The 47,091-nt window shown below is 67.2% G+C and carries 37 protein-coding genes and 1 pseudogene; 21 read left to right on the plus strand and 17 right to left on the minus strand.

The features are described 5' to 3' along the window. From G3N62_RS16925 to G3N62_RS16955, 7 genes are all read left to right on the plus strand, one after another. On the plus strand, window positions 1-4,379 hold a 4,379-nt coding region (locus tag G3N62_RS16925; RefSeq protein ID WP_206141262.1), incomplete at its 5' end, for a YadA-like family protein. Window positions 4,380-4,503: 124 nt separating this feature from the next. Then, window positions 4,504-5,169: an OmpA family protein gene (locus tag G3N62_RS16930; RefSeq protein WP_034190563.1), complete on the plus strand. Its 666-nt coding sequence runs from the start codon at window positions 4,504-4,506 to the stop codon at window positions 5,167-5,169. Window positions 5,170-5,552: 383 nt separating this feature from the next. Beyond that, window positions 5,553-6,698 carry a DUF2827 domain-containing protein gene (locus tag G3N62_RS16935; RefSeq protein WP_034190564.1) on the plus strand — a complete coding sequence of 382 codons (1,146 nt, stop codon included), beginning with the start codon at window positions 5,553-5,555 and terminating at the stop codon, window positions 6,696-6,698. A gap of 14 nt (window positions 6,699-6,712) precedes the next feature. Beyond that, window positions 6,713-7,867 (plus strand): DUF2827 domain-containing protein, encoded by a 1,155-nt coding sequence (locus G3N62_RS16940; RefSeq protein WP_034190565.1) that lies wholly within the window; start codon window positions 6,713-6,715, stop codon window positions 7,865-7,867. 25 nt (window positions 7,868-7,892) lie between these two features. Further along, window positions 7,893-8,360, plus strand: coding sequence for a DUF4019 domain-containing protein (locus tag G3N62_RS16945; protein WP_034190566.1), 468 nt, complete (start codon window positions 7,893-7,895; stop codon window positions 8,358-8,360). A gap of 26 nt (window positions 8,361-8,386) precedes the next feature. After that, entirely contained in the window at window positions 8,387-9,523 is a 1,137-nt protein-coding gene (locus tag G3N62_RS16950) for a DUF2827 family protein (protein ID WP_124671050.1), read from the plus strand. 24 nt (window positions 9,524-9,547) lie between these two features. Continuing rightward, window positions 9,548-11,527, plus strand: a complete 1,980-nt coding sequence (locus G3N62_RS16955) for an FkbM family methyltransferase (protein WP_124671051.1) — start codon at window positions 9,548-9,550, stop codon at window positions 11,525-11,527. 65 nt (window positions 11,528-11,592) lie between these two features. Here G3N62_RS16955 and G3N62_RS16960 read toward each other — a convergent pair whose 3' ends face one another. The 3 genes from G3N62_RS16960 to G3N62_RS16970 form a co-directional block, all read right to left on the minus strand. Further along, complete coding sequence (locus tag G3N62_RS16960; protein ID WP_034190569.1) at window positions 11,593-12,009, minus strand: hypothetical protein; 417 nt, start codon at window positions 12,007-12,009, stop codon at window positions 11,593-11,595. A 79-nt stretch (window positions 12,010-12,088) separates the two neighbouring features. Further along, window positions 12,089-12,892 carry an EAL domain-containing protein gene (locus G3N62_RS16965; protein WP_034190570.1) on the minus strand — a complete coding sequence of 268 codons (804 nt, stop codon included), beginning with the start codon at window positions 12,890-12,892 and terminating at the stop codon, window positions 12,089-12,091. A gap of 785 nt (window positions 12,893-13,677) precedes the next feature. Beyond that, a complete protein-coding gene (locus G3N62_RS16970; protein ID WP_034190571.1) occupies window positions 13,678-14,820 on the minus strand; it encodes a DUF2827 domain-containing protein in 1,143 nt (380 codons plus the stop codon). Between the two features lie 279 nt (window positions 14,821-15,099). Here G3N62_RS16970 and G3N62_RS16975 point away from each other — a divergent pair, with 279 nt between their 5' ends. Both G3N62_RS16975 and G3N62_RS16980 read left to right on the plus strand, forming a co-directional pair. Next, a complete protein-coding gene (locus tag G3N62_RS16975) occupies window positions 15,100-15,795 on the plus strand; it encodes a class I SAM-dependent methyltransferase (RefSeq protein ID WP_185733127.1) in 696 nt (231 codons plus the stop codon). Continuing rightward, complete coding sequence (locus G3N62_RS16980) at window positions 15,792-17,111, plus strand: galactosyl transferase GMA12/MNN10 domain protein (RefSeq protein ID WP_124671053.1); 1,320 nt, start codon at window positions 15,792-15,794, stop codon at window positions 17,109-17,111. The genes G3N62_RS16975 and G3N62_RS16980 overlap by 4 nt, the downstream gene beginning before the upstream one ends. A gap of 82 nt (window positions 17,112-17,193) precedes the next feature. Here G3N62_RS16980 and G3N62_RS16985 read toward each other — a convergent pair whose 3' ends face one another. The 6 genes from G3N62_RS16985 to G3N62_RS17010 all read right to left on the minus strand — a co-directional run bounded on the left by G3N62_RS16985 (window position 17,194) and on the right by G3N62_RS17010 (window position 25,541). Beyond that, window positions 17,194-19,308, minus strand: coding sequence for a phospholipase C, phosphocholine-specific (locus G3N62_RS16985; RefSeq protein ID WP_124671054.1), 2,115 nt, complete (start codon window positions 19,306-19,308; stop codon window positions 17,194-17,196). 42 nt (window positions 19,309-19,350) lie between these two features. Further along, window positions 19,351-19,554 (minus strand): hypothetical protein, encoded by a 204-nt coding sequence (locus G3N62_RS16990; RefSeq protein ID WP_034190574.1) that lies wholly within the window; start codon window positions 19,552-19,554, stop codon window positions 19,351-19,353. Between the two features lie 327 nt (window positions 19,555-19,881). Further along, complete coding sequence (locus G3N62_RS16995; RefSeq protein ID WP_124609979.1) at window positions 19,882-21,879, minus strand: acetyl/propionyl/methylcrotonyl-CoA carboxylase subunit alpha; 1,998 nt, start codon at window positions 21,877-21,879, stop codon at window positions 19,882-19,884. 36 nt (window positions 21,880-21,915) lie between these two features. Continuing rightward, window positions 21,916-22,701, minus strand: a complete 786-nt coding sequence (locus G3N62_RS17000) for an enoyl-CoA hydratase/isomerase family protein (protein ID WP_124671055.1) — start codon at window positions 22,699-22,701, stop codon at window positions 21,916-21,918. 19 nt (window positions 22,702-22,720) lie between these two features. Continuing rightward, complete coding sequence (locus G3N62_RS17005) at window positions 22,721-24,328, minus strand: carboxyl transferase domain-containing protein (protein WP_034190577.1); 1,608 nt, start codon at window positions 24,326-24,328, stop codon at window positions 22,721-22,723. A 31-nt stretch (window positions 24,329-24,359) separates the two neighbouring features. Continuing rightward, window positions 24,360-25,541 (minus strand): isovaleryl-CoA dehydrogenase, encoded by a 1,182-nt coding sequence (locus tag G3N62_RS17010; RefSeq protein WP_034190578.1) that lies wholly within the window; start codon window positions 25,539-25,541, stop codon window positions 24,360-24,362. A gap of 170 nt (window positions 25,542-25,711) precedes the next feature. Here G3N62_RS17010 and G3N62_RS17015 point away from each other — a divergent pair, with 170 nt between their 5' ends. Beyond that, window positions 25,712-26,458, plus strand: a complete 747-nt coding sequence (locus G3N62_RS17015; protein WP_034190579.1) for a TetR/AcrR family transcriptional regulator — start codon at window positions 25,712-25,714, stop codon at window positions 26,456-26,458. A gap of 63 nt (window positions 26,459-26,521) precedes the next feature. On the opposite strand, the gene G3N62_RS17020 is transcribed toward G3N62_RS17015, so the two are convergent. Next, window positions 26,522-27,010: a MarR family winged helix-turn-helix transcriptional regulator gene (locus G3N62_RS17020; RefSeq protein WP_034190580.1), complete on the minus strand. Its 489-nt coding sequence runs from the start codon at window positions 27,008-27,010 to the stop codon at window positions 26,522-26,524. 199 nt (window positions 27,011-27,209) lie between these two features. Between G3N62_RS17020 and G3N62_RS17025 the strand changes: the two genes are divergently transcribed. From G3N62_RS17025 to G3N62_RS17045, 5 genes are all read left to right on the plus strand, one after another. Continuing rightward, the gene (locus tag G3N62_RS17025; protein WP_069706728.1) at window positions 27,210-28,289 is read left to right on the plus strand and encodes an aromatic ring-hydroxylating dioxygenase subunit alpha; all 1,080 of its coding nucleotides are present in this window, start codon (window positions 27,210-27,212) and stop codon (window positions 28,287-28,289) included. Further along, entirely contained in the window at window positions 28,286-29,251 is a 966-nt protein-coding gene (locus G3N62_RS17030; protein ID WP_124671056.1) for a PDR/VanB family oxidoreductase, read from the plus strand. The genes G3N62_RS17025 and G3N62_RS17030 overlap by 4 nt, the downstream gene beginning before the upstream one ends. Window positions 29,252-29,299: 48 nt before the next feature. After that, window positions 29,300-30,358 carry an aromatic ring-hydroxylating dioxygenase subunit alpha gene (locus tag G3N62_RS17035; RefSeq protein WP_124671057.1) on the plus strand — a complete coding sequence of 353 codons (1,059 nt, stop codon included), beginning with the start codon at window positions 29,300-29,302 and terminating at the stop codon, window positions 30,356-30,358. 154 nt (window positions 30,359-30,512) lie between these two features. Further along, a complete protein-coding gene (locus G3N62_RS17040) occupies window positions 30,513-31,850 on the plus strand; it encodes an MFS transporter (protein WP_049028220.1) in 1,338 nt (445 codons plus the stop codon). A gap of 102 nt (window positions 31,851-31,952) precedes the next feature. Continuing rightward, window positions 31,953-33,047 (plus strand): porin, encoded by a 1,095-nt coding sequence (locus G3N62_RS17045; protein WP_049028219.1) that lies wholly within the window; start codon window positions 31,953-31,955, stop codon window positions 33,045-33,047. Between the two features lie 26 nt (window positions 33,048-33,073). On the opposite strand, the gene G3N62_RS17050 is transcribed toward G3N62_RS17045, so the two are convergent. Continuing rightward, the gene (locus G3N62_RS17050) at window positions 33,074-33,520 is read right to left on the minus strand and encodes a hypothetical protein (RefSeq protein WP_034190585.1); all 447 of its coding nucleotides are present in this window, start codon (window positions 33,518-33,520) and stop codon (window positions 33,074-33,076) included. 398 nt (window positions 33,521-33,918) lie between these two features. Here G3N62_RS17050 and G3N62_RS17055 point away from each other — a divergent pair, with 398 nt between their 5' ends. Beyond that, window positions 33,919-36,087 carry a TonB-dependent siderophore receptor gene (locus G3N62_RS17055; protein WP_124671058.1) on the plus strand — a complete coding sequence of 723 codons (2,169 nt, stop codon included), beginning with the start codon at window positions 33,919-33,921 and terminating at the stop codon, window positions 36,085-36,087. Window positions 36,088-36,109: 22 nt separating this feature from the next. Here the strand turns inward: G3N62_RS17055 and G3N62_RS17060 are convergent, their stop codons facing one another. The 3 genes and pseudogenes from G3N62_RS17060 to G3N62_RS17070 all read right to left on the minus strand — a co-directional run bounded on the left by G3N62_RS17060 (window position 36,110) and on the right by G3N62_RS17070 (window position 40,202). After that, complete coding sequence (locus G3N62_RS17060; RefSeq protein ID WP_034190587.1) at window positions 36,110-38,035, minus strand: SMP-30/gluconolaconase/LRE-like region family protein; 1,926 nt, start codon at window positions 38,033-38,035, stop codon at window positions 36,110-36,112. A gap of 445 nt (window positions 38,036-38,480) precedes the next feature. Beyond that, window positions 38,481-38,911 (minus strand): annotated as a pseudogene (locus G3N62_RS17065) (GFA family protein). Between the two features lie 97 nt (window positions 38,912-39,008). Next, the gene (locus G3N62_RS17070; RefSeq protein WP_059557455.1) at window positions 39,009-40,202 is read right to left on the minus strand and encodes a porin; all 1,194 of its coding nucleotides are present in this window, start codon (window positions 40,200-40,202) and stop codon (window positions 39,009-39,011) included. Between the two features lie 304 nt (window positions 40,203-40,506). Here G3N62_RS17070 and G3N62_RS17075 point away from each other — a divergent pair, with 304 nt between their 5' ends. The 4 genes from G3N62_RS17075 to G3N62_RS17090 all read left to right on the plus strand — a co-directional run bounded on the left by G3N62_RS17075 (window position 40,507) and on the right by G3N62_RS17090 (window position 43,192). Next, window positions 40,507-41,139, plus strand: coding sequence for a LysE family translocator (locus G3N62_RS17075; protein WP_034190590.1), 633 nt, complete (start codon window positions 40,507-40,509; stop codon window positions 41,137-41,139). Window positions 41,140-41,151: 12 nt separating this feature from the next. Further along, complete coding sequence (locus G3N62_RS17080) at window positions 41,152-41,688, plus strand: GNAT family protein (RefSeq protein ID WP_124671059.1); 537 nt, start codon at window positions 41,152-41,154, stop codon at window positions 41,686-41,688. A gap of 100 nt (window positions 41,689-41,788) precedes the next feature. Next, complete coding sequence (locus G3N62_RS17085) at window positions 41,789-42,523, plus strand: metallophosphoesterase family protein (protein WP_124671060.1); 735 nt, start codon at window positions 41,789-41,791, stop codon at window positions 42,521-42,523. A gap of 57 nt (window positions 42,524-42,580) precedes the next feature. Next, a complete protein-coding gene (locus tag G3N62_RS17090) occupies window positions 42,581-43,192 on the plus strand; it encodes an alpha/beta fold hydrolase (protein ID WP_034190593.1) in 612 nt (203 codons plus the stop codon). Window positions 43,193-43,276: 84 nt separating this feature from the next. On the opposite strand, the gene G3N62_RS17095 is transcribed toward G3N62_RS17090, so the two are convergent. After that, entirely contained in the window at window positions 43,277-44,599 is a 1,323-nt protein-coding gene (locus G3N62_RS17095) for an ATP-binding protein (RefSeq protein WP_124671061.1), read from the minus strand. Beyond that, window positions 44,596-45,336, minus strand: coding sequence for a response regulator (locus G3N62_RS17100; protein WP_206141261.1), 741 nt, complete (start codon window positions 45,334-45,336; stop codon window positions 44,596-44,598). The genes G3N62_RS17095 and G3N62_RS17100 overlap by 4 nt, the downstream gene beginning before the upstream one ends. Window positions 45,337-45,562: 226 nt before the next feature. Here G3N62_RS17100 and G3N62_RS17105 point away from each other — a divergent pair, with 226 nt between their 5' ends. After that, window positions 45,563-46,144, plus strand: coding sequence for a thioredoxin family protein (locus G3N62_RS17105; RefSeq protein ID WP_034190596.1), 582 nt, complete (start codon window positions 45,563-45,565; stop codon window positions 46,142-46,144). A 62-nt stretch (window positions 46,145-46,206) separates the two neighbouring features. On the opposite strand, the gene G3N62_RS17110 is transcribed toward G3N62_RS17105, so the two are convergent. Further along, the gene (locus G3N62_RS17110) at window positions 46,207-46,845 is read right to left on the minus strand and encodes an FMN-binding negative transcriptional regulator (RefSeq protein ID WP_124671062.1); all 639 of its coding nucleotides are present in this window, start codon (window positions 46,843-46,845) and stop codon (window positions 46,207-46,209) included. Between the last annotated feature and the right edge of the window lie 246 nt (window positions 46,846-47,091).

The following is a 47,091-nucleotide window of genomic DNA, read 5'->3' on the forward strand; positions in this document are numbered from 1 at the left end:
CGACGGGTCTGTCGTCGGCCAACAGCTCGATCGATTCGCTGTCGACTTCGACCTCAACAGGCCTCTCGTCCGCGAACAGCTCGATCACCTCGCTGTCCACGTCGACCTCGACCGGCCTGTCGTCGGCAAATAGCTCGATCACGTCCCTGTCCACGTCAACGTCGACGGGCCTGTCGTCCGCGAATAGCTCGATCACTTCGCTGTCCACGTCGACCTCGACGGGTCTGTCGTCGGCCAACAGCTCGATCGATTCGCTGTCGACTTCGACCTCAACAGGCCTCTCGTCCGCGAACAGCTCGATCACCTCGCTGTCCACGTCGACCTCGACCGGCCTGTCGTCGGCCAATAGCTCGATCACTTCGCTGTCGACGTCGACCTCGACGGGCCTGTCCTCGGCGAACAGCTCGATCACTTCGCTGTCCACCTCGACCTCGACCGGCTTGTCGTCGGCCAACAGCTCGATCACCTCGCTGTCGACCTCGACGTCGACGGGCCTCTCGTCGGCCAACAGCTCGATCACTTCGCTGTCCACCTCGACCTCGACCGGCCTGTCGTCGGCGAACAGCTCGATCACGTCGCTCTCGACCTCGACCTCGACCGGCCTCTCGTCGGCTAACAGCTCGATCACGTCCCTGTCCACGTCGACGTCGACCGGCCTCTCGTCGGCTAACAGCTCGATCGATTCGCTGTCGACTTCGACCTCGACCGGCCTCTCGTCGGCTAACAGCTCGATTACCTCGCTGTCGACTTCGACCTCGACTGGCCTTTCGTCGGCGAACAGCTCGATCACGTCGCTGTCCACCTCGACCTCGACGGGCCTCTCGTCGGCGAACAGCTCGATCACTTCGCTGTCGACCTCGACGTCGACGGGCCTGTCCTCGGCCAACAGCTCGATCACTTCGCTGTCCACGTCGACCTCGACGGGTCTGTCGTCGGCCAACAGCTCGATCGATTCGCTGTCGACTTCGACCTCAACGGGCCTCTCGTCGGCGAACAGCTCCATCACTTCGCTGTCCACGTCGACCTCGACGGGTCTGTCGTCCGCGAACAGCTCGATCACGTCGCTGTCCACGTCGACCTCGACGGGCCTCTCGTCGGCGAACAGCTCCATCACTTCGCTGTCCACGTCGACCTCGACGGGCCTCTCGTCCGCGAATAGCTCGATCACGTCCCTGTCCACCTCGACCTCGACGGGCCTCTCGTCGGCGAACAGCTCGATCACTTCGCTGTCCACCTCGACTTCGACCGGCTTGTCGTCGGCAAACAGCTCGATCACTTCGCTGTCCACGTCGACCTCGACGGGTCTGTCGTCAGCGAACAGCTCGATCACTTCGCTGTCCACGTCGACGTCGACGGGCCTGTCCTCGGCCAACAGCTCGATCACTTCGCTGTCCACGTCGACCTCGACGGGCCTCTCGTCCGCGAACAGCTCCATCACGTCGCTGTCCACGTCGACCTCGACCGGCCTGTCCTCGGCGAACAGCTCGATCACTTCGCTGTCGACCTCAACCTCGACGGGCCTGTCGTCGGCAAATAGCTCGATCGATTCGCTGTCGACTTCGACCTCGACGGGTCTGTCGTCGACGAATAGCTCGATCACTTCGCTGTCGACCTCGACCTCGACTGGCCTCTCGTCGGCTAACAGCTCGATCACTTCGCTGTCCACGTCGACCTCGACGGGTCTGTCGTCGGCCAACAGCTCGATCGATTCGTTGTCGACCTCGACCTCGACCGGCCTGTCCTCGGCGAATAGCTCGATCACATCGTTGTCCACCTCGACTTCGACCGGCTTGTCGTCGGCGAACAGCTCGATCACGTCGTTGTCCACCTCGACCTCGACGGGTCTGTCGTCGGCGAACAGCTCGATCACGTCGCTGTCCACCTCGACCTCGACGGGTCTGTCGTCGGCGAACAGCTCGATCACGTCGCTGTCCACCTCGACCTCGACCGGCCTGTCCTCGGCAAATAGCTCGATCACGTCCCTGTCCACCTCGACTTCGACCGGCTTGTCGTCGGCGAACAGCTCGATCACGTCGTTGTCCACCTCGACCTCGACGGGTCTGTCCTCGGCAAATAGCTCGATCGATTCGCTGTCGACCTCGACCTCGACCGGCCTCTCGTCGGCGAACAGCTCGATCACGTCGCTGTCCACCTCGACCTCGACGGGCCTCTCGTCGGCAAACAGCTCGATCACGTCCCTGTCGACCTCGACCTCGACTGGCCTCTCGTCGGCAAACAGCTCGATCACGTCGTTGTCGACCTCGACCTCGACCGGTATCAGTTCGCTGTCCACCGGCCTGAGCAGCACGAACAGCTCGGTGTCGTCGCTGTCGACTTCCACGTCGACGGGCCTGTCCTCGGCAAACAGCTCGATCACCTCGCTGTCGACCTCGACCTCGACCGGCATCAACTCGCTGTCCACCGGCCTGAGCAGCACGAACAGCTCGGTGTCGTCGCTGTCGACTTCCACGTCGACGGGCCTGTCCTCGGCGAACAGCTCGATCACATCGCTGTCGACCTCGACCTCGACCGGCCTTTCGTCGGCAAACAGCTCGATCACGTCCCTGTCGACCTCGACCTCGACCGGCCTCAACTCGCTGTCCACTGGCCTGAGCAGCACGAACAGCACGATCCTGTCGCTGTCCACGTCGACATCGACCGGCATCGGCTCGCTGTCCACCGGCCTGAGCAGCACGAACAGCTCGGTGTCGTCGCTGTCGACCTCGACGTCGACCGCGATCAACGCAGCGAAGACGCACTACTACAGCGTCAACGACAACGGCACGCAGCAAGCCAACTACGACAACACGGGCGCAACCGGCACCAACGCCCTCGCCGCCGGCGTGAACGCCAGCGCGGCGGGCGCCAGCAGCGTGGCCGTCGGCGACGGCTCGAACGCGCAGACCGCAGGCTCGGTCGCGATCGGCCAAAACGCATCGGCAACGGGCGGCAAGGCCGTGTCGATCGGCTCGGGCAACACCGCGTCCGGCGACGGCGCGGTCGCGATCGGCGATCCGAACGTGGCGACGGGTACCGGCGCGGTGGCGATGGGTGCGAACAACACGGCGACCGGCGACGGCGCGGTGTCCCTCGGCAACCAGAACACCGCAACCGGCGCCAGCGCGCTCGCCCTCGGCAGCTCGAACCAGGCCACCGCGGACAACACGATCGCGCTGGGCAACCAGGCCACGGCCAGCGCCACCGGCGCCCAGGCCTACGGCTCGGCCGCCAAGGCCACGGCCGCCGACGCGCTCGCCTTCGGCACGAACGCACAAGCGAACGTCGCGAACTCGATCGCACTGGGCGCCAACTCGGTCACGGCCGCGGCCGTCGGCACGTCGAGCGCCACGATCGGCGGCGTCCAGTACTTCTTCGCGGGCAGCTCGCCGGTCGGCGTGGTCAGCGTCGGTGCACCGGGCGCGGAACGCCAGATCACGAACGTCGCCGCCGGCCGGATCTCGGCCACGAGCACGGACGCGATCAACGGCAGCCAGCTGAACGCGACGAACAACGCGATCAACACGCTGTCGACGTCCACCGCGTCGAACGTCGCGTCGCTGTCGACCGGCATCAACTCGCTGTCGACCGGCCTGAGCACGACGAACAGCAACGTGGCATCGCTGTCCACGTCGACCTCGACCGCGATCAACTCGCTGTCGACGGGCCTCAGCACGACGAACAGCAACGTCAACTCGCTGTCGACGTCGACCTCGACGGGCATCGGTTCGCTGTCCACCGGCCTGAGCACGACGAACAGCAACGTGGCCTCGCTGTCGACCGGCGTGACGAACATCAACAACACGCTGAACTCGCTGTCGACGTCGATCAACAACAACACGACGCGGACGGCGAACAACAACGGCGTCGCGGCCGACATGAACGGCAAGGGCACCGACGTCCCGACCGTCACCGCCGGCTCGAACTCGGTGGCGATCGGCGCGAATTCGAACGACGGCGGTCGCTCGAACGTCGTGTCGGTCGGCAACGACCAGCAGCAGCGCCAGATCACGAACGTCGCGCCGGGTACGCAAGGCACCGACGCGGTGAACGTGAACCAGTTGACGCAGGTGCAGACGACGCTGTCGACGGCACTGTCGGGCCAGCAGGCGCAGATCAACTCGCTGGGTTCGCAACTGCAGCAGACCGACCAGATGGCGAAGCAGGGTATCGCGGCCGTCGGCGCGATGGCATCGATCCCGCAGCTCGATCGCGACGCCAACTTCGGGATGGGCGTGGGCACGTCGACCTTCCTCGGCCAGAAGGCGATGGCGGTCAACATGCAGGCGCGCATCACGGAGAACCTGAAGGCGTCGATCAACGGCGGCTTCAGCGGCGGTCAGAAGGTGATCGGCGCCGGCATGCTCTATCAGTGGAAGTAACGCGTCGCGCCACGCGGCCGTCCGGCTCGCCAGCCGGACGGCCCGTGGCGGCCCCGACGGCCAGACGAGCCCGCCGCGCAACCCGTGGCGGGCTTCAGTCAACCCAAGCATTGAGGATGTAACCGTGAACAAACTCGCTCTTGCGCTCGCGCTCTCCGCAACGGCCCTGGCCGCATGCTCGACCGCATCCGGTCCGACCTTCAGCGCCTCCGAACTGCAGCCGCGCGACGGCGTGCGTACCTTCCAGGTGGACTGCCACGGCCTGCTGTCGGGCCCGCAGACCTGCATGAAGGCCGCCCGCAAGATCTGCGGCGAAGAGCCGGTACGCGCCGTCGACTCGGCCCGCGCGCTGCGCGACAAGTCCGATCCCGCGACGCTCGTGTTCCAGTGCGGCGCCGCACCGGCCGAAGCGGCCTCGGCCGCCACGCCGGCCACCGCCGCCGTTGTCGAACAGGTGAACCTGTCGGGCGACGCGCTGTTCGCCACCGACCACGCAACGCTCGCACCGACGGCGCGCGAATCGCTCGACCGCCTGCTGAACGAGCGCAAGGACCACACGTACTCGCAGGTGACGGTCACCGGCTTTACCGATTCGGTGGGCAGCGACGACTACAACCTCGCGCTGTCGAAGCGCCGCGCCGAATCGGTCGCCGCCTATCTGAAGGCACACGGCCTGAAGGCCGACTCGATGACGGTGTCGGGCCGCGGCAAGGCCGATCCGGTCGCGTCGAACGCGACGCCCGAAGGCCGCGCGAGCAACCGCCGCGTCGAAATCCGGCTGCAGCACTGAGCAGCCGGCCGCCGCACGTGCGGCGGCCCGGTCCGGCAGGCCGCCAGCGCCGCGCCGGGCAACGCGGGCGCCGCTTCGCCGGCGCCCCGCCCCCGTGGGCCGGCGGGTATGTCAAAGTTCGTCACGGCCTGCCAAAAACGGCGATTTCCATGCCACAATCGCCGCAGACAGTCGCCGGGGCAGCCTGCCCGAATCGCGCGCCGTGCCAGGCGTGCCCGACGACACGCCGGAATCCGGCTGCCGCCCTCGCGAACCACGTCGCCCGATTCGCGTGCCGCGGCGCACCGGCGCGAATCCAACCATGACAACCCACGGCGCGCCGCTTCCAGGCCAGACGCTCGACGCGATGCCCGGACGCACGACGCCGCAGAGGAAACCAACCGGTGACGGACATCAATGAAGCCGCCGCGCGCGGCACCCGCAAGCAACGGCCGGCGGTCGGCATCTCGCTGTTTGCGCGCGACGGCCAGGCGATCTGGGAAAACGGCATTCACCAGAACATCGCGTTCCTCGCGATGATGCTCAAGCGCTCGGATCGCGTCGGTCCCGTCTATTTCCTGAACGGCGGCGACGCGAACGCGCTGCCGGCCGGCCTCGAACTCGACGGCCTCGACATCCCGCTCGTGAAGCCCTCCGACGTCACGCACGAACTCGACGTCGTGATCGAAATGGGCGCGCAGCTGCCGGTCGAATGGCTCAGGCACATGAAGGCGCTCGGCAAGAAGATCGCCGCGTTCTTCTGCGGGCACGTCTATGCGGGCCTGTGCGAAACGCCGATCTTCGGAAAACCGTCGGGACACGTGTTCAACGGCGCGCCGTTCGACGAAGTGTGGCTGCTTCCGCAATACGACAAGACCGCGGCGCCAATGCTGCAGACGATCCTGCGCGCGCCCGTCCACCTGATGCCGCACATCTGGTCCCCATACTTCCTGGAGCGCCGCGCCGCCGTGCTCGCCGGCGAAGGCGCATCGTTCGGCTATCGGCCGGGCCAGCGCCCGTGGCGCCTCGCGATGCTCGAGCCGAACATCTCGGTCGCCAAGTCCTGCCACTACCCGATGCTGGCATGCGACGCGTTCTACCGCGCGCGGCCGGACGCGGTGCAACACATGTTCGTCGTCAACTCGATGCACATGAAGGAACATCCGACCTTCGTGCACTTCGCGAACAGCCTCGACCTCGTCCGCCAGCACAAGGCGACGTTCGAACCGCGACTCGATCTGCCGGGCTTCATGGCGCGCCACGCGGATGCGGTCGTGTCGCACCACTGGGAAAACGGACAGAACTATCTGTATTACGACGTGCTGTACGGCGGCTATCCGCTGATCCACAACTCGACGCTGATCGGCGACGCCGGCTATTACTATCCGGACTTCGACGCCGCCGCGGGCGGCCGCGCACTGCTCGAAGCGTGGCTGCATCACGACGAACGCCTCGACGATTACCGCGCGAAAGCCGGCCGGCTGCTGCAATCGGTCTCGATCGACAACCCCGCGAACCTCGACGCGTTCGTCTCGCGTCTGGTCGCCTGAACCGGAGCATACGCATGTCGGACTCCAATGCCCGTCAAGCGCCCGGCGAGGGCAAGCGTCTCGTCGTCGGCGTGTCGCTGTTCGTGCGCGGCGCCGGCCAGTCGCTATGGGAAAACGGCATCTTCCAGAACTGCCTGCTGCTGATCCTGCTGCTGCGCCAGTCGCCGCTCGTCGCGCAAGCCGTGATGGTGAACGGCGGCGAACAGGTCGCCGATCCGCAAATGATGCTCGGCGAGTGGGACGTGCCGCTACTGTCGATGGACGAAGCGCTGGAACGCTGCGACGTGCTGATCGAAATGAGCGCGCAGTTCGGTGCCGACTACCTGCGCGCGTTCCGCGACCGCGGCGGCAAGGTCGTCACGATGCGGGTCGGCAACGACTACGTGATCGACATCGAACGTGCGATGTTCAACAAGCCGTCGGGCTTCCTGTTCTCGGGCGCGCCGTACGACGCGGTCTGGACGATTCCCGAGTTCGAGCGCTCGTGCCTGCATTATTACCAGACCGGCCTGCGCGCGCCCGTCACGATCGTCCCGCACATCTGGCATCCGATGCTGTTCGACAAGGCGCGGGCGACGCTCGGCGCCGGTTTGTCGTTCGGCTATCAGCCCGGCAAGCCGCGCTGGCGCGTGACGATGTTCGAGCCGAACATCTGCATGGTGAAGACGAGCGTCATCCCGATGCTGGTGACCGAGGAGGCATATCGCGCGAAGCCCGATTTCCTCGAGTTCGTGCGCGTGTGCAACACGATCCACCTGAAGGAACATACGACGTTCGTCCACTTCGCGAAGAGCCTCGACATCGTGAACCACGGCATCACGACGTTCGAAAGTCGTTACGCAGTGTATGAGTTCATGGCCGCGTACGGCGATGCCGTGGTGTCGCACACGTGGGAAAACGCGCAGAACTACCTGTACTACGAGCTGCTGTACGGCGACTATCCGCTAATCCACAACTCGCCGTTCCTCGGCAAGGCCGGGTATTTCTATCCGGACTTCGACTGCCAGGCCGGCGGCCGCGCGCTGCTGCAGGCGTTCGCCGAGCACGACGCGAATCTCGACGCGTACCGCGAGCAGTCGAAGCACGTGCTCGACTCGGTCAGCATCTACAACCCCGAGAACGTCGCGGCCTATACGGACGCGATCGCCACCCTCTACCGCGACGCGTGACGCGCCGCCTTTTCCGGACTCCGACATGAACGCACGCCTGCCTCTTACCCGCGCCAGATGGCTGATCGGCTGCGCCGCCGCTTCGATCGCACTCGGCGCGCACGCGCAATCGGCCGGCGAATCCGCCGACGCGCTGCTCCGCGACTCGGATGCGGTGTTCAAGCAGCTCGACGCCGGCCAGTACGGCGCGGTGTGGACCGACGCCGCCGCGTTCGTGAAGGCGCGCATCAAGCAGGACCAGTTCGCGGCCGACATGCAGCATGCGCGCCAGTCGGTCGGTGCGGTCAGCCGTCGCGGCTGGGCGCAGGTCACGCGGATCCGCTACACGAATGCGTCGACGACGCCCGATGGGCTCTACGCGAACGTCGACTACACCACCACGCTGACGAGCGGCGCAACGGTCTACGAGAAGCTGAGCTTCCGCCTCGAAGACGACGGCCGCTGGCACCTGACGGGCTACGTGCCGCGCCAGTCGCAGAACTTCGCGCAATAAGCCGCCCGCCCCACGGAGCCGCCCCGATGAAACTCAATGTCGCGATTACGATGAACGTGCAGCGCGACGCGACGCAGTCGATCTGGTACAACGGCGCGAACCAGCACTGCGTGTACCTGTACATGCTGCTGAAGCAGTCGCCGCTGATCGGCGAAGTCTGGCTCGCGCACGACAACGGCATCACCGAGTATCCGCAGGCGTTGATGATGGACGCGTTCGGCGACGCGCTGCGGCCGCTGTCGGCCGTCGTCCACCAGACCGACCTGCTGATCGAGATGAATGCGTTCGTCGATCCGTCGCACACGGACGCCGTGCGCCGGCGCGGCGGCAAGTGCGTGTCGTACCGCTTCGGCAACGACTACGTGATCGCGGTCGAGACGATCAACTTCGAGAAGAACGACTGGAAGCCGAACCCGCACCGCGTGCAGTTCGACGAGATCTGGACCAACCCGCAGCACATGCACACGTGCGCGGCCTATTTCCAGGCCGTGTACCGCGCGCCGGTGATCGAGCTGCCGCACATCTGGTCGCCGTATTTCATCGAGCGCAGCCTCGACGCCGATCCCGAACTGAAGGCGCGCTTCGGCTACCGCAATCACGGCACGGCCAAGCGCATCGCGTTCTTCGAGCCGAACCTGAACGTCGTGAAGAGCGCGATCGTGCCGATGCTCGCCGCGAACGCGTGCTACGTCGCGCATCCGGAGCTCGTCGAGCACGTGTACATGACCAACACGTTCGACAAGAAGGAAAACGTCGCCTTCAAGCATCTCGCGCTCGGGCTCGAGATGGTGCGCGACGGCAAGGCGACCGCCGACGTGCGCGCGCCGTTCGTCGCGTGGGCCGCGCATCACACCGACATCGTCGTGTCGCACCACTGGGAAAACGGCCTCAACTACCTGCTGTACGACGCGCTGTACGGCAACTACCCGCTCGTGCACAACTCGCCGTTCCTGCGCGACGTCGGCTATTACTATCCGGACTTCGAGATCTTCGATGCGGCGCGCGCGATCGCGACCGCCGCGCAGACGCACGACGCGCGTCTCGACGACTACGCGGCGGCGGCGCGCCGCTGCCTGCACCAGGTCGACACGCTCGCCGAGCACAACGTCCGCGCATACTCCGAGCAGATCCAGACGTTGTTCGCCGGCCGCGCACTCGGCTGACCGCCTTCGCTCGCGTTCACGTCCATGAACCAGACCATCCGCAACTTCGTCGTGATCGATTCGATCCACGGCCCGTTTCTCATCAACCGTCACTGCGCGCTGCAGGCCGAGGCATTGATCAAGACCGGCCGGCCACATATCCAGGGCGAACTCGACACGATCCTGCACGTGATCGAGCAACTGCCCGACGGCGCGATCGCGGTGGACGGCGGTGCGAACGCGGGGCTCGTGTGCGTGCCGGTCGCGCACCGGCTGCGCGCGCGCGGCGGCCGCGTGTACGCATTCGAGCCGCAGCGCACGCTGTTCCATGCGCTCGGCGGCACCATCGCGCTCAACGAGCTCGACAACCTCCACCTGCTGAACATGGGGCTGGCCGCCGCCAACGGCACGATGAAGGTGCCCGATGTCGACTACGGGCAGGATGCCGATTTCGGTTCGGTGTCGCTCGTCGACGGGCAATCATCGGGCGGCACGCCGACGCCGGTCGTCCGGCTCGATTCGCTCGGCCTGCCGCGCCTGGATTTCCTGAAGCTCGACATCGAAGGGATGGAGATCGACGCGCTGCGCGGCGCGCGGCGGCTGATCGAGACACATCTGCCGTGGTGCTGGATCGAATACTGGAAAGTCGGCGAGGCGCCGATCATCGATACGTTCGCCGGTCTCGACTATACGTTCTACCGGATCGACGGACTGAACATGCTGTGCGTGCCGAACGCGCGCTGGGACCGGCAGCGCCTGCTGATCTCGGGCGACCCGCTCGCCGTCGGATCGGCGACCGGAAACGGCGCGGATCAGGCAGCGGCCGCACCCGCCAATGCCGACGCCGACGCGCCCGAAACGAACTGGAACCGCGCACTCGACCACGAGTCGCGCGGCGAGTGGGGGCATGCGATCGATCGCTGGCAACGCGCACGCGGCCGCGGGCTCGACGACGATGCGATCGCGTTGCAGCTTGCGTCGTGCTACGGCTTCGCCGGCGCACCCGAGGCCGGGCTTGCGGCACTCGACCATTTCGGGGACCCGGCCGCACTGCCCGACGCGGCGCGCGGGCGCATCGAACTGGCGCGCTCGGCACTGCTGCTGCGCGCCGGCCGGCGCGACGAGGCCGCGCGCGCCACCATCGACAGCGAAAACGTGCTGACGTCCGCACAGTTCGGGCTGCCGACGGAGCGGCTCTACCAGGGCCAGCCGCTGCACGGCAAGCGGCTGCTCGTGCTCAGCTACGGCGGCATCGGCGACCAGCTTCAGTACGCCCGCTACCTGCATGCGCTCGACGCGCTCGGCTGCGCCGGCGTGACCGTGGTCGTGCCCGACGCGCTGGCCGGCCTGCTGCGCCATACGTTCCCGCGTATCGAATTCGTCGGCGCGCACGGCGCGTGGGTCGACACATCGCAGATCGCACACGACTACTGGTGTTCGTTCCTGATGCTCGCCGCGCAGTTCGGCTACGCGCCGGCGCCGGAAGGTGCGCCACCCGCTTACCTGGCGTGTCCGCCCGCGCATGCCGACGCATGGCGCGAGCGCGTGGCGCGCGACGGCCACGCGGCCGGTATGCGCCGCATCGGGCTCAACTGGCGCGGACGCGACGAAAGCGACGCACGCTTCCATCGCGCGGCTAGCCTGCGCGACTTCGCTCCGCTTGCCGGGATGCACGGCTACGCCGCGTACTGCATCAACCGCGACCTGTCCGCACAATCCGAACAGTCGGACCTGCCGGTCACCTTCCCGCATCAGGCGATCGGCGATTTCAGCGATCTGGCCGCGCTGATGCTCGCGATGGACGCCGTGGTGACCACCTGCACCGCGCACATCCATCTCGCCGGCGCGCTCGGCGTACCGGCCGTGCTGCTGCTCAGCCCGAAAGCCGACGCCCGCTGGGAAACCGGTTCGCGCAGCGCGCTCTATCCGGGCATCCGGATCGTGCGCGCCGCGCACGTCGGCCGATGGGACGATGCAGTCGACCGCGCGATGGCGCTGGTGCTGGGCGGTTTCGGAAAGGATTGACCGGTTTGACTGGCCGCGTGACCGAGCCGCTGCGGCGCAGCGGGCCCGCACGCGCGGCGGCTGCCCTACACCGGCACGCGATCGCCGCTTTGCGCGGCGAACACGCGGCCATGCCGCCGCCCCATGCGGGCGAGCACGGCAAAACAACGGACCGCCTGCCCGCTTGCACTGCCGGATTGCCTGGCGAGGCTGTCGGACACGCCGCGCGCGATCGCCGAATCGTCGCCGCACGCGCCGGCGATGACGCCCGCGTAATAGTGCCGCGCCGCCAGCTCGCGGCCGTTGGCATCGATCGGTTTCATCCGCTGAATGCGACGCGCGACGGCCTTCAGGCCGTCGAGGTACGGCGCGACATCGATCGGCACATCGGTCGACTCGGCGCCGAGTTGCCACAGCATGTCCGCCAGTTCGGCGATCGCGACCAGGTCGCGCGCATCGGTTGCCTGCGTGCCCGTTCCGGCTCCGGCCTTCGTCCCCGCCATGCCACACCCCTTTGCGATTCGTCTCACCCTCGCCCGGCACCGGCGCGTCGTGCGCGCCGCCCCGCCCGTTCCCGCGCCGTCACACGGCGGCCGGCGACCGCCATGAAAAGCGGATGCCCTGCGCCCAGGCGACACCGGCATCCACGATGATCTGCCGGTCGATCTCGCTCTCCACGCCTTCGACGACGACGTGCCGCGCGCCTTCGTGCGCGAACGCGATCAGCCTGCGGAACTGGTAACGCCCGATCGCGTTGCGCTTGATCATCGACAAGACCGACCGGTCGAGCTTCACGATGTCGGGATTGCCGACCACCAGATTGTTCAATGCGCTGAAACCGACGCCGAAATCGTCGATCGCGATCCGGCAACCGGCCTGCCGGAAGCGGTTCACGAACGACCGGCCCGCGACGGGGTTCAGCGGCCCCGTCTCCGTGATCTCGACCACCAGCCGCGCCGCCACCGACGGCTCGCGCTCGAGCCGCCTGAAAATCGCCAGCCACGCGTCGTCGACGACCGCGCTCGCCGCCGCGACGTTGCAACCGAGCACCGCGGCCGGATCGGCGCGCAGCGCGTCGATCGTCCGGCCGACCACCAGCCGGTCGAACCAGCGCATCAGCCCGAGCGCCTCGAGGCGCGGCAAGAATGCGAGCGGCGGCAGCGCATCGCGCTCGCCCCAGCGCAACCGCGCCAGACGCTCCTGATACAGCACACCGCCCGACAGGTCGGCCCGGCACACCGGTTCGTGCGCGAACCCGAGCCGGCTTTCCACGAAACTGCGTACCGACGCGAGGTCGGCATGATCGTCGGGGGCGCCGAACACGAGATCGATTTCGTCACGATTCGCTTCCCGATTCGCCTCCAGGCGAGCTTCGACCGCATTCATCCGGCGCTCCGGCAAATGGCGAGCCGCCGATCGCGGCTCGACCTCAACAAACACGCGGAGCAAACCTACCCTGACGCGCTCCGCCGCCTACCCGGCCCATCCTGTTATGACGATTTTTTCCGGGAGCGTACTTTTCGCTTCGGCGCGCCGTCAAATTCGATATTTTCAGTGATATTCAACTACTGCCAATACACCATGCACGCATCATGCCGACAGTGCGACAGGTTACACAACACAAAATACGGAACCTCGAATCCAGCTCGCTTATCTTCATCGCCCGGACAGTTTTATCCGAATCGATTTCTTTCACGACATTACGGGACTGCAAATCGAAAAATCGTTAATTGATCAGACTAAAGCAGATGCACGAATCACCGTTTTCCATTGATGCACGGGCCCGCGACGCAAGCCCTCGACCCGGCCCGCCATCCGCCGGAAACCGGCCGCCGCGCATCATTCGATCACCGCAGCATTCAATTTTCTCGCTGCAAACGACATTATTTAATCTCGAAACAGAATTCACCGCGTCAAATCAATAATATCAAGTTTTATTTATATGATGATTATGAATTGAACCATATTTAACAATCTTAAAGACTTGTTAACCTATAAAATTGTTTCCGACGGACTTCCCTCGGAGCCGTCAATTTCGTGCCTTCAAAACCGTCGAACCGATCGGGTTCGGCGGTTTCTTTTTTAACGGCACCATTTCGTCAGACATTAGGGCGGGACAACCCCGATGGCGGCCGACGGCGCCATGAAAGTACGCCGTGGAAAATCGGGCCTTATGCGGCCGGCGTGCCGATCAGGTTCGCGAGCAGCGCGTCGTACTCGGCGACGAGCGCCGGATTCGCCGACGTATAGCGGCCGAGGATCTCCCGCTGGCGCCGCGTGTATGCTTCCCAGTCGTCGTCGTGCGTATGCAGCGCACGCAGCAGCGCGTCGGCGCCCTGCTGCACGTCGTTGTCCGGATAGTAGTAGCCGAGGTCGGGCGCGAGGCTCGCGTTGTGCACGAGCGGATAACCCTGCCAGCACACGTCGAAATAGAAGTAGTTCAGCGGGTTCGACCATTGGTGCGACACGACGATGTCGGTCAGGTCGGCCAGGAACACCGGCGTGTCGAAGCGACCGACGAAGCTCGCCTTGCCCGCGCGCACGATGTCCAGGTAATTCATCAGCATCACGAACTCGGGGCTGTCGTGCGCGAGGCGATCGGCGTTCGTCACGTGCGTGAAGCAGATCGCGTCGGGGTCGCGCCGATACGCTTCGTCGATGATCAGCATCGGATATACGCAGAACTTCACGACGTTGTGGTTCGGCTCCATCACCGTCAGCCGCTTGCCGGGCTCGCTGCGTGGCCGGTATTCGCCGTGCTCGGGCAACGTCTGCGCGCGTGCGGTGAGGAACATCGGATCCCACACGAACGGCACGACGCGCCCCGGGCAGCGGCGCAGCGACTGCAGGAACGGCAGCGACGAAGGCGCGATCTGCGGAATCGCCCATACCTCGTCGTAGCCGCGGTTGATGAACAGCGAATCCCACAGCCGGCGGCCGAACAGCATCGACTCCATCGCGTTGATGTACTCGACGCCGCAGCAATAGCTGACGAGCTTCGCGCCGCGTGCTTTCAGGTAGGCCGTCTGCTCGCCGTCGATCTGGCCGCCGAGCTCGATCACCACGTCGAGCGCATCCTTCATGTCGGCGAACGCGCGCGTGTCGTACACGTTGCGGTCCCACGGCAGCGCGTCGGTGAGCGGCACGTCGGTGGTGTTGACCAGCGTCACGCGGTAGCCGTGCGGCGACGCCATCAGCAGCTTCGCGAGAAACAGCGCGTTCTGCTTGATGCCGTTGATCCACAGGCTTTCGTCAGGGGCACGCAGTCCGATCGTGATACCGATGCGCAGGCCGTTCAGGACAGGAGACGTCATCGTCGGCAGGATGGAAGGTTGAATGGGAGCGGCATGGCGCAGTGTAGCGCGCGAAGCGCCGCCCGCGTCAAGCGGCGGCGGCCAACCCGGCATTCTAGCGGAGCGCCGTCCGCACACTGTCAGACATGGTCAGCGCCCGCCGCGGCCGTGCAAATCCGCCGGATCGTTATGCGATACTCATGCCACCCGCTGCGCCACCGGCCGGCAGGCTTTTCCGGGGTATTCGAGCGGGCACGCACACGACCACGCCGCACCTCGATGACAAGAAAGGCTGACAGAATGGACCACGATGCCGCGCAAGTCTTCCAGAAGATCCACGACGAACAGGGGTGGCACTCGCAGGAAAGCGTGTCCGGGTGGGGTTCGGAGCTGAAAAACACCGTGCAGGTCATTCGCGAGCTGCCGGGATTGCTGCGCCGCTTCGGCGTGCGTTCGATGCTCGATGCGCCGTGCGGCGATTTCAACTGGATGCGCCATGTCGACCTCGACGGCATCGACTACATCGGCGCCGACATCGTGCAAAACCTCGTGGTGGCCAACCAGGCAACGTGGGCGGCGCCGAACCGCCGGTTCGTGCATCTCGACCTGTTGCGGGATCCGTTGCCGGATGCCGACCTGATCCTCTGCCGCGACTGCCTGTTCCACTTTTCGCACGCCGACGTGTTCCGTGCGTTCGAGCGTTTCGCCGCGACCCGCGCGCGCTATCTGCTGACCACGACCTTCATCTATCGCAGCTATCCGCGCAACGCGGCAATCGCGACCGGCCAGTGGACGCCCATCAACCTCGAGATGCCGCCGTTCGACCTCGCCCCGCCGCTGACGCTGCTCGTCGAAGGCAGCAACGAATGCATCATCTACGGGGGCGACATCGGCACCGTGCCGATGTCCGATCGCTGCCTCGGGCTCTGGAACATGGAGAGCGTTCGCGAACGCTTGCGGCGCAGGCCGCTTCCCGGCCTGCGGAGCGCGCGATGATCGTCCTCAGCCATTTCAGCCAACCCGCGCCCGCCAGTCTCGAGAATCACCGCTGGTACGCGCAGGCGCACGGCTATCGTCACGAGATCGTCGATGCGTCCGCGATGCCGCAGGCGCTGCCGTTGCGGCCGCTGTATCGCTACGAATCGCTGCTCCACGTACTGCGCGGCGCGCAGCCCGACGCACTCGTGCTGCTGCTCGGCGAAGACGCGGCGATCATCGAGCCCGTCGCGCTCGAACGCCTGATGGCCGGGCGCGACATGCTGCTGGTCGACGCGTTCGCGCCGCCGCTGCCGCAGGTCGACGTGCAGATCTGGCGCAACACGGCGGACGTGCGCGCGATCGTGATGCAGCTCGTGCAGCGCTGCAAGCTCGGCAGCGCGCCGAAGCTGACGTCGGAGGCCGCGCTGTTCGACGGGCTCGACACGCATCGCTACCTGGAATTGATCGACGGGTTGTACGCCGTCATGCCGTGCGGCCCCCATCTCGATCCGATGTGGAGCCGCGAGCCCACCTTCGCGATCAGCATCGACGACACGCCGCACGATCCCGCGCGCAAGGGCGCGACGCCGCGTTTTCGCGACACGCTCGTCGCGTACGTCAATCGCTGCCGCGCCGCCGGCCGGCCGATGTTCTCGTTCGATCATGCCGCGGCCGCACCGGACGAAGCCGCCGAGCGCTGCACGTACAATCCCGGCCGGCCGATCGCGCTGATGATGCTGTACACGCCAAACATCGGCAGCTACGCCCGCGTCGCCGAACGCAATTTCCGGCGCTACTGCGACACGCACGGCTACACGCTCCACGTGCATCGCGACATCCCCGCGGAGATCGGGCTGAACGCAACGGGCAACTGGTTCAAGCCGTGGCTGCTGCACGCGTACCTGCAGCATCATGAATGGGTCGTGTGGCTCGATGCCGACGTACTGATCGCGAATCAGCAGCAGCCGCTGGAACCGTTGCTCGACGGGCGCGACTGGCTGCTTGCGCAGGATATCGGCCAGTGGGCGTTCAACTCGGGCGTGATGGCGTTCCGCCGCACCGAACGCAACGACGCGATGCTGCGCGACCTGATGACGACGATCGCCGCGCTGCACGACCGGTCGAGCGTCTACGCGAGCGACGGCGACCAACTGCATTTCATTCGCGCGATGGAGCGCGACGGGCAACTGCACGGCGAAGGCGTGGCCGATCTCGTCAGCCTCAACACGCCCTGGCTGTTCCGCCGCGCGGACAGCTACATCGTGCACTACTACGGCATGTGGTCGGCGATGCGCGCGCTGATGATGGCGCATGACGACGGGCTGCCGGGCTGACACCGCCGCTTCGGCATCGAACCCGCAAGGACGACGCGCCGGCCGGCTCCTGCCGGCCGGTGCGTCGTCGCACCGGATACCGTCAGATCGGCGTGATCGTCGGCGCGACGGCCGCCGGATCGGTGACGCTGGCCCTGCCGGTTTCGACGTGCCCCGCGATGCGGCGCGTCCAGCCCGCGTTGCCGGCCACCGCGAACTGCAGGTCGTACCACTGGCTGCTGCACGACAGGTCCCAGCGCGCTTCGATGCGCTGCCCGGCGGGAATCGTCAACGTGCGCGCCGCGCCGCCGTACGCGACATCGGTCGCCGTGACCGTGAGCGTGCCGGTGCCCGCATTGGCGATCGTGACATAGACGTCGCCGTTCGCCACGTCGTAGCACGGCGTGATTTCAGGCTTCGCGGCGGCATCCGCGGCGGCCGAACCCGCAAAGCGCCGGAAATAGCCGTTCGGCCCCCACACGCTCACCAGGTAGTTGCCGTTCGCGTCGAGCGCCCACGTGTCGGTCAACTGCTTGCCGGCCTCGACCGTATAACGGCGCGGCATCGCGGTCGAATCGCCCGTATAGACCCAGAAGTGCGCGCCCTGCGTGCCCGAATTGGCGAACGTCACCGCATAACCTTGCGCCTGGAGCCGGCCCGTCACGTGCAGCTCGTACGGCAGCGCGCGAGCCGGCCGCGTGCCGGGTTCCTGCGCCGTCACGACCTGCTGCGCGGTGCTGGCCGGCGCCGTCTGCGACGACGCGCGCGAGCATTGCAGGTCCGCCTGCGCGACATATGCCTGCGTACTCGGCAACGTCGGCAGCGTGGCATCCGATCTGGAGAAATCGAGCGCCGACGTCAGGTCGCCGCAGATCGCGCGACGCCACGGCGAGATGTTGGTTTCGACCACGCCGAAGCGCTTCTCGATGAATTGCAGCACCGACGTGTGATCGAAGACCTGCGAGCACACGAAGCCGCCCTTCGACCACGGCGACACGACGAACATCGGCACGCGCGGGCCGAGGCCGTACGGCAGGTTGTCGGCCGTATACGTGCCGGCCTGCGTCGACGTCACGACATTGTGCCGCTCGAGCGACACGTCCACCGTGCTCATGCCCGAGCCCGGCAGCGTCGGCGCCGACGGCGGCACGACGTGGTCGAAGAAGCCGTCGTTCTCGTCGTACATGATCAGCAGGACGGTCTTGCTCCATACGTCCGGGTTCGACGTCAGCGCATCGAGGATCGTCGACAGGTAGTACGCACCGTACAGCGGCGTGAACTTCGGATGCTCCGAATACGCGGCGGGCGGCAGCAGCCACGAGACCTGCGGCAGCGCGTTGGCCTGCACGTCGGCCTTCAGCTGCGTGATCGGGCGCGTGCTCATCCCGCGCGTCTGCAGCGACGAACCGGCCGGCGCATTCACGAAGTTGTTGAAGCACGCGAGCATGTTCGTGCCGTAGTTGCCGGTGAAGTTGTCGAACCCGGTGCCCTGCTGGTAGATCTGCCACGAGATGCCGGCCTTCTCGAGCCGCTCCGGGTAGGTCGTCCAGCTGAAGGGCGGCAACTGGACCTTGTCGAACGGGTTGTCGATGTAGTCGGTATTGTCGAGCAGCGGGCCGCCGCCCGTGCCGAGCGGATCGACCATGCCCGTCATCAGGTACATGCGGTTCGGGTGCGTGTTGCCCGGAATCGAGCAGAAGTAGTGGTCGCACACCGTGAACGCATCCGCGAGCGCGTAATGGAACGGGATGTCGTCGCGAACGTGATAGCCCATCGTCATGTTCGACTTCTGTACGGCCCACTGATCCGCGCGGCCGTTGTCGATCGCGCCGTGCGTCGTCGCCCACGTATGCGGCAGGCCGCCGATGCATTGCGCGTTGACGCCCGGGTTGGTCGTGTCGTAGCGGAACGGCGCGATCACGCTCGTCTTGTCCTCCTGCCGCGGCTGGAACCACACCGGCTTGCCGTTCGGCAGCGTGACGGGGAAGCGATCGTTGTAGCCGCGCACGCCGCTCAGGTGGCCGAGGTAGTGATCGAACGAGCGGTTCTCCTGCATGAACACGACGATGTGCTGCACATCCTGGATCGTGCCCGTCACGGAATTCGGCTCGATCGCCAGCGCCTTGCGGATCGACTCGGGAAGCAGTGCGGTGGCGGCGGTCGCGCCGGCGAGACCGGCGGAGAACTTCAGAAAATCGCGTCGCGAATGGTTGGCCATGCTGGTTGCTCGTGATTGGATTTCTGGTGAAAACAGCCGGTATCAGGAAGCGGGCGACGATGCCGGTGCGGTGAAACCCGGCGGGCAATGCATCTGCGCGGTGGCGACGACGGCGCCGCCGCACGCGGCCTTCTGCTGCGCGACGGGCGCGGCGGGTGCGGTCAGGTCGTCGTTACAGGCGCCGAGGAGGGCTGTCAGCGCGATCAGGCCAACGACCGCGAAAGGCCGCAGGGCCGACTTTCGCATAACGGTTCTCCGTGGGGGTGATGACGTGACACGGACGCGAACCCGCGCCGGTCATATCGACGCCGAGATGCTATGTTCGACTTGTTACACGACGGTGTCGAGTAAAGGGAGATCGACGCGCACGCGGAGCGCGGCACGTGGTGGCCTGGCCGGAACGACGCGATTCGTAAGTCGTTCGAAATATTGATGTTGCCTGAACGTACGGCTTCGCGGGCCGACGACATCGGGGCGGCGCGGCCTAAACGGCGCGCGCACCGTGATTCGAGAAGCATTCTTGTGCGGGCCGGCCGCAGCGCAGCCGGCTTGCACACGGCGTGCAGACTGGCGTCAGCCCTCCGCCATCATCAGCAACTGCGCGCCATCCGCGACCTGGTCGCCGACACCGTACAGCACTTCCGCGACGACGCCCGCGCTCGGCGCGCCGATCGTGTGTTCCATCTTCATCGCTTCCATCACGATCAGCGGCGTACCGGCTTCGACCTTCTGGCCCGGTTCGACCAGCACCGCGATCACCTTGCCCGGCATCGGCGCGGTCAAACGTCCGCCGCCCTGCTCCGCATCGCCCGCATGCGCGAGCAGGTTGCGCCATTCGAACGTCTCCGAGGTGCCCTGCGTGAACACATGGAACGTGTCGCCGTCCGCATACACGCGGCCGCTGCCGCGCACGCCACCGAGTATCACGTCGAAATCGAGCGGCGTGGCGCCGCGCGTCCATGCGAACGGTTGCGCGGCGTCATCGCCGGTCGCGAGTCGCGCGCCGGCGCCGTCGTCCTCGTAGGTGACCGTCACGTCCGCTTCGCGATCGGCCGCATGCCATTCGAGCGTGCGGCGATAGCCGCCGTTCAGCCGCCAGTCCGGCAAGGCGCCCCACGGCGACGCACCTTGCGCGGCCGCGCCGCGTTCGCGCGCGAGCAATGCCGCGCACGCAAGTGCAAGCGCCGCGCGCGGCGGCTGTTGCGGCGCGAACAGCGCATCGTGGTTGCGCTCGATCAGCCCCGTGTCGAGATCGGCCGTCGCGAACGGTTCGCACGCGACGATCCGCTGCAGGAACGCGGCGTTCGTATGCAGGCCGACCACCTCGCACGCACGCAGTGCACGCAGCATCAGGCCCAGCGCTTCCGCACGGTCCGCGCCGTGAACGATCAGCTTCGCGATCATCGGATCGTAGAACGGCGTGATCGCATCGCCTTCGCGCACGCCGCTGTCGACGCGCACCGCCGCACCGATGTCGAACTCGACGCCGGCCGGCAGCCGCAGGTGCTTGAGCGTGCCCGTCGACGGCAGGAACCCGCGCGCCGGATTCTCCGCATAAAGACGCGCCTCGAGCGCATGGCCCCGCACGCGCAGATCGTCCTGCTGCAGCGGCAGCGGCTCGCCGGACGCGACGCGCAATTGCCATTCGACGAGATCGAGCCCCGTGACCATTTCGGTGACCGGATGCTCGACCTGCAGGCGCGTGTTCATTTCCATGAAGTAGAACGCGTCGCCCGTCATGATGAATTCGACGGTGCCCGCGCCGACGTAGCCGACCGCGCGCGCCGCCGCGACGGCCGCTTCGCCCATCGCGCGGCGCACGTCGTCGGGCAGGCCCGGCGCCGGCGCTTCCTCGAGCACCTTCTGGTGACGGCGCTGCACCGAGCAGTCGCGGTCGAACAGGTACACGGTATTGCCGAGCGTGTCGCCGAACACCTGCACTTCGACGTGACGCGGGCGCGTCAGGTATTTCTCGATCAGCACGCGGTCGTTGCCGAAGCTGCTCGCGGCCTCGCGCTGGCACGACGCGAGCGCCGCCGGGAAATCGTCGGAGCGCTCGACCACGCGCATCCCCTTGCCGCCGCCGCCCGCGCTCGCCTTCAGCAGCACCGGATAGCCGATTTCGTCGGCTTCGCGATGCAGGTTGCCGGCATCCTGGTCGTCGCCGTGATAGCCGGGCACGAGCGGCACGGCAGCCGCATGCATCAGCGCCTTCGCGGCGGCCTTCGACCCCATCGCCGCGATCGCGTCGACCGGCGGCCCGATGAACACGATGCCGGCCGCTTCGCACGCGTGCGCGAAATCTTCGTTCTCCGACAGAAAACCGTAGCCGGGGTGAATCGCCTGCGCGCCGGTCGCGCGCGCGGCTTCGATGATGCGCTCGATGCGCAGGTAGCTGTCTGCCGCTGCCGATCCGCCGATGTGCACGGCTTCGTCGCACGCGGCCACGTGTTTCGCGTTCGCGTCCGCGTCGGAATAGACGGCGACGCTCGCGATCCCGAGACGTTTGCACGTCGCGGCGACGCGGCACGCGATTTCGCCGCGGTTGGCGATCAGAATCTTGTCGAACATGGCTTCGATGTCGTCCGGAGAGTGGGGGTCACGCGATCATTCACGCCACGACGGCGTGCGCTTTTCGAGGAAGGACGCGATCCCTTCGCGCGCTTCCGCGCCGGCACGGGTCCGCGCGATCCAGTCGGCGGTCTGCTCGATCAGCGTCGCATCGAGCGGGCGGCCGGCCACGTCGGCGACGAGCCGCTTGCACGCCTTCACCGCGTCGGGACCGTTCGCGACGAGCGTCGCGGCCAGCTTCGCGACCGTTTCGTCGAGCGCATCGGCCGTTACCGCGTCGTGAATGAAGCCGAGCGACGCGGCCCGCGCGCTGTCGAACACCTCGGCCGTCGTGAAATAACGGCGCGCCGCGCGCTCGCCCATCGCCCGCACGACGTACGGCGCGATCGTCGCGGGGATCAGCCCGAGCCGCGCTTCCGACAGGCAGAACTTCACGCCGTCGGCGGCGATCGCGATGTCGGCCGCCGCGACGAGGCCCACGCCGCCCGCATAGGCGTCGCCGTGCACGCGCGCGATCACCGGCTTGCCGCAGCGATGGATCGCCTCGAGCATCCGCGCGAGCTTGCGCGCATCGGCACGGTTCTCGTCGTCCGAGTAACCGGCCATCTTCTTCATCCAGTTCAGGTCCGCGCCCGCGCAGAACGCGGCGCCTTCCGCCGCGAGCACGATCGCGCGCACGCCTTCGTGCGCATCGAGCCATTCGAACGCGGTGGTCAGCTCGGCGATCGTCGTCTCGTTGAACGCGTTGCGCACGTCGGGGCGTGCGAGCGTGACGGTTGCCACGCGGCCGGCTTCGCTTACCTTGATCGTTTCGTATCGCATCGGTCGGTCCTCCCGGGCGTTACATGCGGAACACGCCGAAGCGCGTGTCTTCGATCGGCGCGTTCATCGATGCGGCCAGGCCGAGGCCGAGCACGTCGCGCGTCTGCGCCGGGTCGATCACGCCGTCGTCCCACAGCCGCGCGCTCGCGTAATACGGATGGCCCTGGCGCTCGTACTGGTCGCGGATCGGCTGCTTGAACGCTTCCTCTTCGTCGCTCGACCACGAACCGCCCTTCGCCTCGATGCCGTCGCGACGCACCGTCGCGAGCACCGACGCGGCCTGCTCGCCGCCCATCACCGAGATGCGCGCATTCGGCCACATCCACAGGAACCGCGGGCCGAATGCGCGACCGCACATCCCGTAGTTGCCGGCGCCGAACGAGCCGCCGATGATCACCGTGAACTTCGGCACCTTCGCGTTCGACACGGCCGTCACCATCTTCGCGCCATGCCGCGCGATGCCTTCGTTCTCGTACTTGCGCCCGACCATGAAGCCCGTGATGTTCTGCAGGAACACGAGCGGGATCTTGCGCTGGCAGCACAGCTCGATGAAATGCGCGCCCTTCACTGCCGATTCGGAGAACAGGATGCCGTTGTTCGCGACGATCCCGACCGGATGGCCCCAGATGTGCGCGAAGCCCGTGACGAGCGTCGTGCCGTAGCGCGCCTTGAATTCGTCGAATTCCGAATCGTCGACGATGCGCGCGATCACCTCGCGCACGTCGAACGGCTTGCGCGTATCGACGGGGATCACGCCGTACAGGCTCTTCGCATCGTAGCGCGGCGGCTTCGGCTCGCGCAGCGCCACCGGCGACGCGATCTTCGGCGCGAGATGATCGACGATGTTGCGCGCGATCGACAGCGCATGCGCGTCGTTCTGCGCGAGATGATCGGCCACGCCCGACAGGCGCGTGTGCACGTCGCCGCCGCCGAGATCCTCGGCGCTCACTTCCTCGCCCGTCGCGGCCTTCACCAGCGGCGGGCCACCGAGGAAAATCGTGCCCTGGTCCTTCACGATGATCGACTCGTCGCTCATCGCCGGCACGTAGGCGCCGCCGGCCGTGCACGAGCCCATCACGACGGCGATCTGCGCGATCCCTGCCGCCGACATCGTCGCCTGGTTGAAGAAGATGCGGCCGAAGTGGTCGCGATCGGGAAACACGTCGTCCTGGTTCGGCAGGTTCGCGCCGCCCGAATCGACGAGGTAGACGCACGGCAGCCGGTTTTCCGCGGCGATTTCCTGCGCGCGCACGTGCTTCTTCACGGTGATCGGGTAGTAGGTGCCGCCCTTGACCGTCGCGTCGTTGCACACGATCACGCATTCGCGGCCGGCGATGCGGCCGATCCCGGTGATGACGCCCGCGCCCGGCGCGTCGTCGTTGTACATGCCGTTCGCCGCGAGCTGCGACAGCTCGAGGAACGGCGCGCCCGGATCGAGCAGTTGCGCGATGCGATCGCGCGGCAGCAGCTTGCCGCGCGACAGGTGCTTGTCGCGTGCGGCCTGGCCGCCGCCCTGCGCGAGCTGTTCGATCTTCGCGCGCAGGTCGGCGACGACCGCCTCGAGCGCGGCGGCATTCGCGCGGAAGTCTTCCGAACGCGGGTTCAGTTTCGATTCGATGATCGGCATCGACGAGGCTCCGTTCGCGTGACGTGGGGCGTTACATCGTTTCCGCGAACAGCTCGCGGCCGATCAGCATCCGGCGGATCTCGCTCGTGCCGGCGCCGATCTCGTACAGCTTCGCATCGCGCCACAGGCGGCCGACCGGATATTCGTTGATGTAGCCGTTGCCGCCGAGGATCTGGATCGCCTCGCCGGCCATCCACGTCGCCTTCTCGGCCGTGTAGAGGATCACGCCCGCGCAATCCTTGCGCACCTGGCGGATATGGTCGCTGCCCGCCGAGTCGAGATGGCGGCCGACCGCGTACAGGTACGCGCGGCACGCCTGGAACGTGGTGTACATGTCGGCGACCTTGCCCTGGATCAGCTGGAATTCGCCGATCGACTGGCCGAACTGCTTGCGGTCGTGGATGTACGGCACCACGGCGTCGAGGCACGCGGCCATGATGCCCGTGGGGCCGCCCGACAGCACCGCGCGCTCGTAGTCGAGACCGCTCATCAGCACCTTCACGCCGCCGTTCAACTGGCCGAGGATGTTCTCTTCCGGCACCTCGACGTCCTGGAACACCAGCTCGCCCGTGTGCGAGCCGCGCATGCCGAGCTTGTCGAGCTTCTGCGCGACCGAGAAGCCCTTCATCCCCTTCTCGACGATGAACGCGGTGATGCCGCGCGAGTGGGCTTCGACGTCCGTCTTCGCGTAAACGACGAGCGTGTCGCAATCCGGGCCGTTGGTGATCCACATCTTCGTGCCGTTCAGCACGTAACGATCGCCGCGCTTGTCGGCACGCAGCTTCATGCTGACGACGTCGGAACCGGCGTTCGGCTCGCTCATCGCGAGCGCGCCGATGTGTTCGCCCGACACGAGCTTCGGCAGGTATTTCCGCTTCTGCGCTTCGGTGCCGTTGCGGTGGATCTGGTTCACGCACAGGTTCGAGTGCGCGCCGTACGACAGGCCGATCGACGCCGAGGCGCGCGAGATCTCCTCCATCGCGACCATGTGCGCGGTGTAGCCCATGTTCGCGCCGCCGTATTCCTCGGCGACCGTCATGCCGAGCACGCCGAGATCGCCGAACTTCTTCCACAGATCCATCGGAAACTGGTCGGTGCGGTCGACCTCCGCCGCGCGCGGCGTGATTTCCTTCGCCGCAAACGTCGCGACGGCGTCGCGCAGCATCTCGATGTCTTCACCGAGCATGAATTGCACGCCGGGCAGGTTGATCATGTCTCCTCCGTCTCCAGAAAGTGTGTCGCACTCATCTATTTCTGAGTTTCACTCAAATCGAATGAATGCACCAATTCATTAACCAATAAAGCGGAAATTTTGCACAGTTTCGCGCCTCGCCGGGTTCGGCGTCAATAGTTTTTTGAGTGACACTCAGATATCATGTGGACATGACAGCCGCTCCCGCCGACACCATGACCGACACCGCCAAAGCCGATCGCGCCGACGCGCCGCGCGCGCCCGCCGGGCGCAAATCCCAGCAGCGCGTGCAGGACATTCTGCGCGCCGGCCGTGAAGTGTTCGCCGAAAAAGGTTACGAGCATGCGACGGCCGCCGAGATCGCGCAGCGCGTCGGCGTGTCGGAGGCGACGGTGTTCAGCTACTTCCGCGGCAAGCGCGAGCTGTGCGCGCGCGTGATCGCGGACTGGTACGACGAAATCATCGCGGCGTTCGAGCACGGCATGCCGCGGGATGCATCGGTGCAGCAGCAGTTCGCGTTCATCGTGCGCACCCACCTGCGGCTGATGCTGGTGAACGGCACGGGGCTGTGCGCACTGGTGCTGTCGGAAGGCCGCGCGAAGCAGCATGCGCTGAGCGACGAGCTGACCGCACTGCAACGCCGCTACACGGCGCCGCTGATGGACGTGCTCGCGCGCGGCCAGGCGGCCGGGCAGGTGCGTGCGGACCTGCCGCTGAGCCTGTTGCGTTCGATGGTGTTCGGGCCGATGGAGCACGTGCTGTGGGATGCGATCCTCGGGCACCGCAAGCTCGATACGGAAACGACGGCCGCGCAGCTGATCGACATGCTGTGGGCCGCCATGCAGCCGCCGGCGCCGGAACAGGCGGCGCTCGTGCGTTTCAGGAATGAAGTCGCGGAAGCCGTGCGGCGGCTGGAAGACGAAAACGCGCGCGCGTGACGCGCGGCGGGCGGCGCGCCCGCCACCCCCGGTGCCGCGCGCTGCCGGGCGAGCTCGGCGCCGCTACGACTCCTCGCCGACGCGCAGCGGCGCGCGGCTTTGCTCGTTGTTCAAATGGACGAATTTGCGCAACAGGCGCATCAGTTCCTGCGAATCGTCCTCTCCCATTCCGTCGAACAGGCCGGCCCGCAGCTCCTTCACCGACGGAATCAGGTGCGTGAGCAGTTCGACGCCCGCCGGCGTCAGCAACAGGCGGCGCTGACGTCGCGGCAGCACTTCGCGCACGATCAATCCTTTCGCTTCGAGCCGGACCGCGAGATCCGCGGTCGTCGACGTATCGAGCGCCACCCGCTGCGCGAGCGTCACCTGATCGAGCCCCGGGCTCTCGTAGAGCATCCGCAGCACCGCGTACTGCACCGGCGTCACGTCCCGGCCCAGCTTCTCGTAGAACATCGCAACCGCGATCTGGTGTGCGCGCCGGATCAGGTGCCCGGGTTCGTCGTACAGATCGAGCGGGAAAGCCGGCGCGACGGCGGGATTCGTTTTTTCCATGAATGAGTCGATGACATAGGCGACGCGCGCCGGTTGCGCGCGCCGACGGCATGGCGCTGCCTCGCGCCATTTCCCGGGAAAACCAGTATACCGCCCGCCTTGCTCCAGCCAAGCTCGATGAGTACACTGAATCTCATTCAGTACACGGAATGAAGAGATGCCGCGTACCGGCGGCATCGACCTGAAGGAGACGACGAACGTGTTTCTCAAGAATGCTTGGTACGTGGCGTGCACGCCCGATGAAATCGACGGCAAGCCGCTGGGCCGCACGATCTGCAACGAGTCGATGGTGTTTTACCGCGCGGCGGACGGCCAGGTCGCCGCGCTCGAGGATTTCTGCCCGCACCGCGGCGCGCCGTTGTCGCTGGGTTTCGTGCGCGACGGGGTGCTCGTGTGCGGCTATCACGGGCTGGAAATGGGCTGTAACGGCAAGGCGGCCGGCATGCCGGGCCAGCGCGTCGGCGGCTTCCCGCCGATTCGCAGCTTTCCGGCGGTCGAGCGGTACGGCTTCATCTGGGTCTGGCCGGGCGATGCGGCGGCGGCCGATCCGGCCAAGCTGCCCGCGCTGGCGTGGGCCGAGGATCCGGCCTGGGCCCACGGCGGCGGCCTGTATCACATCCGTTGCGACTACCGGCTGATGATCGACAACCTGATGGACCTCACGCACGAAACCTACGTGCATGCGACGAGCATCGGCCAGAAGGAAATCGACGAAGCGCCGCCGAAGACGACCAGCCACGGCGACGAAGTCGTCACGAGCCGCTTCATGGAGAACGTGATGCCGCCGCCGTTCTGGCGGATGGCATTGCGCGGCAACGGGTTGGCCGACGACGTGCCGGTCGACCGCTGGCAGATCTGCCGCTTCTCGCCGCCGAGCCACGTGATGATCGAAGTCGGCGTCGCGCATGCGGGCCACGGCGGCTACGACGCGCCGGCCGACCTGAAGGCGTCGTCGATCGTGGTCGACTTCATCACGCCCGAGACGGACACGTCGATCTGGTACTTCTGGGGCATGGCGCGCAACTTCCGGCCCGACGACCCCGCGCTGACCGCCGAGATCCGCGAAGGCCAGGGCAAGATCTTCGCCGAGGATCTCGAGATGCTCGAGCGCCAGCAGCGCAACCTGGAGAAGTGGCCCGATCGCAAGCTGCTCAAGCTCAACATCGACGCCGGCGGCGTAATGTCGCGCAAGGTGATCGAGCGGCTGCTCGCCGACGAGAACGCGTCGACCCCGCAGCGGCCCGTGATCCCGGTCGCGCCCGTCAAGGCGGCGTCATGAGCGCCGCGACCCTGACGGTGCGCGTCGCGCGCAAGTGGCAGGAAGCGCGCGACATCTGCGGCTTCGAATTCGTCAGCGACGACGGTGCGCCGCTGCCCCGCTTCGACGCCGGCGCCCATATCGACGTGCATCTGCCGGGCGGCCTCGTGCGCCAGTATTCGCTGTGCAACCACCCGGAGCACGGTGATCGCTATCAGATCGCCGTGCTGCGCGACGCCGACGGGCGCGGCGGGTCGCGCGCCATTCACGACGCAGTCCGCCAAGGCGATATCGTACGGATCGGCGTGCCGCGCAATCAGTTTCCGCTCGCGCCCGACGCGCCGCACCACCTGCTGCTCGCGGGCGGGATCGGCGTCACGCCGATCCTCAGCATGGCGGAACGGTTGTTCTCGTCGGGCCAGCCGTTCGACATGCACTACTGCGCGCGTTCGACCGATCGCATGGCGTTCGTCGCGCGAATCCACGCAGCCGGGTTTCACGATCGCACCCGCTTCCACGTCGACGACGGCGACCCCGCGCAACGCTTCGATCTGGCCACCGTGCTTGCCGCCGCGCCGGAAGGCACCCACCTGTATGTGTGCGGCCCGCGCGGCTTCATGGACGCGGTACTGAACGCCGCGCGCGCGCGCCACTGGGACGAAGCGCGGCTGCACTACGAGTTCTTCGGCGGCGCGGTTGCGTCGTCCGGTGCGGACCGCGCGTTCCAGGTCCGGATCGCGAGCAGCGGCCAGGTGATCGACGTGCCGGCCGAATGCACGGTCGTCGCGGCGCTGGTGGCGAACGGCGTCGACGTGCTGACGTCGTGCGAGCAAGGCGTATGCGGCACCTGCGTGACGCGCGTGCTGCAAGGCGAGCCCGATCATCGCGACTCGTATCTGACCGAAGAGGAACAGGCGGCCGGCGACCAGTTCATGCCGTGCTGTTCGCGATCGCGAAGCGACCTGCTGGTACTCGATCTGTAGACGGACCGCCCGATCCGCGGCGGCCAACCACAATACTGGAGACGATCCATGGAGCAACGTGCCCGGCCACCGGTCACTACCACGCCCTTCCCGCTCGACCGATGGTGGGTCGCCGCGCTGTCGTCCGAACTGACGGACCAACCCGTTGCCCGCACGCTGCTCGGCCGTGCGGTCGTCCTGTTCCGGTTGCCGTCCGGGGAAGTCGGCGCGCTGGAGGATCGCTGCTGCCACAAGTCGCTGCCGCTGTCGTGCGGCTCGCTCGAAGCACGCGGCCTGCGCTGCGGCTATCACGGCCTGCTGTTCGACCGCGGCGGTGCATGCATCGAGATCCCCGGCCAGGACCGGGTTCCGGCGAAAGCGTGCGTGTCGTCGTATCCGGTGCAGGAGCAGGATGCGATCGTGTGGATCTGGATCGGCGCCGACGCGCACGCGAAACCGGCCGGCGCGCCGCCGCGCTACGCGTTCCACGCGGATCCGCAATACCGGTTCGGCGGCGGCAACTACCATTACGATGCGCCGTATCAACTGATTCACGACAACCTGATGGACCTGAGCCACCTCGGCTATGTCCATCTGAAAACGATCGGCGGCAACGCGTCGCTGCACATGGGCGCGGAAACCCGCGTCAGCAGCGACGGCGACACGGTTACGCTGGTTCGCCGGATGCCGGACTCCGACCCGCCGCCGACCTACACCGCCGCCTGGCCGTTCGCGGGCCGCGTCGATCGCTGGCAGGAAATCGAGTTCCACGTGTCGCACATCCGGATCTGGACCGGCGCGATGGACGCCGGCACCGGCGACCTGCACGATCCGGCGCGCGGCGGCTTTCACATGCGCGGCTTCCATGGCATCACGCCCGAGACGGAAACGACGACGCACTACTTCTGGACCGTCGCGACCAACCCGCAACACGACGTGGAGCGCGTCGCGCAAACGGTCATCGAGCAGTCCGCGGCGACGTTCGACGAAGACAAGACCGTGATCGAAGCGCAATACCGGAATCAGCTGCGCTTTCCGGGCAGCCGCCAGATCGACATTCATGTCGACGCGGGCCCCAATCGCGCGCGGCGCGTGATCGAGCGGCTGCTGCAACCGGAACCCGCGTAAGCGTCGCGCCGGCGCGCGAATCACGCCTGCCGGACACAACGGGCGTTCGCCGGAAGGCTCGTCCGCCCAGGCATTCGCTTTCGTCCCATTCGTTGCCGCCGGTTTCGATTTCATCCCATTTAATTAGTCATACTATTTTTCAAGGATCTTTGACGTGAGCGCAAGTATCCGCAATACGATCGACGAATCCCCGATGAGCGTGTTCCAGACGATGGCGGTCACGGCCTGCGTCGTGCTGAACATGCTCGATGGCTTCGATGTGCTGGCCATCGCGTTTGCCGCACCGCATCTGGCGGCCGAATGGAAACTGAGCGGCAAGGAAATCGGCCTGCTGCTGAGTGCCGGGCTGGCCGGCATGGGAATCGGCTCGGTGCTGATCGCGCCGTTGGCCGACCGCGTCGGCCGCCGCCGCATCATCCTGCTCTGCCTCACGGTGATCTCGACCGGGATGCTCGCCTGCGCGGCCACCCACAGCACGCTGCAGCTCGCCGTCGCGCGCGCGTACACGGGGCTCGGCATCGGCGGCATGCTGGCGAGCCTGACCGTCATCAGCGGCGAGTATGCGTCGAACAAGTGGCGCAGCGCCGCGATCGGCATGCAGTCGACCGGTTATGCGATCGGCGCCACCGCCGGCGGCGTCGTCGCCGGCTACCTGCTGTCGACGTGGGGATGGCGCAGCGTGTTCGCGTGCGGCGGCATCCTGACCTTGCTGGCGATCCCGATGGTGCTCGCGATGCTGCCGGAATCGCTCGACTTCCTGCTGGCACGGCGTCCGGACGACGCGCTGCGGAAAATCAACCGCATCCTCGCGCGAATGAAGCGCTCACCGATCGCCGCGCTGCCGCCCTCGTCCATCGACACGGCAAGCCCCGCGTCGGGCTGGACCGCCGTGCTGCGCGCACCGCTCGCGCGCCGCACGATCGCGTTGTGGATCGCGTTCTTCCTCGTGATGGGCAGCTTCTACTTCGTCGTGAGCTGGACGCCGAAGCTGCTGGTCCAGGCCGGGCTGTCGACATCGCAGGGCGTCACCGGCGGCGTCCTGCTCAACCTCGGCGGCATTGCGGGCGCGTCGCTCTTCAGCCTGCTGTCGACAAGGTTCGGCCTGCGCAACCTGCTCGCCGCGACCCTGCTGCTCGGCGGCGCGCTGATGGTCGTGTTCGGCGCGAACACCGGCTCGCTCGGCATCGGGATGATCGTCGCGGTGTTCCTCGGCGCCGTGATCAATGCGTGCGTGGCCGGCATGTATGCGCTGTCGCCGACGCCGTACCCCGCGGAAATCCGCACGACCGGCATCGGCCTCGCGGTCGGCATCGGCCGCCTCGGCGCGATCCTGTCGCCGATGACCGTCGGTGCGCTGCTGGACGACGGCTGGTCCGTCTCCCATCTCTACCTCGCGTTCCTCGTACCGATGGCCGGCGCGGCGATCGCCGTCGCTGTGGCGGGCACGCGCGCCGCGGCACCGCGCCGGCAACGCGACCCGGCGCTGTCGTAACACGGAACGCCCGCAGTCCTGCCGATACCCGTCGGCCTCCCGGACACGCCCGGGGCACTCAAAAAATCGATAAGCATATCTACATACTTTTTGGAGACAGCCATGAAAACGAAACTGGGCGTCGCACTCGCGACGGTGATGGCGCTGGCCGGGCCGGCCTGCGCGCAAAGCAGCGTCACGCTGTACGGGATCATCGATACCGGTGTGTCCTACTACAACAACGCCGCGCGCGGCGGATCGTTCACGGGCATGCCGACGCTGACCGGCGAGGTGCCGTCACGGTGGGGGCTGAGAGGCACCGAGGATCTCGGCGGCGGCTACCAGGCCTTCTTCGTGCTCGAGAACGGCTTCCAGCCCGGCACCGGCGCGCTGAATTACGGCGGGCGCCTGTTCGGGCGACAGGCGAACGTCGGCGTGAGCGGTCCGTTCGGCGCGCTGACGCTTGGCCGCCAGATGAACATGTCGATGATCGTGCTGACCAATGCCGACGTGATCGGCCCGTCGATTCACTCCATGGCGGATTTCGACTCCTATCTGCCGAACGCGCGCAGCGACAATGCGATCGGCTACAAGGGCACGTTCCACGGCGTGACGCTCGGCGCCACCTACAGCTTCGGCCGCGACGCGGCCGGGCCGGCAGGGCCGTCGGCGACAGGCTGCGCCGGGCAGGTGCCCGGCGACATCGTCGCCTGCCGCCAATACACGGCGATGCTCGCGTACGACGCGAGCCATTTCGGGCTCGCCGCATCGCACGACGTGATGCGCGGCGGCGGCGGCGCACTCGCGCCGCTGAGCAATCCGGCGTACACCGACACGCGCGACATCGTCGCCGGCTACGTGAAGATCGGCCCCGCGAAACTGGGCGCCGGGTGGATTCGCCGCAACCTCGCGGCGGCCGAGCACCTGCAGGCCGATATCGTGTTCGCCGGCGGGACGTATTACGCGACGCCCTACCTCGCGCTCGATCTCCAGGGCGTACGCTACCTGCAACGCCGCGAAAACAGCGAAGGCGGCACGAATGCGACGCTGCTCGTCGGCCGCGCGAACTATTTCCTGTCGAAGCGGACGACCGTCTATACGTCGGTGGGCTACATGTTCAACAGCGCGCTGGCCGCGAACGCGGTCGCCGCCGGCGGGACGGTCGGTACCGGAATGAACCAGCTCGGCGTGATGGCCGGCATCCAGCAGAAGTTCTGAACGCCGGACGCCGCACCGGCGCCTCGTCAATCGGCGAGCCGGCAGTGCGAGAGCTTCAACCCCGGCAATACGGGCGCATCGATATAGCCTTCGTTCACGCAGCTGAACCGGAACGCCGCCGACGTGACGAACGGCTTGATCTCCCCGCCGGGGAATTTCGGCTTCAGCGCGGCCTGGTCGGCCACGTCGAAATGCGTATCGAACTGCTCGCCGTCGGCCGTCAGCGCGCCGAAGTACGTGCCGGCCGGGTCGCTGCCCATCCGGATCACGGCGCCGACGAACACGAGGCGCCGGCCGTCGTATTTCGTCTTCGCGGCGGCCATGTCCTGCGTATAGGCCTCGATCACGGCGCCGTAATGCGCATCGATCGCGGGTTCGGCGGCCGAAGCCGCGCAAGCGGCCTCGTGAACGCCCGCCAGCAGCGCGCAGGCCGCAAGCGCGGCCGCCGCGAACGGCGCGGAAATCTTCTTCATCGGTGGTCTCCCGTCCAGCGTGGTGGTTGAAGTCGTCGAAGCCCGGCGCTTGCGCCGGTTGCATTCGCTTTCGTTGCTTTAATCGTTCGAATGGCGGAACACGGCTGCGATCACTTCATCACGCGCAGGGTCGTGCGCGGTGCACGGCGCCGCGCGGAACGCGACGTGACTGGAAGATGACATGGTGCGGCCCCCGGCTCTCTCGTTAATTTTTACTGCGTCTGATTTTGGCCGCTACGGTAGCAGACGGTCGATGGCCCGGCAACTGGGTCCCGTGCGTTGCCGGCCATCCCATTACAATTGCAAATGATTCTCATTAAATATATCATGCGCAACCTGGCCGCAACCAAACGCCGCGGCCCGCAACACGATCCTTGGTATTCCTCCTGCCTCGATTCATGCCATCCCGTCGAACGCCTCGCCGTGCCCGGACCCAGCGTCCGTGGCGCACCCGCCTGCCTGCCCTGCTCACCCTTTGCGTCGCGAGCGGCGCGCATGCGGCCAACGCCGAACCCGTCACGCCCGCATCGACTCCCGCGACGCCAACCGAACACGAACTCCCGGCAATCAGCGTCAACGCGTCGGCAACGGCCGATCCGACGGTCGGCTATCAGCCGCGCACCACGCGCATCGCGGGCGGCGACGACCGTTCGCTGAAGGAGATTCCGCAATCGGTCGCGGTGGTCAGCAGCAGCGTGATGCAGGACCAGCAGGCGCGCTCGCTCGACGACGTGCTCGGCAACATCAGCGGCGTCACGCAGACGAACACGCTCGGCGGCACGCGCGACGCGTTCATCAAGCGCGGCTTCGGATCGAACAACGACGGCTCGGTGCTCGTCGACGGCGTGCGCACGCCGGTGCTGCACAGCTATCTCGCGACGATCGATCGCGTCGAAGTGCTGAAAGGGCCCGCGTCGCTGCTGTACGGGATGCAGGATCCGGGCGGCGTGATCAACCTCGTCACGCGCAAGCCGGAAGACACGTTCGGCGGCTCGATCTCCGCGTCGCGCACGAGCCATGGCGGCAGCAGCGCGCAGTTCGACCTCACGGGCCCGCTCGGCAAGCCGGGCCAGGTCGCGGGCGGCACGCTCGCGTTCCGGCTGACCGGCGAATACGACACGAGCCGCTACTGGCGCAGCTTCGGCCGCGAACGCAATGCGCTGATCGCGCCCGCGCTGTCGTGGCACGACGCGAACACGTCGATCGACGTCAGCTACCAGTACGTCGACTACACGACGCCGTTCGATCGCGGCACCGTGCTCGTGAACGGCCAGCTCGACGATACGCTGCGTTATCGCCGCTACGAGGAAGCGTGGTCGCAAAGCAGCGGCATCCAGGAAACGCTGCGTACGCGCATCGAGCACCGCTTCTCCGACGCATGGCGTGTACGCGCGACCTACGGCTGGGGCCGCGACCGCTACGATCAGTACATTACGCGCGCCACCGCGTTCAACAGCAGGACCGGCGCGCTGACGCGCTCGTCCGACGCGAACCTGGGGCGCAACGATTCCGACCAGATCGCGACGCTCGGCCTGCTCGGCAACGTGACGCTGGCGGGGATGAACCACGCGCTCTACATCGGCGGCGAATACGAGCGGCAGCGCAGCTTCCGCGGCGACACGATCCGCGGCAAGGCGACGACCGGTTTCAATCTCTACGATCCCGTGTACGGCCTGCTCGCACCGGGCGGCACGCCCAACGCGAAGCAAAGCGATTCGCGCTCGGTCGTGCATGCGTATTCGACGATCGTTCAGGATACCGTGAAGATCACCGACCGCCTCACGGCAGTGGGCGGGCTGCGCTGGGAAAACTGGCAGCAGGAATCGGGCATGGGGCGCCCGTTCGTGTTCGCCGACCGGTCGCGCGGCAGCGTCTGGCTGCCGCAGTTCGGGCTCGCCTATGCGCTCACGCCCGAGCTGACCGCGTATGCGAACGTGAGCCGTTCGTTCAAGCCGAACGTTGCATCGAACGTCGCGGCACCGCTCGCGCCGGAATACGGCCGCGTGCTCGAGGCCGGGCTGAAGTTCAGCCTGAAGCCCGCGATCACCGGCACGCTCGCGGTCTACCAGATCGACAAGCGCAATGTCGCGGTCACGGTCGGCGACCTCACGTCGACGATCGGTACCGCGCGCTCGCGCGGGATCGAGCTCGACGTCGCCGGGCAGATCACGCGTCACCTGAGCGTGATCGGCAGCTATGCGTATACGAACGCGAACGATCGCGACAGCAACACACCGCTCGTCAACGTCGCACGCCACACGGGCAGCCTGTTCGCGGTGTACGACACGGCCATCGCGAACCTGCCGGGCCGCTGGCGCTTCGGCGGCGGCGCGCGCCTCGTCGGCGCACGCCCCGGCGATACGGCGAACAGCTTCACGCTGCCCGGCTACGTGACCATCGATGCGTTCGCCGCCTACGAAACGACGATCGGCAAGTTCCCGACGCGCTTCCAGCTCAACGTGAAGAACCTGCTCGACAAGACCTACTACCCGTCGAGCAACAACAACCTGATCGTCGCGGTCGGCGAACCGCGGCTCGTCACGTTGACGACGACGGTATCGTTCTGACGCAACGGGATGGCCGGCGCGGTCACGGGCGCCAGCGATAAACGACGATGTTCGACCCGTTGTAGTTGTCCTTCGTGATCACGTACTCGCCGGTCGAGCGCAGGTAGGCACGCACGCCGTACATCGAATCGACGTCGTTGCCGACGTCCATCGCCGACGTGTTCGAATTCGTCAGCGTCGTGACGAGCGCGCCGGTGTTCAGGTCGAACACGTCGATGTTCGGCACCGTGTGCACGTAGCCGACGAACAGGTAGTGGCCGGCCGCCGCGATCGATTTCGGGTTCGCGCTCGTCAGGTTGATCACCGGGTTCGGCGCGCTCGTGTTGCCGTTCTTCCATCCGTGATAGACCTCGATGTGCCCGTTCATCGCGGTCCAGTCCCAATTGCCCGCGAGGCCCTGCGCGAGGATCATCGTGTCGCTGTCGGCCTGGTAGATGATGCGCGTGACCGGCGCGACGCCGGTCGGCACGGGCGTCGTCGTCGGCTTGCCCCACGACGGCTTGCCGGTCGCGTCGAAGCCCGTCATCGGGTAGCGCGCGATCACGTTCGATCCGTTCAGCCCGGCCCACACATCGCCGTTGCCGTCGATGTCGAAACCGGCCGTCACCTGCAGCGTCGTGTTGAACGGCTTGCCCGGCAGCGAACCGGCCGGGATCGCGATGTAGCCGCTCGCGGTGTTGAAGTAATAGAAGTTGAAGTTGCCCGGGTTCTGGCCCGACGCGACGAGGATCCGGTTGCCGCCGACGTTCACGAGCTGGCCGAAGTGCTGGCCGCGCTGATAGTCGTTCATGTCGAGGCGCGGGTCCTTCGGGTAGGTGAACGGGTCGACCGTGTTCGCGACGAACGTGCCGCCCGCGGTGCCCGTGTACACGTTGTTGCCGCTGAAGAACAACGTGCCGTCCGTCACCGGATCGGGCGCGGCGATTCCCTCGAAGTTCAACGCCTGCAGCTTCCATTGCAGCGTGCCGACCGGGCTGTACGAATGCAGATCGGTGCTGCCGTTGCGGCCGAGATCCCAGCCGCCGCCCCACGCGTTGTTCAGCACGTACAGGTTGCCGGCCGCATCCTTGCCGAGCGCCGCGACGCGCGTGAAGCGCTTGTCGCCGACCTGCCCCTTGATGCCCGTCGTCGTGTCGAGATAACCGCCCTGCACGCCGAACGTGCCGACCTGCACCGGCATCCCGGGCAGCCCGCCGTACACCTTGATGTTCATGTCGGGCCCTTCGTCGCCCACCATCAACTGGCCCATCGACGCATCGAAGTACAACGACGCCGGCCGCGCGCCGGCCGCCATCTGAAGCGTGTTCATCGCCGCACCGGCCGCGCTGAACTGCGCGACGACGCCCGCGCTCTTGCGCGCGACCCACAGATTGCCGGCCGCATCGAGCGCCAGCGCGCCGGGACCCGTGACGCCGATGTCGCGCTGCCACACGCCGTCGGTCGTATAGACGCGCACGCGGTTGCCGTAGAAGTCGCTCACGTACAGCAGGTTGCCGCCCGTCGCGAGGCCCGTGATCACGTCCGCGTACTGGATGCCCGTCCACGTGCTGACCGGGATGCGCAGGTCGCGCTGGTTCGAGCTTCGGTTGTAGCGCCCCACCGAGCCGCTGCCGAACGTGCGGTTGTAGCCGAGCGCGACGAACAGCGACGTGGCATTGCCGGTGATCGCCCCGCCCTGGAATTCGTCGTGGATGCCGATCGTGCCGAGCGGCTGGCCGTTCTGGTAGATCGCGACGCCGCCCGCGTTCTCGTCCCAGCGCGACGCCGTGTAGATCACGCCTTCGGGCGCGACCCACATCGAGCGTGCGCCGTTGCCGACGTGGGCGGCCAGCGTGCCGTACGTGTTCGCAAGCCAGTCGGTCGAGTATTGCGCCTGCGCGTGGCCCGCCGGCGCCAGCAGCGCCATGCACATTCCCAGCAACGCCGCGCGGATTTGTTTCATTGACATGAATAATGCTCCCAGACGAACAATGGTCGACACTGTAAATCGCGGCGCATGAAATATTGGTGATTCAGGCAAATGCGCATTCGCCGTTACTCCGAATTATTCACTCCACGCCTTTTGCCGTCCGGCGCTTTTTCGTCAACGATCGCAAAATCTGCAAAACCGCGCCACGACGGCCTGACGGTCACGCGATCTCGACGTATACGCCGGCATTTTCTTCCGAATCACCCGATACAAATGCGTCATTTTTCCTTATATGACCGCATTGCCTTTTCATCCCGGAATTCTTTTCGATTATTACAAATAGAAATTAAAATGAAAGGAGAAAAATATTATTCGATGCGATCGGCTGTTCGCGATTTCGCGCGCGGAAGGGAAAACGGGAGGGAAAGGAGGAATGCGGCGGGAAAAACCGCGCGCGGCCGGACCGGCACGCGGCGGCGATCGCTCAACTTGCCGGGTCGAGCGTCGGGCCGCCCCAGCCGTCGACGTATTTCGGCAGCGCGTCGGCGACGTCGATCACGCGTGGCCCGTAGAACAGGTGCATCGACGGTTGCAAGTGGTCCGGCAGCGGCCCGCCATGCGCACGCGCGGTCAAGCTGTTCGGCACGACGCGCATGCCGGGCCGGTTCGTCCCGAACACGATCTCGCCGCGCGATGCGCACCACGCCCGTGACATCGACATCGACGGATGCGGGAACGTCGCGTGACCGCCGTCGATCGTCACCTGCTCCGGCGGCCATGCAGTAGCCGACAGCATCGGCGTGCCGTAAAAATCGCGGCACGTCGCGCAATGACAGTTCGCGCGCGCCGCCCGCTCGCCGCGCAGCGTGACCGTCACGGCACGCACAGGCAGCGCGCGGAAAGCGTTCGGGTCATGTCGTCTCCTCGAAAAGGGAGGCGACGGTATAGGAGCATGCCGGCAACGATGCCCGCAGCAGCAGTGGGCCCCGTTGCCCGCGCAACGATCGCCGCGTCAGAACTTCTGGCGCAGCCCGAGGCTCACGATCGCCTGCGATCGCGAATCGGACGAATGACCGTTCGCCTTGTCCGACACCGAGGCGGTCGCGGCCACCGGCCGGCCGAGTGCGTCGAGCGTCGTGCCAGACGCATGCTGGTACGCGCCGAGCAGGTACACGCTGGTGCGCTTCGACAGGTCGTACACGGCGCCGAGCGTGACGTTGTGATACTGCGCACGGTTGTCGATGCCGTCGACGTCGCTGCCGCGCGTGTAGCTGTAGCCGGCAAACAGCTGCGTCTGCGGCTGCACGTTCCAGCGCGTGAACACGCCGGCGACGTTGAACGTCGCATGCCCGGAGAACAGCGACTGCGCGCCGCCGCGGTACTGCACGTTGCTGTAGTTCACGCCGACGACGGCCGGGCCGAAGTCGTACGTCGCCCCCGTCGCGATCACCTGCTGCGATTGCGCGCTTGCATAACCTTCGTTGATCGACGAATTGAACAGGCCGTCGTCGGTGCTCTGCCACTTGCCGGCCGTCGGGTCGGTCGCGCCCGTCTTGCTGTTGTCCGAGCGCTCGTAGCCGACGCCGACGCGCAGCGGGCCAGCCGCGTACGCGGCGCCGACGCTCCACGTGTTGCGCTGCTTCATGCTCCCCGGCTGGCCGCCGAAGCCGTACAGCGCGCCGAACGTGAAGCCCGAGTAGTTCGCGCTCGTGTACTTGATCGAGCTGTCGACGCGGGCGGTCTGGTCGAGATCGTCGATGTCGCCCGGGTGCGCGCCGAAGCCGCCGATGAACGACGACGGGCCGACCGGGCTCACGAAATCGTCGAGCGACGTGTACTGACGGCCGAGCGTGATCGTGCCGTAGCGGTTGCTGCCGACGCCGACGAACGCCTGGCGACCGAACTGGCGGCCGCCCTGGCCCGACGTGCCGTTCGCGATGTCGAAGCCGTTCTCGAGCACGAACAGCGCGCGCATGCCGCCGCCGAGATCCTCGGAACCCTTGATGCCCCAGCGGCTGCCGGACAGGTTGCCGGTCGTGAGACCGACGCTCGAATGGCCGGTGTACGCACCCGCCGAGCCAACCCGTTCGTTGCTGCGGTAGGTCACGCCCGCGTCGACGATGCCGTACAGCGTGACGGAGCTTTGCGCGGCGGCGATACCCGCGAGCGAGAGCAGCAGCGGCGCTGCGATCAGTTGCTTGTTCATGATGTTATGTCTCCGGGCGTCGAACCCGTTGTTCTGGCTGACTGTTGCGAGTAGCGCGCACGGGCGCCGACATCCGCCGGCGGTGCGAGGCCGGCCGCGTCCGCGCGCGACGACGCGGCGGGCATGCCCGCTGCGGCCGCCATGGTAGTTGGAACCGGTTCCGACCCAAAGCGGAATAATGACAACAGTTTTTTGCCAAAATCGAGATAGTCGCGACACGGCCGTCGTTGATCGCTGCCGCGCCTGTACAGCATGGGGCGGCGCCCCCGATAATCGAACGCACCCTTTCCCCAGGAGTGCCGTCATGCATGAAACGACCCTGCTGATCTTCGCCGCCGTCGCGTTCGTCGGCATCGCGACACCCGGCCCGACCGTGCTGCTCGCGCTGACCAACGGCTCGCGTTACGGCGTGCGCCGCGCGGCCTATGGCTTCGCGGGCGCGATGCTGTCCGACGTCGTGCTGATCGTCGCGGTCGCGCTCGGCCTCGGCGCGCTGCTGATGGCATCGGCGTTCTGGTTCTCGGTGGTGAAATGGCTCGGCGCCGCGTACCTCGCGTATGTCGGCATCCGGCTGCTGATGTCGAAGGGTTCGCTCGACGTCGCCGCCGCGTCCGCCGGCGCGGCGCCCGATCGCAACGCGTCGATCTTCGCGAAGAGCTTCCTGACCGCTGTCACGAATCCGAAGGGCTATCTGTTCTTCTCCGCGTTCCTGCCGCAGTTCCTCGATCCGTCCGCGCCGCTCGCGCCGCAGTACGTCGCGCTCGCGGTCACGTTCGCGCTGCTCGACGGCGTGGTGATGTTCGGCTACGCGCTGCTCGGCGCCCGCGCGGTGCGGCTGCTGAAACGCGCGGGTGCGCTGTGGCTCGAACGCACGTGCGGCGCGATGCTGCTCGCGCTCGCCGGTTCGCTCGCGCTGTACCGGCGCCATGCGGCATAGAAGCCGGTCGCGATGAAAATCGATCGACCGCCCCGCTCCGGCTTCCCCGGCCTGTCGCTCCGGCAACTCGACCGCGCGGACCTCGACGCGTGGTACGCGTACCTGTCCAACCCCGACGTCTTCCGCCACACGAGCTGGAACCTGCGCGCACCCGACGATCTGCTGCCGCTGTTCGACAACATCGAATCGGCCGACCCGGATTCGATCCGGCGTCTCGCGATCGTCGACACCGCATCGGGCACGCTCGCCGGGACGGTCGGGCTGCATACGGTGTCCACCGTGAACCGCTCGGCGGAGATCGCGTACGACCTCGCGCCGTCGCACTGGGGGCGCGGCATCGCGAGCGCCGTGTGCGAAGCCGTCACCGCATGGGCGTTCACCACGGGCGGCTTCATGCGGATGCAGGCCGTCGTGCTGACCAGCAACGCGGGCTCCGCGCGCGTGCTGCAGAAGTGCCGCTACCGCTACGAAGGACTGTTGCGCGCCTACAAGATGGTGCGCGGCACGCCGGGCGATTTCGCGATGTACGCGCGCCTCGCGACCGACTGACGCACCGTACGCGGCATCGCGCGCCGGTGCCATGATGCGATTGTTGGACGACCCGCGCCGAATTGGCGACAATCGCCGTTCCCCTCATCGACGCTCCGCCATGAAGATCGCCGCGCTTTCCGACATCCACGGCAACCTCGCCGCGCTCGACGCGGTGCTCGACGACGTCCGCCGCCGCGGCGCCGACGTGATCGTCAATCTCGGCGACATCGTGTCGGGCGCGCTCCATCCGGCCGAAACGGCCGACCGCCTGATCGCGCTCGATCTGCCGACCATCAAGGGCAATCACGAGCGGCAGTTGCTCACCTGCGACCGCGCAGCGATGCGGCTGTCCGATCGCTGGGCGCACGACACGCTGCGCGACGACCAGCTCGACTGGATCGCCGCGCTGCCCGAACGCATGACGCTCGACGACGACGTATTGATGGTGCACGGCACGCCGGCCAGCGATCTCGTCTACTTCCTCGAGACGGTCACGCCCGACGGCTGCCGCGCGGCCACGCCCGACGAAGTCGCGCGGCGCGCGGGCCACGAAGCGGCGTCGCTGATCCTGTGCGGCCACACGCACGTGCCGCGTACCGCGAAGCTCGACGACGGCCGGCTGATCGTCAACCCGGGCAGCGTCGGGCTGCAGGCGTACGAGGACGACCTGCCGCATCCGCACCGCATCGAAACAGGCTCGCCGCATGCGCGCTACGCGATGGTGTCGCGCACGGCGGCCGGCTGGAGCGTCGAATTCCATGCGGTCGAATACGACTGGCACACGGCCGCCGTCACCGCGGCCTCGCGCGGGCGCGACGACTGGACCGTCGCGCTGCGCACCGGCCGGTGCTGAGACGCACGCGCCGCGCCGCCGCCCCGCTTCACGTCCCTTTCAGGAAAACCGAACGCCATGCCCGTTCCGTCGCAACTGCTCTTCCTGCCCGGCGCATCGGGCAGCACCGCTTTCTGGCAGCCGCTGGCCGGCCTGCTCACGCATCCGGCCGAACGGCGCATCGTCGCCTATCCGGGCTTCGGCGACACGCCGCGCGATCCGGCCGTCGACGATTTCGACGGCCTCGTGCGCGATGTCCTCGAGAAGATCGACCGGCCGACCGCCGTGATCGCCCAGTCGATGGGCGGCGTGATCGCGATGCGCGCGGCGCTCGACAAGCCCGGGCTCGTCACGCACCTCGTGCTGACGGTCACGTCCGGCGGGCTCGACATGGAAGGGCTCGGCGCGCAGGACTGGCGGGCCGGCTTCGCCGAAGCGAACCCGCAGTTGCCCGACTGGTTCCTGACGTTCCGCGCGGACTTCTCGCGGGACATCGGCCGCATCGCACAACCGACGCTGCTGCTGTGGGGCGACGACGATCCGATCAGCCCCGTCGCGGCCGGCCGGCGCCTGCTCGAACGGCTGCCCGATGCGCGGCTGCATGTCGTGGCGGGCGGCCGGCACGACCTCGCGGCCGTGCATGCGCAAGCGCTCGCCCCGCTCGTCGACGCGCATCTGCAGCGCACGTAACGTTGCGCGCGCCGGCATCCGCTTCCGTCCGCGCTTCAGCTTCGGCGCGCACCCGGCACCGCGACGCTCACGCGCCGCGTCGGCTCACTCCGCGCGCCTCAGCGTGAGCCGTGCTTCGAGCCCGCCGCCATCGGGCCGGTTGTTCAGCGTCAGCGTGCCGCCCATCGCGAGCGCGAGTTGCTTCGCGATCGCCAGACCCAACCCCGTGCCGCCCGTGTCGCGGTTGCGCGACGTCTCCACGCGCCGGAACGGCTCGAATACCGCGTCGAGCTGATCGGCCGGAATGCCGGGCCCGCGGTCGAGCACGGCAATCACCGCGCCGCCGTCCGGCGCGGCCTGCACGTCGATCTCGGCCGCGCCCGCGAACTTCAGCGCGTTGTCGACGAGGTTGCCCACGATGCGGCGCAGCGCCTTCGGCCGCGTGACGAGCGCGAGCGGCGCGCGGCTGTGCAGCGCGACGTCCTGTCCCGCATCCGTGTAGTCGCACACGATGCTGTCGAGCAGCGCGTCGAGATCGATGCGGCGCGCGGCTTCCTCGGTGCCGTGCAGCGTCCGCGCGTACGCGACGCCCTCCTTCACCAGGTGCTCCATCTCGATCAGGTCCTGGCGCAGCTTCGCGCCCTGCGTGTCGTCGTCCATCACGTCGACCCGCAGCCGCATGCGCGTGATCGGCGTCTGCAGGTCGTGCGAGATCGACGCGAGGATCTGCATGCGCTCGGCCATGTACTGCGCGATGCGGTCCTGCATCGCGTTGAATGCCCGGGCGGCACGCGCGACCTCCGACGGCCCGCCTTCGTCCAGCCGCTCGCCCTTCAGGTCGGGGCCGAGCGCGTCGGCGGCCTGCGCGAGCTGCTTGAGCGGCCGCGTCGCGAGCCGCACCGCGAGCCAGCAGCACGCGGCCAGCACCGCGAGCTGCAGCACGAGCACGACCGGCAGCCAGCCCGACAGCGGCACCGTCGACATCGGATGAATGTCGATCGTCAGCGGCGACCCGTCGGTCAGGCGCAGGTGCACCTGCAGATGTTCGCGATCGCCGGGGATCGCGTTCGCGGTCAGCGGGTAGTCGCCGCCGATGCCGTCCGAGATCGAACGCTCGACGCGCGCCGACAGCCGCGCTTCCGGCGGCGTGCCCGTCTCGCCGGGCCCGAGGATGAACGCATAGCTGCGCCGCGCGAGACGCGGCAGCCACGCGGCGCGCTCGGCCGGCGGCAAGTGGTCGAGCAGCGCGACCGAACTCGCGACCTCGCGCTCGATATAGCCCATCATCAGGTTGGTGGTCGCCTGGTCGCGCTCGGTGACGGTGAGCCAGAACGACAGCGTCTGCGCGAGCGCGAGGCCCACGCACAGGATCAGCGCGAGCCGCGCGAACAGCGAGCGCGGCCAGTGCCACGGCGTACGCGCGCTCATGGCGTACCGTCGACGGCGGTCACGGCCGACGAGAACACGTAGCCCTCGTTACGCAGCGTCTTGATGTAGCGCGGTTCGCGCGCGCCGTCGCGCAGCCGCTGGCGCAACCGGCTCACGAGCAGGTCGATCGAGCGGTCGAACGGGTCGGACTGCCGCCCCTGCGTGAGGTTGAGCAACTGGTCGCGCGTCAGCACGCGCTGCGGGTTGTCGAGGAACACGCGCAGCAGCCGGTATTCGGCGCCGCTCAGCGCGACCAGCGTGCCTTCGGCGTCGAGCAGGTGGCGCCCGGTCGTGTCGAGCCGCCATTCGCCGAACGCGAGCATCTCGGCCGTTTCCGTCACCTGCATGCCGGGCGGCAGCATGCGCGCGCGGCGCAGCACCGAGCGGATCCGCGCGAGCAGTTCGCGCACCGCGAACGGCTTGGCCAGGTAATCGTCGGCGCCCATCTCGAGGCCGATGATGCGGTCGGTTTCCTCGCTGCGCGCGGTCAGCATCAGCACGGGTACCGTGCGGAACTTGCCGGCCCGCAGGTCGCGGCACAGCGTGAGACCGTCCTCGCCCGGCATCATCAGGTCGAGCACGATCAGATCGGGCGCGCCGTCGTCCAGCACGTTGCGCATCTCGCGGCCGTTCGCGGCCAGCGACACGCGCATGCCGTTCTTCTCCAGGTAGTCCGCGATCAGTTCGCGGATCGCGCGATCGTCGTCGACGATCAGCACGTGGTCGATCTTGTCCATGAGTCGTGGTCGGTGTCGTAGTTCGGGCAGGCGATGTCCGCTGTTATACCGCATGGCAGGCGCGCGTTTGTATCCCAATGTATCGCGCGGCCGCGGCGACACACAACATTGCACACGCGCCGCCGGCCGGACACATCGCGGATACGTCGGCGCCGCCTAATGGGGCCTGTCGAAACCCGTCCGGCCGCCGCCGTCCAGCCGCGGCCACCCCGCTCAGGAGAACGCCATGCTGCCCCGACTCAAGACCGCCGCCATCGTCATCGCCCTCGCCGCCACGGCCGGGCTCGCCGCCTTCGCCGGCACCCGCGACGACGCGGGCATGCCGGCGTCGCTGGCCGGCACGCCGGCCCCCGATTTCACCGGCATCGACCGCTGGCACAACAGCGCGCCGCTGACGCTCGGCCAGTTGCGCGGCAAGGTCGTGCTCGTCGATTTCTGGACGTACTCGTGCATCAACTGCATTCATACGATTCCGTACGTGAAGGAATGGGACCGGAAGTATCGCGACCAGGGGCTCGTCGTGGTCGGCGTGCACACGCCCGAATATCCGTTCGAACGCGATGCGAAGAACGTCGCCGAGGCGGTCAAGCGCTTCGGCATCTCGTACCCGGTCGCACAGGACAACCGCTACGACACGTGGCGCGCATACGGGAACCAGTACTGGCCCGCGCTGTACCTGATCGATGCGAACGGCAAGGTCGTCTATACGCGCTATGGCGAAGGCGGGTACGACAAGACCGAGGCCGCGATCCGCGGGGCGCTCGCGCAGGCCGGCACACCGGCGAAGGATGCGACGCGCACGCAGTGACCGGCGCGGCGGGCGCGGCGCGCATCTGCACATGCGTGCACGCCCGTCATGCGCTCACTCGCTCACGTGCGTTTCGCGTCCGCCGCCGCGAGCATCGCCTCGCCGATCGCGAGGTTGCCGTCCGCGATCAGCGCTTCACCGGCGCCCCGGATATCGGCCCCGGCCTTGTTCTGCCCGAGCTTGCGCTTGCCGACGAGCCGCGTGATCTCGATCCGCAGCCCGACGATCGACTGCACCATCGTGTCGATGTAGTCCTTCGGCGCGTCGCCCATCTTCCACGGCACCGGCTGCGACGCCTCGTGCGTGCGCGTCAGCCGCGCGACCACGCCGCGCACGAACTTCTCGTCGTCGCGCACCGTGATGCGGCCGTGCGCATGCACGACCACGTAGTTCCACGTCGGCACTTGCCGGTGCGCGACGTGCTTGCTCGGGTACCAGTTCGGCGAGATGTACGCGTCGCCGGCGCGGAAAATCACGAGCACCTCGTCGCCGTCCGCGACGTCCCGCCAGACCGGATTCGCGCGGGCGACGTGCGCATGCAGTTCGCCGAGCCCGCCATCGTCGGGCAACAGCTCGAACGGCAGGTGGTTCGCGTCGAGCCCGTTCTTGCCCTGCGTGATCAGGCTGCCGAACGGATGCTGCACGATCAGCTCGCGCAGCGCGTCGGGATCGGGCTCGTTGAAATCGGCGGGGACGTACATGTCGGCTCCACGGTCGAACGGGATGGGAAATGGCGCGGGCGCAGGCCCGTCATGCGGCGATTGTGACCCCAAACTGGTTTATGCTGTAGAGCCGGTTTAGAACAATTTCAGCAGACCAGAATCATGGCAAGAACGGCCCGGATCGTCGAAATCCCGTCGCTCGGCACGCTCGACCGCGCGGCCGGCGACCTGAGCCGTCAGCTCGCGCAGGCGCTGCGCGACGCCGTGCGGCGCGGCGACGTCCGG

This window comes from Burkholderia sp. Tr-20355, assembly GCF_017104685.1.
Taxonomy (GTDB): Bacteria; Pseudomonadota; Gammaproteobacteria; order Burkholderiales; family Burkholderiaceae; genus Burkholderia; species Burkholderia seminalis.

Excerpts from the sequence above, each read along its gene's own strand:
- G3N62_RS16940 (WP_034190565.1), top strand. The coding sequence starts at position 6,713 with ATGTCGGACTCCAATGCCCGTCAAGCGCCCGGCGAGGGCAAGCGTCTC.
- G3N62_RS16945 (WP_034190566.1), top strand. The coding sequence starts at position 7,893 with ATGAACGCACGCCTGCCTCTTACCCGCGCCAGATGGCTGATCGGCTGC.
- G3N62_RS16950 (WP_124671050.1), top strand. The coding sequence starts at position 8,387 with ATGAAACTCAATGTCGCGATTACGATGAACGTGCAGCGCGACGCGACG.
- G3N62_RS16955 (WP_124671051.1), top strand. The coding sequence starts at position 9,548 with ATGAACCAGACCATCCGCAACTTCGTCGTGATCGATTCGATCCACGGC.
- G3N62_RS16960 (WP_034190569.1), bottom strand. The coding sequence starts at position 12,009 with ATGGCGGGGACGAAGGCCGGAGCCGGAACGGGCACGCAGGCAACCGAT.
- G3N62_RS16965 (WP_034190570.1), bottom strand. The coding sequence starts at position 12,892 with ATGAATGCGGTCGAAGCTCGCCTGGAGGCGAATCGGGAAGCGAATCGT.
- G3N62_RS16970 (WP_034190571.1), bottom strand. The coding sequence starts at position 14,820 with ATGACGTCTCCTGTCCTGAACGGCCTGCGCATCGGTATCACGATCGGA.
- G3N62_RS16975 (WP_185733127.1), top strand. The coding sequence starts at position 15,100 with ATGGACCACGATGCCGCGCAAGTCTTCCAGAAGATCCACGACGAACAG.
- G3N62_RS16980 (WP_124671053.1), top strand. The coding sequence starts at position 15,792 with ATGATCGTCCTCAGCCATTTCAGCCAACCCGCGCCCGCCAGTCTCGAG.
- G3N62_RS16985 (WP_124671054.1), bottom strand. The coding sequence starts at position 19,308 with ATGGCCAACCATTCGCGACGCGATTTTCTGAAGTTCTCCGCCGGTCTC.
- G3N62_RS16990 (WP_034190574.1), bottom strand. The coding sequence starts at position 19,554 with ATGCGAAAGTCGGCCCTGCGGCCTTTCGCGGTCGTTGGCCTGATCGCG.
- G3N62_RS16995 (WP_124609979.1), bottom strand. The coding sequence starts at position 21,879 with ATGTTCGACAAGATTCTGATCGCCAACCGCGGCGAAATCGCGTGCCGC.
- G3N62_RS17000 (WP_124671055.1), bottom strand. The coding sequence starts at position 22,701 with ATGCGATACGAAACGATCAAGGTAAGCGAAGCCGGCCGCGTGGCAACC.
- G3N62_RS17005 (WP_034190577.1), bottom strand. The coding sequence starts at position 24,328 with ATGCCGATCATCGAATCGAAACTGAACCCGCGTTCGGAAGACTTCCGC.
- G3N62_RS17010 (WP_034190578.1), bottom strand. The coding sequence starts at position 25,541 with ATGATCAACCTGCCCGGCGTGCAATTCATGCTCGGTGAAGACATCGAG.
- G3N62_RS17015 (WP_034190579.1), top strand. The coding sequence starts at position 25,712 with ATGACAGCCGCTCCCGCCGACACCATGACCGACACCGCCAAAGCCGAT.
- G3N62_RS17020 (WP_034190580.1), bottom strand. The coding sequence starts at position 27,010 with ATGGAAAAAACGAATCCCGCCGTCGCGCCGGCTTTCCCGCTCGATCTG.
- G3N62_RS17030 (WP_124671056.1), top strand. The coding sequence starts at position 28,286 with ATGAGCGCCGCGACCCTGACGGTGCGCGTCGCGCGCAAGTGGCAGGAA.
- G3N62_RS17035 (WP_124671057.1), top strand. The coding sequence starts at position 29,300 with ATGGAGCAACGTGCCCGGCCACCGGTCACTACCACGCCCTTCCCGCTC.
- G3N62_RS17045 (WP_049028219.1), top strand. The coding sequence starts at position 31,953 with ATGAAAACGAAACTGGGCGTCGCACTCGCGACGGTGATGGCGCTGGCC.
- G3N62_RS17050 (WP_034190585.1), bottom strand. The coding sequence starts at position 33,520 with ATGAAGAAGATTTCCGCGCCGTTCGCGGCGGCCGCGCTTGCGGCCTGC.
- G3N62_RS17055 (WP_124671058.1), top strand. The coding sequence starts at position 33,919 with ATGCCATCCCGTCGAACGCCTCGCCGTGCCCGGACCCAGCGTCCGTGG.
- G3N62_RS17060 (WP_034190587.1), bottom strand. The coding sequence starts at position 38,035 with ATGTCAATGAAACAAATCCGCGCGGCGTTGCTGGGAATGTGCATGGCG.
- G3N62_RS17070 (WP_059557455.1), bottom strand. The coding sequence starts at position 40,202 with ATGAACAAGCAACTGATCGCAGCGCCGCTGCTGCTCTCGCTCGCGGGT.
- G3N62_RS17075 (WP_034190590.1), top strand. The coding sequence starts at position 40,507 with ATGCATGAAACGACCCTGCTGATCTTCGCCGCCGTCGCGTTCGTCGGC.
- G3N62_RS17080 (WP_124671059.1), top strand. The coding sequence starts at position 41,152 with ATGAAAATCGATCGACCGCCCCGCTCCGGCTTCCCCGGCCTGTCGCTC.
- G3N62_RS17085 (WP_124671060.1), top strand. The coding sequence starts at position 41,789 with ATGAAGATCGCCGCGCTTTCCGACATCCACGGCAACCTCGCCGCGCTC.
- G3N62_RS17090 (WP_034190593.1), top strand. The coding sequence starts at position 42,581 with ATGCCCGTTCCGTCGCAACTGCTCTTCCTGCCCGGCGCATCGGGCAGC.
- G3N62_RS17095 (WP_124671061.1), bottom strand. The coding sequence starts at position 44,599 with ATGAGCGCGCGTACGCCGTGGCACTGGCCGCGCTCGCTGTTCGCGCGG.
- G3N62_RS17100 (WP_206141261.1), bottom strand. The coding sequence starts at position 45,336 with ATGGACAAGATCGACCACGTGCTGATCGTCGACGACGATCGCGCGATC.
- G3N62_RS17105 (WP_034190596.1), top strand. The coding sequence starts at position 45,563 with ATGCTGCCCCGACTCAAGACCGCCGCCATCGTCATCGCCCTCGCCGCC.
- G3N62_RS17110 (WP_124671062.1), bottom strand. The coding sequence starts at position 46,845 with ATGTACGTCCCCGCCGATTTCAACGAGCCCGATCCCGACGCGCTGCGC.